This is a genomic window from Paenibacillus sp. JGP012 (assembly GCF_014203995.1).
Lineage (GTDB): Bacteria > Bacillota > Bacilli > Paenibacillales > Paenibacillaceae > Paenibacillus > Paenibacillus silvae.
The window spans coordinates 57,672-115,342 of sequence record NZ_JACHKG010000017.1 but is presented as its reverse complement, the minus strand read 5'-3'; the positions used below and the strand labels follow the sequence as shown (position 1 = coordinate 115,342).

Here is a 57,671-nt window from a genome sequence, read left to right as displayed (position 1 = left end):
TGACAAAAATCACAGATGGTGAAAGCACCAAGACGTATACTGAAAATGTAAGAAAAACATTCATTCCGCGGTTCCGGTTCCCAACTAGAGAGAACGTGTTCCGGCTCATGTGAAACAATTCACATCAATCGCGGATCTGGACATCTGATGATACGTGTACTGCAGCAATGTGATGTGTCCAGAAATCCAAAAAAGCGGAGGGATTAAGATGTCGGTGATCGAAAAAGATGTCAAACAACAAACAGGCTGGAGAAACTTTACTAAAGGAACTTGGACCAAGACCGTAGATGTGAATGATTTTCTGGTGCACAACCTGTCTCCTTATTACGGGGATGAGTCTTTCCTCGCAGGCGCTACCCAGAATACCAAAGAATTGTGGGATATCGTATCCGATTTAACCAAAAAAGAACGGGACAATGGCGGAGTGCTTGATGTGGATGTGAATACCCCTTCAACCATCACTTCTCATCAACCGGGTTATCTGGATCAGTCCAAAGAGCAGATTGTCGGTGTGCAAACAGATGCACCATTCAAACGTTCCATTCAGCCATTCGGCGGAATTCGTATGATGATTGACGCATGTGAAGCATATGGTTTTGAAATGCCTCAAGCTGTCATTGATATATTTACAAACATTCGCAAAACGCATAACCAGGGTGTATTCGACGCTTACACTTCAGAGATGCGTGCAGCACGTAAAGCAGGGATCATTACAGGTCTGCCGGATGCATACGGCCGCGGCCGGATTATCGGTGACTATCGCCGGGTTGCTTTGTACGGGGTAGATTTCCTGATTCGTCACAAAAAAGGCGAGCTCAACGCACTTGAAGTAGATGTTATTGATGAAGATGTGATTCGCCTTCGCGAAGAATTGTCCGAACAGATTCGTGCATTGCAAGAACTGAAGCAACTGGGCGAAATGCACGGCTTCGATATTTCCTTGCCAGCGACAACAGCAAAAGAAGCATTCCAATGGTTGTATTTCGGTTACCTCGCAGCCATCAAAGAACAGAACGGTGCGGCGATGTCCCTTGGACGTGTGTCTTCTTTCCTGGATATCTACATTGAACGTGACCTGCAAGAAGGTGTGCTGACAGAAGAACAGGCTCAAGAGCTGGTTGACCACTTTGTTATGAAATTGCGGATTGTGAAATTCCTGCGCACACCGGATTACAACGAATTGTTCAGTGGTGACCCAACATGGGTAACCGAGTCCATCGGGGGAATGTCCGTTAATGGTGAAACACGCGTAACCAAAAACAGCTTCCGCTTCCTGCACACACTGCACAATCTGGGTCCAGCACCAGAGCCGAACCTGACCGTACTGTGGTCTACCAAACTGCCTGAAGCCTTCAAAGATTACTGCAGTAAAGTATCCATTGAAACCAGCTCCATTCAGTATGAGAATGATGATCTGATGCGTCCGATCTACGGTGACGATTATGGTATTGCATGCTGTGTATCCGCGATGAAGATCGGTAAACAAATGCAGTTCTTCGGTGCACGTGCCAACTTGGCCAAAGCTTTGCTGTACGCAATCAACGGTGGACGTGATGAAAAATCAGGAGCACAGGTTGGTCCAGAGTACCCTGCCATTACAAGTGAAGTGCTGGATTACAACGAAGTGATGAAACGCTTCAAACCGATGATGGAGTGGCTGGCTAAACTGTACATGAACACACTGAATGTGATCCACTACATGCATGATAAATACAGCTACGAACGGATCGAAATGGCACTCCATGACCGTGACATTTTGCGCACGATGGCTTGCGGTATTGCCGGACTCTCGGTTGCGGCCGACTCACTCAGTGCAATCAAATATGCCAAAGTTAAACCGATCCGCAACGAACAAGGCATCGCAATTGACTTTGAAATTGAAGGTGAATTCCCTTGCTACGGTAACAACGATGACAGTGTAGACAGCATTGCTGTTGAGTTGGTGGAAACCTTCATGGGTATGATTCGCAAACACAAAGCATATCGTAATGCAATGCCAACACAATCCGTACTGACCATTACTTCCAATGTGGTGTACGGTAAGAAAACAGGAACAACACCAGATGGACGTAAAGCAGGCGAACCGTTTGCACCAGGGGCAAACCCGATGCATGGTCGGGATAAAAAAGGTGCGCTGGCATCTCTTGGTTCTGTAGCGAAACTGCCTTATGAACACAGCCTGGACGGTATTTCCAACACCTTCTCCATCGTGCCAAAAGCACTGGGTAAAGAAGATGCAGCACGTAAATCCAATCTGACAGCAATGATGGATGGATACTTTGGTCAAAATGCGCATCACCTTAACGTAAACGTATTTGATCGTCAGCAGTTGATCGATGCAATGGATCATCCGGAAAATTATCCGCAACTGACCGTACGGGTATCCGGTTACGCAGTTAACTTCATTAAACTGACACGCGAGCAACAGCTCGATGTCATTAACCGTACATTCCACGGTTCGATGTAAGCCGACACTGTATACAGAGGTATTTTATCTTTAAAATAAAAACGCATGGCGGATGCGGGTACAGAAAGGAAGAGGCAGCATGGTTAAAGGACATATTCATTCACTCGAAACTTTCGGGACGGTTGACGGCCCTGGCATCCGCTTTGTGCTTTTTATGCAAGGATGCCTGCTCAAATGCCAATATTGTCATAATCCTGACACATGGGCACTGGATGGCGGGAAAGAGATGAGCTTGGAGGAGGTACTGGCCGAGATTGAGCCGTATCTGACTTATTACCGCAGCTCGGGCGGGGGACTTACCGTTTCTGGCGGTGAACCGACACTTCAGGCACACTTTGTTGCAGATGTGTTCAAAGAGGTTAAACGTCGATGGGGACTTCATACTACGCTGGACAGCAACGGCTTCAATGAACCGGATCGAATTCATGAGCTGCTGGACAACACAGACCTTGTATTGCTGGATTTGAAACATATTGATGATGAGAAGCATATCAAGCTGACGGGTAAATCGAATGAACGTACATTAAATACAGCAAGATGGCTATCTGAACATGGCAGGAAGATGTGGATCAGACATGTATATGTGCCTGGCATTCATGATCAGGAGCAGGACCTGCTGGACCTGGGACGTTTTATTGGTACACTGAACGGCGTGGAGAAGTTCGAAATTCTCCCTTATCATCAGATGGGAATATACAAATGGGAAGCACTGGGCAAGGTCTATCCGCTGGATGGCGTGCCTTCCCCTACGGAAGAAGAAGTGGAACGAGCATACCGCTTGATTGAGCAAGGGCGTGCGGAAACAGCAGGTGTAACTTGCTCAGGGAATTAAGCAGAACTTGTAATATTTATGGCTTGAACACATGCTACCAAGCAGTCTTTACGAACATCGTTTCGTGAGGGCTGCTTTTATTTGTGTGCTTATTTATATCGCAGATGGGAGTTTGTTCATTTTAACAGATAACTATTTTCATAGTTTTCACTTCTATTATAAAATTTCCAATTCTAATTTAATCTTTTTAGCAACTTTTCCCGTTTCTGAGCGTCTAATCATATGACTTTTAGAGGGGATATTAATAAATGGGAGCAGAAGGAGCCAAAGACAAAGAATGAATTTGAAGAAGAAATTGTCCATACTTACCGCTTTTGCTGTTTTTCAGGCCTTTGCCGTAATTCCTGCAAATGCACAAGCGGCTGAATCAAATGAAACGACACCAGTGAATACCGCTAAAGTGAAATCCGTCGAGGTTGTAAAAAAAGAACAGCCGATTGCCGAATCCGAAGTGAAATCTGGCACAGCATCTGAACAAACAAACAATCCATCGACAAATGCAACAAGCAACACAAAACCTGCTGACAATGAAAGCACTATAGAAACAGAAACAAAACCGGAAACATCGGTTCCTTCTGCAACAGAAGTTACGCCTGTGACACCTGAAACCGGAGCTGGCGAAGAGCAGGGAACAACCGAAGAAAATGGTTCACCTGTGCCTGCTGAAGTGGAGCAGCCAACGACAGGAACAACATCCGCAGCTGCAAGCTCGGGCGGAGACCTGACTTTGTACATGAACAGCAATAAAATGGTTCAGGATGGCAAGACTTACCTGGCTGGACGGCCAATGGCCGTGAAGAATGGTGTATCGTATGTGGCTATTCGCGCACTGGTAGACCGGGTAGGCTATGATGTGAAGTATGATAATAAAACCAAAGAAACCATTATTATAAGTGGTACGGATGAACTTCGCTTCAAAACGAACAGCAATGTGTACACCGTCAACGGTCAATCCAGAACGATGAAAGGTCCTGCGTACCAGGAAAAAAACACGTTCATGATTCCACTGACGTCAATCACTCAAGCATTGAATATCACATATACCGTTAATCAGTCGGCCAAAACGGTTGTGTTGAAGCTTAACACCAAGCCGGTTGCCAGCTTTACGGTTCAGAATGAGATTTTTGCAGGGGATCAGGTCATCTATACAACAAAGAGCAGCTCCCCGAGCGGTCTGCCCATTGTCAATGAGCAGTGGACAGGACGTCAGGATTCCTTTGATCAGCCTGGAGTATACACGGTAACTTACACAGTGCAGGATTCCAGCGGTCAGTGGAGTAACCCGTTCACGCTTACGATCAAAGTCGAGCGTCCGAACCTTCCGCCGGTTGCGATGTTTACAACGGATAAGGAAGAATACAAAATGGGTGAAAAAATCACCTATATTGACCAAAGTACGGATGATGAAAATGCCATCGAAAAAAGAGAGTGGGATAACAACTCACTTGCCTTCTTTATCCCGGGACCTAAGACAGTATCTCTTACCGTTACAGATAAACACGGTTTGAGCAATACCTACACTAAAACCATCATGGTTACAGGTGAAACGCTCTACACGATGTCCGATTTCAATCAGTTGTTCACACCTGTAGGCGACAAATTCACCTTTAATGGCGGAGAAGTGCCAGCAATGGAAAAAGTACCATTTACGTACACGGATGAGCCAAGCCTGCTTATTCGCAGTAACAGCCCTGAAACCGTTAATCAGGAAGGTATCGTCTACAAGGAATCCTCCTTTGGACAGACACGTTTCATGATTCACCATGTCAACAATACAGGAAAAAGAGTAAAAATGTACGTAATTGCGACCAATAACAATCCGTATACAGCGGTATTCGAACAACAAAACATGGGCTTTGCCGGACCAACACCTTTCGCTACAGTAGCAGGTAAATTGTCCATTGATAAATGGTTCAAGTCCATGCAAACAGGTGCAGATCAGAAGAAAATCTACCTCCAGCCAGGTGAGAGCAAATTGATCCTGACTGAACTGAGCGCTACTCCGATGAAAGAAGGGCAGGTCATCTCCCTGTATTCAGACACGTTCAGTGACTACACACTTGATTACAACATCGTGATGATTGAAGAGAACAAGGACCCGATGGCTGTATTGTCATCCTTGCCTGTTCTGGATCGCGACGGCGTTCATAACCGTGGAACGTATCCGAATGCAACACGGATCATTACGTATGATCAGGAAGTAGGTTCAAAGCCTGCGCGTCTTCCATTAGGAGATAATGCAAGTGATCCAAACCTTGACGGCACAGATCCGATGGCTTTCACTATCGCTTCTAATGCCGGTAACTTCGGTGTGCTCTACAAAATCACGCTGAACAACGTTGCTCCGCGTACGCTGATTTCGTTTAATCCACGTGGAGGCAAGTATTATGGCTCCGCACTGGTCAACGGACAACTGGTACAGCTGTCGAATGACAGCCGCTCCCTGAGTGCTCCGAACGAGCAAGGTGTACTGTATCGTACAGGCTCTTATGGTGAGAGTGTGACGATTATTTTCTCCGCTGCACCAGGAAGTAACTTGCCGGTCAACCTTCTGTTCACACCACTGCCGGCTGAAAAATAATATACGACTGAGCTAATATACGACAAGCTAATTATGTACGGTTTGGAGTGAAAGCTTATATTAGATATACCCGTTCACCCCAAAAGTCACCAGAACGATTAAATGAACCATCTTCTGAACCGTCAAGAAGGACCCCATGAGAATGGGGTTCTTTCTTTATTAGCCGCATCTGTGCATGCCGGAGGCTTGCTTTACCTTATTGTACACCTTCGTTGACTATAGACTTCATTTCATGCATTATTAGAGGTATACAATCAGGGTAGAGGCAACAGCTTTTGCCAGATACTGTCGCATGATGAAGAATGCAAAATGTTTGTATGACAGGAGGTGCTTTAAATCATGCTGTCGACAGAACAGATTATAACCACCATGTCCTCACAGGGGCTTCGCATAACCGATCAGCGTAAGACACTCGCACGGTTATTTGCCGAATCTCCGGGGTATCTTACACCCAAGGACGTCTATGAATATATGGGCAAGACCTACAGTGGATTAAGCTTTGATACGGTGTACCGTAACTTGCGTGTGATGCAGGAGCTTGGTGTACTGGAGCAAGTGATTTTTGAGGATGGTGTGAAATTCAAAGCGCATTGCAGCGAAGATCACCATCATCATCACATGATTTGTTTGAAGTGTCAGAAGACATATCCTATCGTATTTTGCCCCATGCAGCTCGCCGATACTCCGGATCAATTCCAGATCGTGGATCACAAGTTTGAAGTGTTTGGATACTGTAAGGATTGTGCGGAGCATGCTCCGGCGAAGAAAGCTTCTGCGCATCAGCATGCGCACAGTCACGGGAAGAATTAACGATGAAACTTTCACGTAGAATCATGCAGGCCCCGATACGGGTGTATCGCAGCTATATTTCTCCTTTAAAGCCGCCGACGTGCCGTTTTTACCCGACATGTTCGGCGTATGCGATGGAGGCGATTGAAGTGCATGGTGCATTCAAGGGTTCACTACTCGCTGCGCAGCGAATTGCGAAATGCCATCCGTTCCACCCCGGCGGCGTAGATCTGGTTCCGCCCAAAGCGGAGAAAAAAATCGCATCTTCAGAGCAGTAATGTCTGCCTGGCAGCCAGAGCCCTTGACAATCAGGGCGGCAATTCAGTATATTTTTTGTATATGAATTTCCAGTGAAGGGATAAGTACAGACACACCCCCAGTGCAGAGAGCCGGATTAGCTGAGAACCGGTCTGGGAGGAGGATGGAAGATGGTCCCGGAGGAACCTCTTTCGAGCGTGCAATCAGCGTATGCGGTTGTCGTAAGGCTGAGGCGTGATCCAGCGTTAATGGGCGGTCGAAGGACCGGCAGAGCCTGTGTTTTGTGAGAAATGCGGGGAATTTGGGTGGTAACACGTGAGAGATACTCTCGTCCCATAGGGGCGGGAGTTTTTTGTGTTCATTTACAGGCTGAGGGATTTTTTTACAAGTTGGTACATGCAACACCTCTCAGGACATTTGAAGGAGGAGAAGTCATTCATGACGGACCAAAAAACATTTTATTTGACAACACCGATTTATTATCCAAGCGATAAGCTGCATATCGGGCATGCGTATACAACAGTAGCCGGGGATGCGATGTCCCGCTATAAACGTCTGCGCGGTTATGAAGTGCGTTACTTGACTGGAACGGATGAGCATGGTCAGAAGATCGAACGCAAGGCTCAAGAGAAAGGGCTGTCACCGCAGACTTTTATCGATGAGATCGTGGCGGGCATCAAGGATCTGTGGAACAAGCTGGATATTTCCAATGATGACTTTATTCGTACAACTGAAGAGCGTCACAAAACAGTTGTTCAGGATATCTTTGACCGATTGCTGAAGCAGGGAGATATCTACAAAGGAGAGTACGAGGGCTGGTACAGCATCCCGGATGAGACGTATTATACGGAAACGCAGCTGGTGGATGTGGAGAAAAATGAAAAGGGCGAAATTATCTCGGCCAAAAGTCCGGACAGCGGACACCCGGTTGAACTCGTCAAAGAAGAGTCATACTTCTTCCGCATGAGCAAGTATGCAGACCGTCTGCTGCAATATTATGAAGAGAACCCGGGCTTCATTCAGCCGGAGTCTCGTAAAAACGAGATGATCAACAACTTTATCAAGCCGGGTCTCGAGGACCTTGCGGTTTCCCGTACTACATTTGAGTGGGGCGTCAAAGTTAAAGGTGATCCCAAACACGTCGTTTACGTCTGGATTGACGCTTTGTCCAACTATATTACAGCCCTTGGCTATGGTTCTTCCGATGCGTCGCTGTATGACAAGTTCTGGCCTGCTGACGTTCATCTGGTGGGTAAAGAGATCGTTCGTTTCCATACGATCTACTGGCCGATCATGCTGATGGCACTGGACCTGCCGCTGCCGAAAAAAGTATTTGCCCATGGCTGGCTTTTGATGAAGGATGGCAAAATGTCCAAATCCAAAGGCAACGTTGTTGATCCGGTGACTCTGATTGACCGTTACGGCCTCGATGCACTGCGTTATTATCTGCTTCGGGAAGTACCGTTTGGTTCAGATGGCACGTTCACACCGGAAAGCTTTGTTGAGCGTGTGAATTCCGACCTGGCAAATGACCTGGGGAACCTGCTGAATCGTACGGTAGCTATGGTGGATAAATACTTTGAAGGTAAAGCTCCTGCGTTTGCCTCCAATGTAACTGCATTTGATGCATCATTGGAAGAAGCCGGCCATGCAACTGTAGAAAAAGTAGAGCAGGCGATGGAGAACCTGCAGTTTTCCGTGGCGCTTACGGCAATCAGTCAATTTGTAAGCCGCAGCAACAAATATATCGACGAGACACAACCGTGGGCTCTCGCTCGTGATGAAGCCAAACGTGATGAGCTCGCATCCGTTATGTCTCATTTGATCGAAAGCTTGCGTATTGCCTCTATTTTGCTGCAGCCGTTCCTGACTCGTGCACCGCGCAAAATCTGGGAACAGCTGGGCATTCAGGAAGGGGAACTCACTTCTTGGGATTCAGCGAAGCAGTGGGGCATCATTCCTGCCGGAAATGCGCTGCATAAAGGTGACCCGATCTTCCCGCGTCTGGATGCAGAACAGGAGATTGCCTACATCTCTGAGGCGATGACAGGTGGACAGAAGACTGCACAAGCCGATGGAAGTCAAGCAGAAGCTGCAACAGAAGCTCCAGCTGAACCTGTCGCTGCACCAGAGGTTAAGGAAGAGATCGGCATTGATGATTTTGCCAAAGTGGAGCTGCGTGTAGCCCAGGTTATTGCATGTGAGCCCGTCAAAAAGGCAGATAAGCTGCTGAAGCTGCAACTCGACCTTGGTTATGAGAAGCGTCAGGTTGTATCGGGTATTGCGAAGTTTTATTCGCCTGAAGAGATGGTTGGCCGTAAAGTCATCTGCGTGACCAACCTTAAACCGGTGAAGCTGCGTGGAGAGCTGTCTCAAGGCATGATTTTGGCAGCATCACACGGGGATCAACTGACGCTCGCTACCGTACCAGACAGCATGCCTAATGGCGCGCAGGTGAAATAATAAAGTCACACCCCACGCATTTTGCGTAATCGTACGAAGATTGTCACAAAGTTCGATGGAAGAGTGGTCCGAAGAGATTCGGGCCACTTTTTTTATGATCTAAAACAGAGATGAGCGGTAGAGAACAAGCATATATTGTTTATGAACTCTGTTCATCGGGAAAGAATGATAGGATACGAGCCTTGACAAGTATGGGCGTCTTCCCTATAATTCTTTCAGTAATGTTTACGATTAAGTGATGCGGAGTGAATTATACATGACAGTTATGCAAAAGAAAACACAGGTTCGACTGGATCGCTCCAGCCGACTCGGTAAACGGAGCACATTGAAGCTGCTGTGGAGCGGTTTGCTCATTCTCAGTTTACTGGTATTGTCCGCATGTGGACAGAATAGTGAAAACACAGCCAAAATTGTAGAGGGCAAAGTTAATGTTGTGACAACCTTTTACCCGGTATATGCGTTTACTGCAGCGATTGGCGGAGAGGATGCCAATGTTATCAATCTGCTGCCTACAGGAGTAGAGCCCCATGACTGGACACCCAAAAGTCAGGATATTGTAAATACGTCCAAGGCACAGCTGTTCCTCTATAATGGAGCAGGACTGGAAGGCTGGGTGCCGAATTTTCTGAAATCGCTGAATAATGACACCAAGGTGAAGGCAGTTGCAGTTAGTGAGGGAGTTAAACTGCTTACAGCTGAAGGGTATGACGGGCATGGACACGGTGAAGAGCATGAGGAAGAGCATTCTGAAGATCATGCAGACGAGAGCAGTAATGAACAGCAGGCTGCCGATCATCACATCGACCCTCATACGTGGGTGAGCCCCAAGTCAGCAATGATTATGGCGGAAAATATTAAAAAAAGTCTGGTGGAGGTTGATCCTGCACACAAGGATGGTTACGAGCAGCGCTACAACGAGCTTCGTACCAAGCTAGAGGCACTTGATCAGCGTTTCACCAATGAACTGGCGTCTGTGCCAAACAAAGAGATTGTAGTATCACACCAGGCCTTTGGTTATCTCGCCCGTGATTACGGCTTGACGCAGCATGCAATTATGGGACTTTCCCCGGATGCCGAACCGACAGGGCAGGACATTGTGAAGCTGGCTAAGCTGGTTAAGGATGAAGGCATCAAATATATTTTCTTTGAAGAGCTGGTATCCGACAAATTGGCGAAGACACTTGCCAGCGAAGCAGGCGTGCAAACGATGGTGTTAAATCCGGTGGAAGGTCTGACTCAGGAACAAGTAAACAATAAAGATGATTATTTCACCCTGATGCAGAAAAATTTGCAAAATCTGCTGATCGCATTACAATAAAAGAATAAGAGTATGCGTCCAGAAGTCTTTGCCGTTTGACCGGCGAAGACTTTTGGAGTGTTAAGCAACAGGTTTACGAGTTTTTATTTATTATGAAGGGCGGCTTTGCCATGCAGCAAATCATGCCACTATGTCATGATCCCATTATCGAGATTGAAAATCTATCGTTTTCCTATGGGGACCAGCGTGTGATTCAAGATCTCAACTTTATGGTCCAGCAGCGGGATTTTGTAGGAATTATCGGTTCGAACGGTGCAGGGAAAACAACGCTGCTGCGTATGCTGGTCGGACTCCTGCCTCCTGCACAGGGAGATATCAAGCTGTTCGGTCAGTCGATCCGCAAATTCAAGGATTGGAAACGGATCGGGTATGTTCCGCAAAAAAATGCATTTAATCCACTGTTCCCGGCAACAGTTCGAGAAGTGGTTATGTCCGGGCTGTACAACAACAAAAACATGTTTCGCCGTATAACACGTCAGGGACAGCAGCAGTGTGCTGATGCCATGCAGGTGATGCGGATTGAGGATATTGCGAACAAACGCATTGGGCAGCTGTCTGGTGGACAGCAGCAGCGTGTTTTTCTGGCTCGTGCACTAATTAATCACCCGGATCTGTTGATCCTTGATGAACCTACCGTGGGAATTGATGCGGAATCACAAGCCAGTTTTTTTGAACTCATTACCCATATGCATGAGCATCATCGGATGACTTTCCTGATGGTCTCTCATGATATGGATCGCATGGAGAGTTATCTGGGCTCCGAAGCCGCCCTCACGAATGGCAAGATTCATTTCCATGTTCGTCATTCGCATGAGGTAGAGGATTGTGCAGAGACTAACCTGCAGCATACTACCGCACAGGTTCGCTAGTGATGTCTGTGGGCCATTAGATAGCCAGGCCGAAGGAGTCGAGTTTGTTTTGGAGATATTATTAAGTGATTTTTTTCAGCGTGCGCTTGCAGGCGGTTTGCTTATTGGCATCACCGCTCCACTGATCGGACTATTTCTTGTATTGCGGAGACTATCGATGATTGGAGATACCCTGTCTCATGTAACGATTGCAGGGGTGGCGCTAGGTTTCCTGATTGAGGTATACCCGATTGGTGTAGGATTAATCTTTGCCGTGCTCGCCTCATTTGCCATTGAGAAGCTGCGTAAGGCATACAAAAGTTATGCGGAGTTATCCATTGCCATCATCATGTCAGGAGGCGTAGCGCTCGCATCTCTGTTCTTTACCTTAGGCAAAGGGTATAACGCAGACGTCATGAGTTATTTGTTTGGCAGCATATACACGCTGGATGCAACAGATTTGAAGCTGGTTGGAGTGGTAACTTTAATTGTTGTGGTCGTGGTGGCCTTCTTACATAAGGAGTTTTTCCTGCTCAGCTTTGAAGAGGATGCAGCCGCCGTTACGGGATTACCAGTCAGAATGCTGAATATGTTAATTACAGTGATGACGGCACTTGTGATCAGTACAGCGATTAAAATTGTCGGAGCATTGCTGGTATCGGCCCTGCTTACCATTCCTGTAGCTGTCAGTCTGCTGATGGCACGAAGCTTCAAATCGGCCATCATTCTGTCCGTAGTGATTGGGGAAATTGCCGTAGTAATCGGTCTGGTCGTTGCAGGAATCTGGAATCTCGCGCCGGGAGCAACGATTGTATTGCTGCTCATTATGATGCTGATTTTAACGATGATCGGAAAAAAAGGGTTCCGGGCCTGACGTCATGCTTATGAGCAAGCGAGCCGGAGGAAGGGAGACATTGCTTCATGCCTGATGTTAATGTATGGCTGGCTTTTCTTGCTGGCCTCGCTTCTTTTATTTCACCGTGCTGTCTTCCGCTGTATCCATCATACCTTTCATACATTACAGGAATGACCGTGCAGCAGTTGAAGGATGATCGAAATCAGCGTGAGGTACGGTTTAAAACGTTGACCCACACACTGGCGTTTATTTTCGGTTTCTCAGCTGTATTTTATTCGCTTGGACTCGGGGCTGGTTTGTTCGGAGAATTTTTCAATGATAATCGCAATCTCATCCGTCAATTGTCAGCGATTTTAATTATGCTAATGGGACTGTTTCTGTTAGGTATTTTCAAACCCCATTTTCTGATGAAAGAGCGCAAGCTTGATATGAAGTGGAAACCAGCGGGATATTTAGGCTCGTTTATTTTCGGGATCGGCTTTTCGGCAGGATGGTCCCCTTGTATCGGACCGATTCTGACAGCTATAATTGCGATGGCGGCGAGTGAGCCCTCCACGTGGTTTACGTTGATTACCGGATATACTGTCGGATTTGCTCTGCCATTTTTTGTGCTTGCCTTCTTCATTGGCTCCACACGCTGGATTCTGAGATATTCCAACATGATGATGAAGATCGGCGGAGCATTAATGCTTTTGATGGGCATATTGCTGTTCACCGATCAGATGACCAAAATAACCATTTGGCTGCAGCAGATCACTCCTCAGTGGATGATTATCTGATCTGAGGATACAACGAATCGTGGAAACAAATGACGGATAATAAAGCAGATAAAGCAGGCTGCATTGAACCAGAAGTGTTCTGGTTTCATGCGACCTGCTTTTTAATCTGGAGAATAAGGTCTATATGAATGATTTGTGATTTCTACAAAGATAATAACCCTCAGATTTAGGTGAAATAATCAATGTTGGCTAATGGAAAGTGCTCAAAGATTCGTTCGGTAATGAACTCGCGCAGTGCATCCTGCTGGTCGTCCTTATACACATATTTATATTGACCCCAGCGGCCCCATTTCATTTTGCGTTTTTCAATATCCATTTCAAGTTTGGTTTTGGGATAACGCTTCTCGATCGTGGCTTTCGCCGTTTTGGTAAAACGGTGCTGGATCATTTCGAACGTCAGATCTTTTGTGGCTTCTTCAGGAAGTGTATCCGCAAGCTTCTGCAACAATTCAGCATATCCTTCCTGCCACCCGTCATACCAGATAATTGGAGCAATAATGAATCCGAGCGGATATCCGGCATGTGCAATTTTGCCTGCAGCTTCAATCCGTTCCTCAAAGCGTGAGGTTGCAGGTTCGAAATTTTTGATAACATAATCGGCGTTGACACTGAAGCGAATACGGGTATGACCGTTGTGCTTGAGTTTTAACAGCGGATCAACATGATGATATTTTGTTACAAAACGCAAACGTCCATATTCTTCATCAGCCATAAAGCGAATCAGATCGCTCAGGTTTTCTGTAATATGCTCAAGACCGACAGGATCGGATGTACAAGCCGCTTCGAAACGTGTAATTTCAGGCATGCGTTCCTCGATATAACCTTTGGCGGCCTCGATAATTTCTTCCGTGTTGACATACACGCGAACGTATGGCTTGGCACCTAACGTGGTTTGAAGATAACAATAATGGCAGTGGCCCATACAGCCGGTTGAGATGGGAATTGCATATTCAGCAGAAGGCTTGGACTGGTCAAATTTGAGCGTTTTGCGCACGCCGACTACTAAGGTACGCTTGGCCATACGGTACTTCTCCTGCTCGGTCTCACCCGGCAGATTGGTAATCCGGTTATGAGAAGTTGTCATCTGATAAGGGATGTTTTGAGACGTTACCCATTCCATGATGCGTTTGCCTTTTTCATATTCCAGCGCGCCGGGTTCAAAATATACCAAATCGGGAATAAAGGGTTTAGTGCCTTTTGCTTTTCGAGCAGGGGGCCGGGCAATTGTAGTGCTCACAGAAACACTCCTTTCATGTGAAACTGGGATTAGTTTGCCTCGAATGCGGTAAAGTAACGCCTGCCAAATCCTTGTGTGCATTCGGACTGAAGGGTGTAGGACTTGCCAATGCGTATTGATAACATGTATCATTAGAAGATAGGGACCCGGACGTAATGCCGGTCAGAGAGAAGAGAGGGAAGCAGATGCCAACGCCCAGTATGGAAGACTATTTGGAGCGTATTTACAAATTAATTGATGAAAAGGGCTATGCTCGTGTGTCTGATATAGCTGAAGGACTGGAAGTACATCCTTCATCCGTGACAAAGATGATCCAAAAGCTGGACAAGGACGAGTACCTGATCTATGAGAAGTACCGCGGGCTGGTACTGACGCCAAAAGGGAAAAAGATGGGCAAACGGTTGATGGAGCGCCATCATCTGCTGGAGCAGTTTTTGACTACCATCGGTGTACAGGAAGAGAACATTTACAACGATGTGGAGGGTATTGAGCATCATCTGAGCTGGGACTCTATTACTTGTATCGAGTCATTGGTGGAATATTTCCGTCAGGATGAGAGCCGCTTGCGTGACCTCAAAAATATCCAGGAAATTATGAGTAACACGGAATCTTGAGTCATGAATGAAGTTATATCATAAACAAAGAGATGCTTCCTGCCATTGATATGGTGAGAAGCATTTTTGTTATGTTCATCTGAATATGATCCAAGATCATTCACCAACATTTGGTCAATTTCGCAACTAAATCGCTTTACCAAGCGTCTATTAAACTAGTAGATTTTACCGCAAATTTAATGATGCTGGAGGATTGGTTGATGAAATTGCGTAAAGGATTATTGCTTCTGCTTATTTTTGTACTCGGTTTGCAGACAGCAGGATTGACTGCCCAGGCAGCTGCTCAGAAGGAAATTTCGATCTTTCTGGATGGTCAGCGTCTGGAGTCGGATGTGTCCCCTTATATTCTACCCAAGGTAAATGTAACGATGGTACCGCTGCGGGTGATCAGCGAAGGGTTGGGGGCTTCGGTTTTATGGTCTCAGGCAACTCGTACGGTAACGATTCAGAAATCTGATTCGGTCATTACGATGACCAACGGACGTCAGCAGGCGACAGTGGACAACGCGATTGTAAATCTGGATGCATCTGTGCAATTAAAGCAGGGGCGTGTGATGGTTCCGATTCGCTTTGTAAGTGAAAATCTCGGCATTCAGGTAAACTGGAATCAGGCGTCTCAGACCATTGATCTGTACACAGGGAATGGAACAGCACCAATACCAGAGCCAGAACCTACACCAGCCGTTCCGGCAGAGCCAGGCGGTGCGGTAACCCCGGCTTCAGATGAAATGCGCGGAGCATGGATTTCGACCGTTAACGGGGATTGGCCGTCTTCTGGAGCCAAAGGCAATGCAGACAAGCAGAAGCAGGAGTATACGAGCCAGCTTGATCAATTGAAGGCTATGGGCATCAACGCTGTATTTGTTCAAGTAAGAGCAAATGCAGATGCAATCTATCCTTCGAATTTGGTGCCTTGGAACAGTGTGCTGACGGGAACACAAGGGAAAGATCCTGGTTATGACCCGCTCGCCTTTATGATTGAGGAAGCACACAAGCGTGGTCTGGAATTCCATGCCTGGTTTAATCCATTCCGGGCGACGAATTCGGCAACAACATCCAATCTGGCAGCAAACCATATTTCCAAGCTTCATCCAGACTGGATTGTAAATGCGGCTGGCAAGCTATATATTAACCCGGGAATCCCGGAAGCAAGACAGCATATTATGGATACCATTATGGAAGTGGTAAACAACTACAACATTGATGGCGTGCATCTGGACGATTACTTCTATCCATCCAATGTAACGTTTAACGATGATGCTGCATTCAAAACGTATAATACATTAAATACAACAGATCGTGCGGCTTGGCGCCGTGACAATATTAATCAGTTTGTGCAGCAGCTCGGACAGAATATTCATCGTGTCAAAGCTAACGTGGAATACGGGATCAGCCCGTTCGGTGTATGGCGTAACAAGGCCAATGATCTGACCGGATCGGACACCAAAGCGGGTGTGACGGCTTATGACAGCATGAATGCGGATGTGCGGACGTGGATCAAACAGGGCTGGATTGATTATGTGGCACCACAAGTGTACTGGAGCATGACCCTCAGTGCTGCAAGGTACGACAAGGTCGTGGATTGGTGGGTTAATGAGGTAGCCAATACCAAGGTGAAACTGTATATTGGTCATTCCCCGTACAAACTGGGAACGCCCGAAATTGGATGGCAAACCTCACAGGAGATTATTGATCAACTAATCTATAACGAGAAGTATCCGTCCATTGGTGGAGACATTTATTTCAGTTCGCAATATTTGACGAAGAACCCGCTTGGTATCATTGAACGTTTGAAAGCTTATTACGGTCTGTAAGATATCGAAAGTATTTTTACCAAATGAACATATATTGCAATTGATCTTATTCATCTGCATATCATGGTTATATGACCAACCCCTGTTCTCATACAGTGGCAGTAGAAGCATGGCTGCCTGGAGAACGGGGGTTTTTGGGTTATGTTAATTAATGGAGTGTTTGAGGGCGGAGGCGTGAAAGGCATTTCGCTGGCAGGTGCGGTACAGGGAGCACAGGACTGCGGAGTTCAATTTAATCGGGTAGCTGGCACATCGTCCGGCTCGATTGTTGCAGCTTTGCTTGCGGCAGGTTATCGGGCTGAGGAAATGAAGGTTATTATAGAAAGCACACCGTTTGCTTCGCTGCTGCAGCGTTCACCTATTTTTAATGCACGCTGGATTGGACCTGCGGCAAGACTGTTTTTGAAAAAGGGACTCTACTCTGGAGAAGCGCTTGAGTCATGGATTCGCAAGATGCTGCTGCAGAAGGGGATACGTACATTTGCGGATTTGCCGCCGGGCAAGCTGCTCATTACTGCATCAGATATATCCAACGGCAGCATTCTTGTGCTGCCGGATGACATTCGTCGGTTCGGTATTGAACCGTCTAAACTGGAAGTGGCCAAAGCGGTACGCATGAGCTGCAGCATACCTTACTTTTTCGATCCGGTGGTCATACGCAAGTCACCCGTCATGTCCAAAGGGCTTCCTTTTCAGGATCAGTTTGTATATGTGGTGGATGGAGGATTGTTAAGTAATTTTCCGCTATGGCTGTTTGACGGAGAGCGCTCAGAAGAGGGTGAGGACATTATTCCGGTTGTTGGCTTTAAGATGGTGGGCAAAAACGAAGTGCAGCCTGCACGGATCAAAGGACCGCTTACCATGCTGCAGGCGCTCGTTGAAACCATGCTCACTGCACATGATGAGCGATACATTGAGCAGATTAACCGCTTCCGAACCGTCAAAATTCCTACGTTAGGCATTAAGCCTACACAGTTTAATTTGTCAGTTCAGGACAGCACGAATTTATTTCGTTCCGGCCTCGTTGCAGGAAGAGAATTTTTTAATGCATGGAACATGAAAATATACAACGAGCAATTAGAGAAGCAGCGCAAAGAGCAGCGGAAGAAAAAAGCAGATGCTCCACCTCTTGTTCCCGTATGAATATTGTGCTAAAGGTTAGGATTGTACACTATTTATGTGCCAAGTCAGATCCGGTCTATATCGGAAATGGAGGAGAGCTATTCATAAAAAAAGCAATTCCCACTAAGGTGAGAATTGCTTTTTGAGATTAATGATACTTCGGAATATCCTCTTCACTCTTGCCCTTCTGTCCTTGAATGACCTGGAAAGGATAATCCTTGCGTTTCCTGGACGAGCTGCTTTTGCGGGCTGAAGCATTGTTCTGTGCATTCACTTTCGCCATCGTTTTTGCCGAAGGTTTGATCTTGGGTGTTTTGGCTTTGCGAGACCAGCGGGCAGGCGGATATTTGTACAGCAGGAACACAACCCCGAACACAATCAGAGGGATGAGAATGCTGGACAATGAGGCACTAGTCAAAAAACTGATAATTCCAAAAGCAGCCAGTACCATGACCACCCAGAATACAATTGCCTGCTTGTTCATTTCATTCACCCTTTCACAGGATCAAATGTGGCTACAGGAACTTCAGCTGCCGTAGAGACGTTCGCAAGCTTGGCATCCAGCTCACGCATGCGGTTAAACGATGCGATGGATACCTCCACTTGTGCATTCGTTGGTTCTTTGGTAGTCAGAAGTTGCAGCCAGAGCCCCGGATACCCGAGATAACGAAGTACAGGAATGTCACGCACTGAATTCGTAATTTTGAGAAGTTCAAATGAAACGCCTAATACTACTGGTAGCAGCAACAGACGCTGACCCATACGTTCCCAAAGATTATCATAGGTAAATACGGAATACAGGAATATACCGATAATGACCGTTAGCATGATAAAGCTGCTTCCGCAGCGATAATGCAGTCTGCTGTACTTTTGTACATTCTCCGGTGTCAGTTCTTCCCCGGCTTCATAAGCACTGATGACCTTATGTTCTGCTCCATGATATTGGAACAAACGTTTAATCATCGGTGTCTGTGAGATTAACCACAGATAAGCGAGCAGCAGAATCAGCTTGATAACGCCTTCCAATACATTATGCAAAAATTGATTGTTGAATGCATTTTTAAATAAGAAGTCCTCGATCACCACAGGCAGCAGCGTCAGTACAATTTTGCCGAAAAGGAAGGAAAGAATGGCTACAGCCGTAACGCCAATGATCATACTAAGGCTCCAGCCGGAACCTTGCTTCTCTTGTTGTTTGGCTTTTTCTTCCGGCTCCAGTTCATCGTCAGCATAAGCGTCAGCGGAGTAATTCAGATGTTTGCTGCCTTTGACACTTGAATCTATAATGCTGACAATTCCTCGCAATAACGGAATCCGCCGCAATTTCATGACCCAGGTCTTGTCTTGCTTGGGAACTTCCAGATACGTAATTTCGCCGTCTTTTCTACGAACAGCTGTAACGTTGACGTGTTTGCCGCCAAACATTACACCTTCAATGACAGCTTGCCCCCCGTAGCTGACAGGCTTGGATTGTTGAGGCAAATCATTCACCTTCCTATTCTATTCTACGCCTTTACAGTGAAAGGCAGTTTTATATCCTTATTGTATCGAATTTTGTGAGCAATTTCTAGTTTATGAGGTAATCCGCAGGTGAAGCTGTTAAGATTGTCCTGTTTTGAACATACTACGCCCTAGAACTGTGAGAAAATGTCTAGCACATAGCATGAGCATCTTACGAAGAAGGGGACGTTAACGATGACGGATTATAACGATAAGGGAATGCCAATTCGTGATCAGCACGATGAAAAATCAGACCCTCATTCCCAGCGGCAGCGTCCGCGCCAAAGGGATGACAAGGTGATGGGACGGCGTTCCATGCCCAAGCAGGGGGATGCGCATTATTATACAAATCCATTCTCCTTTGCACTGGAGCTGGGGTTCTTTGCCGGTCTGATCTGGGGAGGAATTCACTGGCTGTTCCATCTGCTGCATTTTACCGTAGTACCTGTCGGTTTTCTGGCAGAACCCTTTTTTAAACATGAGTATATCTATACTTCAGCAGGGCATCTAACCGGATGGCTGTGTTTCATCGTGTTTTCTATTTTGGCTTCCCTGTTATACACCTTTACCATTCGAAAATTAAAAGGGCCAATTCCAGGTATGGTCTACGGCATCGTTTGGTGGGTGATTCTCTTTGTTTTGCTAGGTCCCAAGCTTGGTATGATGAGGGCATTAAACAGGTTAACATGGGATTCTATCATTACGGAAATCTGTTTCTTCCTGCTCTGGGGCTTGTTTATCGGTTACACCGTGGCGATGGAGTATACGGATGAACGAAAAAGGGAGCCGGAACACGCCGGAGCCTAGACGCAAAAAAGCTTCTCAATCCGGCAATGGCTGTGTTAAAATAGCAGATGGTTATTTGCAGAGAGGGTGGAGCAGCAATGAAACGAATTATTGTGATCAATGGCCCGAACCTGAACATGCTTGGTGTTCGTGAACCAGGCATATATGGCACGATGAGTCTGAAGGATATTGAAGACAATATTCGCAGACAGGCCGAGCAATTGGGTGTCTCCATCGCTTTTTATCAATCCAACCATGAAGGGGACATCATTGACCGCATTCATGCCGCTATGGGTGAGGCAGACGGGATCATACTGAATGCCGGGGCGTTTACCCATTACAGCTATGCTATACGTGATGCAATCAATGCCGTGAAGGTTCCTACCGTGGAGGTTCATCTATCCAACATTCATGCACGTGAAGCGTTCAGACATCATTCAGTGCTTGCAGCAGAAACGATCGGGCAGATTGCCGGATTTGGCGAAGTAAGCTATGAACTGGGATTGCTGGCTCTCGTGCGTCATCTGGACAAACAAACCTGAGCCGGGGACCCGGGAATGTGAGAGAAAGAAGGGTTACCGATGGAAAACAAACGAGTACACAAGTTACGCGAGGCCATGGCTGAGCGTGAACTACAAGCCATGCTGATTACTAATCCGATCAACCGTCGTTATATGACGGGCTTTACAGGCTCGGCAGGCTATGTGCTTATTACGGAAAACGAAGCATACTTGCTGACTGATTTCCGTTATATGTCGCAGGCAACCTTGCAAGCCAAAGGTTTTACTGTGCTGGAGCATGGTGTCAAACCAATGGATTCCGTGCGGGATTTGCTGGTCAAAGCCAATATCAAGGAAGTAGGCTTTGAACAGGATTCAGTCACATTTGGTACACATGCTGCTTATGCAGAAACTCTGCAATCGGTTAAACTGAAAGCTGTATCCGGCATAGTAGAGCAGCTTCGCATGTTTAAGGATGCGGACGAAATCGCGGTTATGCAGCGGGCTGCTGACTTGGCCGATGCCACGTTCAGCCACGTTTTGCAATTTGCCAAACCGGGCATGACTGAACGTGAAGTGGAACTGGGGATGGAGTTTTTCATGCGCAAGCATGGAGCAACGAGTTCTTCCTTTGATACCATTGTCGCTTCGGGTGAACGCTCCGCGATGCCTCACGGCGTGGCAAGCGGCAAGGTGATTGGACAGGACGAGCTTATTACATTTGACTTTGGTGCGCTGCTGGACGGATATTGTTCCGACCTGACACGTACAGTTGCTACAGGCAACCCTGTTCCCGAGCTGTGCAAGATTTATGATATTGTACTGGAAGCACAGTTACATACGCTGGAGAACCTGAAACCAGGTATGACCGGACGGGAAGCAGATGCACTTGCACGGGATATCATTGCAGGCTACGGATACGGAGAGCAGTTTGGACACAGCACAGGCCACGGTCTGGGCATGGAAGTTCATGAAGCTCCACGTCTGTCCAAGCTCAGCGATGATGTGTTGAAACCGGGCATGGTGGTTACTGTTGAACCGGGGATTTACATCGATGGACTTGGCGGTGTGCGGATTGAGGATGATGTGGTTATGACCGAAACGGGTATCCATATCCTTACGAAATCGGATAAGAAGTTCACCGTTATTGGATAACCTGCCAGCTACTTGAGATATGAATCATTCATATCACTGACTTTTTACTTATACCAGGAGGGATTTTTTGTGATTTCAGTAAACGATTTTAAAACAGGCTTGACCGTAGAAGTAGATGGAGACATCTTCACTGTACTTGATTTTCAACACGTAAAACCGGGTAAAGGCGCTGCCTTTGTACGTTCCAAATTGAAAAACCTGCGTAACGGCAACACGGTTGAGCGCACGTTCCGTGCAGGTGAAACCATTGGCCGTGCAATCATCGAAAACCGCGGTGTATCTTATCTGTATGCAAGTGGTTCAGAGCACACGTTTATGGACAACGAAACTTACGATCAATTCACGTTGACAAGTGACCAGCTTGAATGGGAATTGAACTTCCTCAAAGAAAACATGAATGTGAAAATCGTTAGCTACCAAGGTGAAATCCTGGGTATCGACCTGCCTACCAGCGTTGAGCTGAAAGTTATTGAAACAGAGCCAAGCGTTAAAGGTAACACAGCACAAGGTGCTACGAAAAACGCAAAAGTAGAAACAGGTCTGAACGTACAAGTACCTTTGTTCATTAACGAAGGCGACGTGCTTTTGATTGATACACGAGAAGGTAAATACTCCTCCCGTGCGTAACTTTCATACGCTGTAAGCTTGAAGGCGTGAATGAGAAACCCTTTGCCAACTCATTGGCAGAGGGTTTTTTTGAAAAAAGATTAGCCTATCAGGCGCTTTCGTAATATACTGGGTTAAAGTCATTTCTCGGAGAGAATAATGACGAAAGACATCAATTTATGCATAACTGCACAAGGTAGGGAGTGGATTTGCGTTGTCATTGTACGTCATGAAATTTGGGGGCAGCTCGGTCGGAGATACAGAGCGCATGAAGCGTGTAGCCGGTCGTGTTGTGGAAAAAGCAGATGAAGGACATCAATGTGTTGTCGTGGTCTCGGCCATGGGAGATACAACCGATGATTTGATTGATCAGGCAAAGCTGCTGAACAGCGATCTGCCTGCGCGTGAAATGGATATGCTGCTCACAACAGGAGAGCAGATTTCGATCTCGTTATTGTCTATGGCTATACAGGCACTTGGGCGCAAGGCGGTATCCTTCACAGGATGGCAGGCCGGTTTCCGGACTGAGCCGGTACATGGCAAAGCTCGCATTCAGGATATCCGTCCTGAACGTGTCAATGCAGCACTGGCGGATGGCAATATTGTCATTGTTGCCGGTTTCCAAGGCATGACGGAAGATGGTGAGATCACCACGCTGGGCCGTGGCGGCTCGGATACGACAGCGGTTGCACTGGCAGCTGCCATTCAGGCGGATGCTTGCGAGATTTATACGGATGTGGACGGAATCTATTCCACAGATCCAAGGATCGTCAAAGTAGCACGCAAGCTGAAGGAAATTTCCTATGACGAAATGCTGGAGCTTGCGAATCTGGGAGCAGCGGTATTGCATCCTCGTGCGGTAGAGTACGCGAAGCATTCCGGTGTACCTTTGATCGTAAGATCAAGCTTTAACCATAATGAAGGAACGGTTGTTAAGGAGGAAGCAGCAATGGAACAAGGCGTAGTGGTAAGTGGGATTGCATACGATAAAAATGTAGCACGCATCAGCATTTTGGGAGTGCCGGACGTGCCGGGCGTACTGGCTGAAGTATTTGGCTCACTTGCAGCCGAACAGCTCGATGTAGACATCATTGTACAGAGCGGTGTTATGGACGGCAAAGCGGACTTCTCGTTCTCGGTTGCGCTATCGGATCGCGAGAAAGCGTTGCATGTCATTGAAGGCTTGCACAGCCGCCTGCCATATCGTGAAGTAACCTCGGAAGAGAATCTGGTTAAAATCTCGATTGTAGGCGCAGGTATGGTAAGTCATCCGGGTGTGGCTGCCAAAATGTTCAAAGTGATCTCCGGCGAAGGTGTAAGCATCAAAATGGTAAGCACATCGGAAATTAAAGTTTCCTGTGTTATCGATGGAGAGAAGCTGCATGATGTGATTAAAGCACTGCACACAGCATATGACCTGGATACAGAAGAGCAAGCTGTGATCGGTGGACCACAAGTCCGCAGATAATTGAATAAACTATTCTGTCTAATAAAAAAGGCTAATCGATGTTAATCTCGGTTAGTCTTTTTTGATTCGTTTACAGTTTATGCGTTGCTCACCTGGTGTTGATTAGCGAGAAGCTTTACGAAGGAGTACAGCTCCTATACAGCATGCATCTCTTTTGTTATGATGTAACGGATTAGTTTGGTTTACAAAATTGCTTTGTAAACCTCTTTAGAAGAGACGGGGTGAAGCAGCTTTGGACAAGAAGAAAAAAGTAACGATGCAGGAAATTGCGGAACGGGTTGGTGTATCCAAATACGCAGTATCGAAGGCATTATCCGGCAAGGCGGGCATCAGTGCGGCAACACGTGAACGAATTTTTGAGGTGGCCTCGAATCTGGGGTATTTGGATCAACAGCTAACAAGACGCACGATGGCCCCCAAGACGCAGACAGAGGAAGAAGAACGCATGATCGGAATACTTTTTCCGAATATCCGTAGTCAGAATCGTGACTCCTTTTATTGGGGGCGTGTGCTTGAAGGGGTGTTTCGTGGTCTGGAAGGACATGGGATCTCATCGGTACTGATTACAGACGATAGTCCTCAAAACTTTAACAAACTCATGCGACCAGAGGCTTTACTGGGGATAATCGGAATCGGGTTGATTGAGACAGCCATGCTGGTTGAGTTGCGTTCACTTGGTATTCCTTTTGTAATAATAGATCACGAGGATGAACTGGTCGCTTCAGATACGGTGTTCATGAACAATTATGATATCTATCGTAAGCTGACGAAATTTCTGATAGGCAAGGGCCATCGACATATTCAGTTTGTAGGGGACTGGACATATGCTCGTAGTTTTGCCGATCGTTGGAGTGGATTCAAGGCGATACTTGATGAAAACGGCATACCGTACATGCCGCACAAAGAACTGTTGCAGATTCGACCGTCGCATCATGAGGACAATCTGGAGCTGATTCGCATAGCGATGCAACAGTTGATTGAGACTTCTTCCACTACCGCGATTGTATGCGCTAACGACAAGGTGGCTTCTTTATGCATGAATGAATTGGAGAAGAAAGGTAAACGAATTCCAGCCGACATCTCGGTGGTCGCTTTTGACAATGATCCTGAAGTTCATGCGCAATACCCGGAATTATGTACTGTAAACGCAGAGACAGAGGTGCTTGGGATTCAGGCGGTTGAAATTATGCAATGGAGGCTGAAGCATATCTCCATGCCTTATGAGAAGCGTCTCATTCAAGGTGAGTTAATTATCAAAGGCAGCATTGGCAGTCTGGTCTAAAAAAACAACCATTTATGAGGTTATCCATTACATCGTGAATGTAAAGGATAGCCTATTTGGTATGGGGGAATGTCTATCAAATAAGAGATATGCATATTATTTATCTATGTAGACGCTTAAAGTAAACCAATATAAACTTAGTAAACATAATAATATTAACAAATTAGTTGACAGTATACTTCTGAAATGACTATGATGGACTCAGATACAGCGTTTCACGCTGACAGACTACAAAGGAAACGGGGTAATGCTATGTTCGGCAATAAGCGGGGAATCGGCTGGATCTACCATCAGAATGTGGCTGGGTATGTATTTATCTCGCCTTGGCTGATTGGGTTTCTGTTATTAACGCTGTGGCCGATTCTGCAATCGTTCTACCTCTCGTTCACAGACTATTCTCTTTTGGATTCGCCAACATGGGTAGGAACGCGCAACTATAGCGAGATTTTACAATCTGACAAATTATTTTTGAAATCGCTTACAGTAACATTTGTATTTGTGCTATTAGCGGTACCGATTAAGCTTTTCTTCTCGCTCATGGTTGCGATTTTGCTGAACAAGGATATCAAGGGCATGAATGCTTACCGTACAGCCATCTACTTTCCGTCCTTAATTGGAGGCAGCATTGCAGTGTCCGCTTTATGGCGGAACATGTTCGGCATGGATGGTTACATTAACCACGTGCTTGGCTGGTTCGGTATTACGGGAATCGGTTGGATATCCAATCCGAATACAGCACTCGGAACTCTGATTTTGTTGAATGCCTGGCAATTTGGATCAACCATGGTCATTTTTCTAGCTGGATTGAAGCAAATCCCTAAAGATCTATATGAATCGGCTTCTGTGGATGGAGCCAGCAGTATTCGGAAGTTTTTCTCGATCACGATCCCGATGCTCTCTCCGGTGATGTTCTTTAATCTTGTACTTGGCATCATTAACTCATTCCAGATGTTCACGTCGGCTTTTGTCATTACCGCTGGAGGTCCGGCGAATTCCACGTACATGTATGTGTTGTTCCTCTACGACAAGGCGTTCAAGCAGTTTCAGATGGGTTATGCTTCAGCGCTGGCATGGATTCTGCTTGTCATTATCGGTGTCTTTACAGCACTGAATTTCATTGTATCGAAGTACTGGGTGTTCTATGAATCCGAAGGAGGTAAATCAAAATGATAACTAGCAGTCAGAAGACCTGGAAGGCACATTTTATTCTGATTCCATTTTCCCTGCTTATGATTTACCCGGTGTTATGGTGGATTGGAGCCTCCTTCAAAAGCACGACGGAACTTTCCTCACCGTCATTATGGCCAACGACCTGGTTATGGGAGAACTATAGCAATGGCTGGAGCTTTACGTCTGACTTTACGTTTGCTCGTTTTTTTGCCAATACGTTAATGATGGAGTTTTGGAATGTATTGGGTGGTGTTGTAACAGCGGCTCTCGTAGGTTATGGGTTCGGGCGATTGAATTTCCGGTTTCGTAACTTCTGGTTTTCGGTGCTGCTTCTCACGATGATGCTGCCTTCACAAGTAACCGTTGTGCCTCAATATATTTTGTTTAACAAACTTGGTTTGGTTGATAGTTATGTTCCGCTTATATTGCCCCATTTCTTCGGGGGCGGCGCATTCTTCATATTTCTGATTGTGCAGTTCATTCGTGGCATTCCACGTGAACTGGATGAAGCGGCGCAGATTGATGGCGCCTCCGTTTACGGTATTTTCTTCCGTATTATTGCTCCGCTCATCAAGCCCGCACTCGTGACCGTAGCGATTTTCACCTTTTTATGGAGCTGGGACGACTTTTTCTCGCAACTGCTGTACCTCAATTCGGTAGAAAAGTTTACGGTAGGGCTTGGACTTCGGATGTTCATTGATCAGTTTGAGGTGCAGTGGGGTCAATTGCTCGCGATGTCATTACTGTCCGTTATTCCTTCGGCAATCGTCTTTTTTGTAGCTCAAAAACATTTCGTGGAAGGCATTGCGACAACAGGGATCAAAGGTTGATTTTTGATGACAGGTACCACTTAACTTCACATAAAAGGGAGTGTCATTCAATGGTGATCAAAGGTAAACGTTGGCTGAAAACGTTGACGATGGGTGTGCTGGCTGCAGTAATGGTGACAGGCTGTGCAGAAGGTTCCAATTCGGGAGCAAGTGATGGCCAGGGCAACGGCACACTCAAAATGATGTGGTGGGGCTCGGATGCTCGGCATGAAGCGACCAAAAAAGCAATCGAACTGTACACATCGAAACATACGGATGTCAAGCTCACAACGGAATTTACATCTTGGGATGGATACTGGCAGAAGCTTCCCACCCTTGCCGCCTCGTCCTCACTCCCGGATATTTTGCAGATGGATGCGGCATATATTCAGGGTTATGCCAAGCGGGGGCAACTGGCAGATTTGTCCGATCTGGACTTGAGTGGCATTGTGGATGAGAAGGTGCTGGAGAACATCAAGATTGACGGCAAGCTGTATGGCGTGCCTTTGAGCTACAATGGTGCGGGTTTAGTCTATGACAAAGTGACACTTGAGCAATACGGGATCAAATTACCTTTTAACAACTGGACGTGGGATGATTTTTTTGCTTATGCCAAAGAAGCACGGAGCAAGCTGCCAGAGGATAAATATCCAATCGACGACCTGCGCAACATTTGGGAATTCTATCAATTTTATCAGACTGCCAAAGGCAAAGGCCCCATTTTTCAGGATGGAAAATTCAATCTGGACAAAGACACCTTTTTCGAATTTAACAACACCTATGCCGAATTTCAAAAAGAAGGCGTTGTACCGCCGGCAGATCAACAGCTAGCTTTTAAAGAAAATGACCCGCAACTCGACTCCTTGGGTTCGGGTAAAGTCATGCTTCGTACAGCATCGGTTGGCTCGGCGAGTGCGATTGAAGCACTTAAACCAGGTCAACTGGCAGTGAACAGCAATCCAATCGGCGATAGCGGAGGTGGCTGGGCTCAGTCAACGATTTTCTTCTCTATAAGCGCGAATTCCAAAAATGTGGAGCAGGCGAAGGAATTTATCAAATGGTTCATATCTGACCCGGGAGCAGGCAAAATTTTGGGGATGACACGTGGTATTCCGATTGATGATGAAGTGTACGCGTCCCTTGAGACAAATCTTACGGATGGAGAACGTTTCGGGAAAGAATTGCTGGATGTGGCCAAACCGAAGGCCTTACCTTTCTATCCTGCGCCTCCTGGTGCTGAAGATTTTACGGCTACGTATAAGTCTGAGATGGAGAGTGTTATGTTTGGTAAAGTGACCTTGGATGCAGCTTATGATGTGTTGGTGGAGAAAGGTAAACAGGCTGAGGCCAAAATGAAATAAATCTAATTATATAGACATTGAATGATATAAATGGAGGCAGAGACCATGCTATTAAGTGATCATTGGAGAATTCAGCAATATGAAGTGGGCGAGAAACCGCCGCTAACCATTGCCGATGCAGATTTGGATGATCGTTTCTGGATCAGCGCGAGTGTGCCTGGAGATGTACATTCCACTCTGATTGAACGTAAGCTGATAGATCATCCGTACTATGGGCATAACGATATCCATTCGCGCTGGGTGGAGCAGAAGGAGTGGTGGTACCGCACACGCTTTCAGATGGATGCCGATCCAACAAAACAAGAGCGCTGGGAATTAATTTTCGAAGGGTTAGATACACATGCTACGGTTTATGTGAACGGTCTTGAGATGGGTACGGCCGGCAATATGCACCGAACATATGTGTATGATGTTTCCCGTGTTATACATCAAGGCCAAAATACAATTGCTGTCCGATTTGATCCACTCTATCTTCATCATAGAGATAAAGCACTGATGCAGTGGTCGTCATACACGAAAGAGCGTCCATGGATTCGAAAGGCAGCGATGAATTACGGTTGGGACTGGGGGCCGCGCATTGTAACCGTTGGAATCTGGGGCAAGGTGAGACTGGAGCGTCATGCGCAAGCCAAGTTCGAGGGCGTATATGCGTATACGAAGCACTGTGACGAACAGCAGGCCAATATTAACGTTGAGCTTGAAGCGAGAAAGTATCGCGGGTGCGGTCATCTGACTTATCGTGCTTGTTTACTTGATGCGGATCAGCAGGTTGTGGCTCAAGCGGAAGGTGAACTGCAAGGTGGAAAGGCCGGATTCAGTCTGCAAGTATCACAGCCACAATTATGGTGGACGCATGATCTGGGCAAGCCTTACCTCTATCAACTGGAAACCGTATTGCTTGCAGACGGAGTGGAGGTAGATCGGAGAGAGCAGCGAATTGGAATTCGAACGGTAGAGCTGGTACTGGAAGATGAACAGGGAGAGCCTGCATTTGCTTTTCATATTAACGGTGTGAAGCTGTTCGCCAAAGGTTCCAACTGGATTCCAGTTGATAATCTGATTGGAGCCGCTCCTGACTCTCGATATAAACATCTGATCATGTTGGGCGTAGAAGCTAATATGAACATGCTGCGAATCTGGGCAGGAGGCATTTATGAAAAAGACGTCTTCTATGATCTTTGTGATGAGCTCGGTTTACTGGTATGGCAGGACTTTGCGTTTGCCAATGCGCTTTTCCCTGATTATAATGCTGATTTTGTGGAAAATGTTCGGCAGGAGGCCATCTGCAATATTCAAAGGTTGCGTAATCATGCTTCGCTCGCGTTATGGTGCGGCAATAACGAAATTGACTGGCTGTACGATATGAAATCGTCATCCGGCGAAATCACGACACCATTTTATGGTGAAACGATTTATCATGAGATTTTACCAGAGTTGCTGGAACAGCTTGACCCTGCACGTCCATACTGGCCTTCGTCTCCTTATGGCGGGAATGATGCGAATGATCCGAATCATGGAGATCGTCACAACTGGCAAGTGTGGCATGGTTCCGTCTATCCACGTAAATTTGGCGAGGTGCCTTTGCTAGATTATAGTGTGGAGGGTGTCACGTTCAAAAACTATAAAAAAGATTTCACATTATTCAGCAGTGAATTTGGTATGCATGCCTCTGCTACGAAATATACGTTGGAGCGAAACATTCCAGAGGATCAATTCTATTGGGGAAGCGTAGAGATGGCTTATCGCAACAAGGATACGAACCATCAGAAGGGCATCTTACTTATGGAAGGGTTCACAGGAGTGCCTCAAGATCTGGATGAGTACATCCAGTTTTCAATGCTTACTCAGGCTGAGGGATTGAAGTATGGAATTGAGCACTATCGGCGCAACAAAATGCGTACAAGTGGCTCCTTAATCTGGCAGCACGGCGACAGTTGGCCTGGAACCAGTTGGTCATTAATCGATTATGAGCTGCTACCAAAAGCATCCTATTATTATGCACGTAAATTTTATCATCCATTACTATTAAGTTTAAACCATGAACCTGATGAGTTATTAGAGGTGTGGGTGATTAATGATCAATTAACTTCGCTGAGTGGTCAGGTCATCATGGAGGTTTTTGATATGCAGGGTCATTCCATTCATCGTATGGAGCTGCACACCGAGGTAGAGGCAAATGGTGCTGTGAAGCTGGGCGAATGGGACGAAAAGCAGGTGTTGCAAGGTTTGCCTCCAGAACAAGCGGTGTTGAAGTTATCTGCGCCTGCATGGGACTGTCCGGATAACGTATATTATTTACGCGATGCAAAGGATGTACAGCTTAGTCCAAGCATCATTCGAGCTTCATATAATGAAGAAACTGGGCAATTGCTTGTGCAAGCAACTGAAGCGGTAGCCCGAATGGTTCAGATTTCGATCCCGCAAGGTAATGTGCGCATGAGTGATAACTACTTTGATCTGCTTGCAGGGGAGCAGCGAACCGTTGATATACGTCAAGCGGATGGGGAAGCGCTAGATTACCAACATATTATCGTAGCCGCGTTAAATGCGGAAGAGGTGGTCGCTACAGTGACAAGATGATTGAGATGTAACTTATATTTATATAAGTTAAGACATATAGGCCAAAGCCGGAAGCATGAACGATGCTTTCCTGTTTTGGCTTTTTGGCATGGAGAAGAAGTGACGTCTCTTAATTTTACAGTTCAAAAGAAATGATAGATTTCAGCGTCATAAAATGAATGTACAGGCATAAACTTGAGATATGAACAAACGTCAGAGATGAAAAATAAGATGAATGACAAAGTTGGAGGAGCCGACACATGAAAGTGAAATGGAGGGACCTTTTTCCGGAACCGATCCGAACCATCTTAGGCAGAATGCCACCTGCCCAATTGGACAAAGTGGAAGAAGTCCGCATCCGGGAAGGCAGGCCCCTGGAGATTAATGCGGGAAACACCTACCACTTTCTTACCGCAGAAGGCGCGATGACGGGTAAACCGGAAGAGGCGTATATTCCCCAGAAGGAAGTAACTCATAGACTGCTTGATCTCATAAGTAATCATTCCCTGTACACCTTGGAAGAAGAGCTGCGAAAAGGTTTCATCACGATTCCCGGTGGGCATCGAATTGGCCTTGCCGGTCGAACAGTGCTGAGTGGAGGGCGTGTAGAATATTTACGGGATATTAACGGGTTCAACGTTCGGGTAGCCCGCGAAGTCGAAGGCATCGCTGACCCGGTTCTTCCTTATCTGGTGGACATGAATAGCGGGCAAGTGCTGCATACGTTGATCTTGTCTCCACCTCAGCAGGGAAAGACAACATTGCTCCGTGATCTGGCAAGACAGATCAGCAGTGGTACGAAGCTGACGTCCGGTAACGATATGAGACAAGGTGTACGTCCGAGACTAAAGGTCGGCATCGTGGATGAACGTTCTGAAATTGCCGGGAGTTACAAGGGAGTGCCCGGATTTGATGTCGGACCGCGGACAGATGTCATGGATGGATGCCCGAAGGCAGAAGGCATGATGATGATGCTTCGCTCAATGTCGCCGGATGTTCTCATTGTGGACGAGATTGGCCGTCCGGAGGATGCCGAAGCTGTGATGGAGGCTCTGCATGCAGGTGTTTCCGTCATCGCAACTGCACACGGCCGGGATCTGGCAGAACTGTCGGCCAGACCTGCACTGAGAACGCTGATAACCGAGCAGATGTTTCAGCGATATGTGCTGCTGCAACGGACGAGCCGGGGCATGAGCTTCAAACTGGCTGACGGCAAGATGCGAGGGTTGCAGCATGCCGGAGCAGGAGGTGAAGCCTTTGGTTAACATGTTTGGTGCAGTGCTGATTATGATCGCCAGCTCGCTTGCAGGCTTTTATAAGGCCAGACAATATGCATTGCGCCCAAGGCAACTTCGAGAATTAATCGCTGCACTCCAGCGTTTGATGACAGAGATTAATTATGGTCTAACGCCGCTTCCAGATGCGATGAGCAAGATGGGTGCACAGACGAAAGAACCGGTGAGGACTCTGTTTATGCACGCCGCATCACAGATGGAACCTCCGCTCGGGCTCACGGCCAGAGAGAGCCTTCAAGCTGGTGTTGAGCAGGCGTGGGGAAGATCGGCTATGAAGTCAGACGAGCGTGAAGTCATGATGCAATTGAGCTTCAGCCTTGGCACCAGTGATCGTCAGGATCAGACCAAACACATTTCATTAGCTATACAGCAACTTATGCATGAGGAATCCCGCGCACAGGCCGATCAAGTGAAATACGAACGGATGAGCCGCAGCCTGGGGATGCTTGTCGGAGCGTTAATCGTCATTCTGATCTTCTGAAATAGCCGGGATAGCGAGGTGCCAAGGTCATGAATTTAGAAGTGAACGCAATCTTTCAAATTGCGGGCATTGGAATCATTATCGCGATGATTCATACGGTGCTGAAACAAATGGGAAAGGAAGATATGGCTCACTGGGTGACCGTCATCGGATTTGTCGTTGTATTGTTTATGGTCGTCCGTATGCTGGACAGCCTGCTGCAAGAGATTAAATCCATATTTCTTTTTCAATAAGAACGGTCATGAAGCCGGATGGTGGTGACCCGTGGAGATTATTCAAGTTGTTGGTCTGGCACTCATTGCAACCGTACTGATTCTTGTCATCAAGGAACAGAAGCCGATGTTTGCCTTTCTGATTGCGGCAGCAGCCGGTGTGGTCATTTTCATGCTGCTGATTGGCAAGATTGGAGCCGTTATCGAAGTGCTCAAGCGTCTTGCCGAACATTCGGGCATGGAGAGCATCTATCTCAAAACGGTTCTGAAAATTATAGGCATTGCATACATTGCTGAATTTGGCGCCCAGATTGTCAGGGACGCGGGTCAGGAAAGCATTGCATCCAAAATTGAGCTGGCTGGCAAGGTATTGATTCTCGTACTGGCGATTCCAATCATCAGCATTATTATTGAAACCGTCATGAAACTGATGCCGGTGTAGAAAGGGCGTGCGGACAACCGATGAAATCTCTGCATGACAAGCCGCGCTGGCACCTTATGATGGTGATGATGATTTGTTTGATGTTTGGCATGATCGGGCAGATCACAGCCAGTGCACCTTCGAAAGAGTGGATGCAGCAGCAGGCCGATCAGCTTCCGAAGGATCAGGTGGAGAAATACTGGGATCAGCTTATGAAGCAATACGGCGGTTTTTTTCCAGAAGGCAAGACGCCATCTTTCATGGACATGCTGATTCCCGGGAATGAGGGATTCAGTCTAAAAGCGGTATTTTCTGCGATTGGAAAATTTATGCTTCATGAAGTTTTATATAACGGCAAACTTTTGGTCACGATTGTCATGTTAACGGTGCTCAGCATGATTCTGGAGACGCTGCAGACTGCCTTTGAGAAAAATAATATTAGCAAAATCGCTTATGCGATCTGTTATATGGTCATTATTATCATTGCGATCAACAGCTTCAGCGTTGCGATCGGTTATGCCAAAGAAGCCATATCAAGCATGATCAACTTTATGATGGCCATGGTCCCGCTTTTATTTACACTACTGGCCTCTATGGGAAATGTCGTTACCGTATCCGTAACGCACCCGCTGATCATATTTATGATCCATATGGTAAGCACGCTCATTCATTTGCTGGTATTCCCGCTTCTCTTTTTCTCAGCCGTGCTGCATCTGGTGAGCTCAATCTCAGACAAGTACAAGCTGACACAGATGGCGGATCTGCTGCGCAATATCAGCGTAGCCTTGCTGGGTATTCTGCTTACGATGTTTCTTGGTGTGATTTCAGTACAAGGAGCATCGGGGTCTGTTGCAGATGGCATCAGCTTAAAAGCGGCCAAATACATTGCTGGAAACTTCGTGCCTGTGGTAGGCAGAACCTTTGCAGATGCAACAGATACGGTCATAACCGCATCATTGCTGGTCAAAAACGCGATTGGGCTGACAGGTGTCATCATTATTTTGTTTCTGTGTGCTTTTCCGGCAATCAAAATACTGGCGCTGGCCTTAATCTACAACGTGACCGGAGCCATTATGCAGCCGCTTGGAGATACCCCCATTGTGGAGTGCCTGCAAGCCATTGGCAAAAGCATGATCTATGTCTTCGCCGCACTGGCGGCGGTTGGCATGATGTTTTTTCTCGCAATTACCATTTTACTGACCGCAGGTAATCTGACCGTCATGATGCGATAAATGATTGCAGACAGAAAGGGGCTGGTGAGGATGGGGTGGCTGAGCAGCTGGCTGCAGGACCTGATCATGATCGTTTTGTTAGCGACATTTGTAGACATGCTGCTTCCAAATCGCTCCATGGAGCGTTACGTCAAGCTTGTGCTGAGCCTCCTTATTCTGCTAACCCTGCTGTCACCGATTACCAAATTGCTGCGAAGTGATCCGATAGGAGAGCTGAAACGAGCGATGTCTGCAATGGATGCACCGTCAGATGGTCAGGCAACACTGGAGCAGATTCTGGCGAAGGGAAGACACATGCAGGCAAACGAGCAGCAGCAGTCCCTGCAATGGACGGCAAAGGAGCTGGCTAACGTCATGAAAGGACAGATTGAGGATACAACCGGGGCGAAGGTGCAGTCTGTCGAGGTGCAGCTGGCGATGAAAAAACAAAGTACTGACGCGGAAATCGCTTCTTCGGTTGATCTACCTGTCATTCAGCGTGTTGTAGTACAGATGGCGGGGGTGGAGAAGAAGGAATCAGGCGAGGCTGCACAGGTGGATCAACCGATCTTTGCCACAAATGAAACGGATGAAGCTGAGGCAAATCAGCCAGGGTCTCAGCCGATCCAGATTCAGCCGATAGAAATTTCCAAGGTGCAGGTGGAGTCACAAGATCAGTTTTCAAACAGTAACCCTACATCTACTCATCAAACGTCGGAGTCAGCCACCAATCAAACGTCAGAGCCAGCTGCTGCACGGAACTCGGATGAAAGCAATGATACACAGCCAACCAGCGCTTCACGATCTGAACATGCTATCCAGATTATTACGCTGCTAACCGAGCAATGGAAGATTGATGCGAGTCAAGTGCAGGTGACGGAAACCAAACATGCTGAAGTGCTGTAACAGCGCGGAGAAGGAGGGGAATCGATGAAACGGTGGTTCAAAAAGCTGGAAACCTGGATGGGCGGCGGGGAAAATGGAGCAAAGCGAAGCCAGACCTTCCGCTGGCTGATCATTTTAGGGCTGATCGGAGTAGGGATCATGCTGTTTAATTCTTTTGTCAACGTTAAAAAAATTGATTCCGAGAATATCGGCCGTGAGCCGCCTGAGCAGGCAACTTCAATGTCGACTATGCAGAATGATCTGCTGGAAGAGAATCCTTTTCAGGCCATCGAGATTGCTTTTGAAGACAAAATGAAAGGTATTCTGGAAAATATCGTTGGTGTAGGCACGGTTGATGTCATGGTTACCGTCGATTCCACGGAAGAACTGGTCGTGCAGCGAAACGTTAAAGATTCACAGCAGCTTACCGAGGAGACGGATGCCAATGGCGGGAAGCGACATATGACACAGTACACCCGGGACGGGGAGATCATTACGTATGAGATATCAGGGGATCAGACGCCGATCGTTACCAAAAAGCTGAAACCGCAAATACGTGGTGTGCTGGTGGTCGCTAGAGGTGCAGAGAACAAGGTGGTCAAGGATTTGATAACAGATGCTGTTGAAAAAGGTTTGAATGTTGCGGCCTACCGGATTTCGGTCGTTCCGCGCAAACAGGATTGAAATCATTCACCTATGAGTTTTGAGACACAAGCTCGATCCGCCAGAATCAACCCTATTTTGAGGAGGATGTTCTAAATGAATAACAAACGTCAAACGATATGGCTTGTCTCCATGCTGAGCCTGATGGTTATTTTGTCCGCATACTATCTCTTTACTGAAGATTCAGGGCCTGTAAACCCACCCGTGGCTGACAGCCAGCAAGTGGATGGCATGAAACAGGGGGAAGCGAAAGAGACAGCTGGAATTATGGACCCTACAGAAGGACTGGTCATCAATGAGGTTGTGAATGGCGGACAGGTTACTGATGATGCTGGAGCAGCAGATCCGGCTGGTAACGCGGCGGGTGCAGAGGGACAGGAAGCAGGGAATACGGAGAAAACACCGGCAGGAGAGCAGGGGGCTGCTGAAGGGGAGAGCGGCAAAAAATCGGAAGCAACCGAGGAAAAAGGCACGATTGCGACACCTGAAACAGAAGGTAAAACTGAGGGCAACGCAGCCAAGACGGATGAGGAAGTGCTCAAAGAGATGGAACAGCAAAACACGGCAGTATCGGCCAGCAGTCAATTCCAGAATTACCAGTGGCAGCGTGAGGAAAGCAACAATCGTCTGTATGAGGAACTGGCGACGGTGGCGGGTGATTTAAGTAAAACACCGGAAGAAAATGCAAAGGCAACAGAGCAGATTCGGGCACTTGAAGATAAGCAGGCCAAAATTACAGGTATCGAGGAAACCTTGTCCCAGCAGTATGCCAATGCCATCGTGCAGGAGGAAGCTGACAAGTACAAAGTGGTCGTGTTAAGTGACAAGCTGGACGTAAAACAAGCGGTTTCGATCGTTGATCTGGTCATGAAAGAACTGTCTGTATCGCAAAATAAAATCAGTGTGCAATATGTCACGGAACAATAATCAGTAATGTGATAAGGGCACCGGGAGCTCGTTCGACTCTCGGGCTCTTTCCATTTTTAATGATTATGATATAATACATAAAGCCATATGACCGTCCTCGTGAGACTGGCATGATGCCGAAGGAGTGAATAATGGAAATGTTTAAATTGAGCGAAATTAAAGAATTGATTAAATTGGTGGATGAAAGTTCCGTTCAGGAATTGGAAATTGAAAATGAAGGATCACGTCTGTCGATCCGCAAGCCAGGCAAAACGGAGGTTGTGCAAGCTGCTGCAATCCAGCCGCAAGTGATCGCTGCTCCTCAGCAGCAACAGGTACAGCCTGCAGCAGTTGTGAGCGAGCCTGCTCCGCAAGTCGATACAACAAGTCATTTACATAAAATTGTATCTCCGATGGTGGGTACGTTTTACAGAGCCTCTTCACCGGAAGCAGGTCCTTTTGTAAGCGTGGGTGATAAAGTTGTTGAGAAAACAACGGTATGCATCATCGAGGCGATGAAGCTGATGAACGAGCTTGATGCTGACATCAAGGGACAAATCGTTGAAGTGCTGGTTGAGAATGGACAGCTTGTCGAGTATGGACAACCTCTGTTTCTGGTAAAACCGGAATAACCTGTTATAACAGGCGAACAGCAGCCGCATGAGCTTCGAAGGAGGACAATAACCAAATGAAATTTCATAAAATATTGATTGCCAATCGCGGAGAGATTGCTGTACGAATTATTCGTGCGTGCCGCGAACTCGGCATATCGACAGTAGCTGTCTACTCGGAAGCAGACAAGGATTCCTTGCATGTCCGTCTGGCAGATGAGGCTTACTGTATCGGACCAACGCTGTCCAAGGACAGTTATCTTAATTTCACAAACCTGATGAGTGTAGCTACGTTAACGGAATGTGATGCCATCCATCCGGGTTACGGCTTTTTGGCGGAGAATGCTGACTTTGCAGAAATCTGTGGTTCCTGCAACATTACATTCATCGGTCCATCACCGGAAGCGATCACAAAGATGGGGGATAAGGCGGTTGCGAAGCAGACGATGAAGGATGCAGGCGTGCCTGTTATCCCTGGTTCGGATGGTCTTGTTGAAACAACGGAAGAAGCGATTATGATTGGCCGGGATATCGGTTATCCTGTTATTATCAAAGCTACCGCAGGTGGCGGTGGCAAAGGCATTCGTATTGCCGAAGACGAGGAAGAGCTGGTGAAACAGATCACGGCTGCTCAGCAGGAAGCTCAGAAGGCATTCGGCAATGCCGGTGTATATCTGGAGAAATTCCTGACAGGCATGAAACACGTCGAGATTCAAATCATGGCCGACAAACATGGCAATGCCGTGCATCTTGGCGAACGTGACTGCTCGGTTCAGCGCCGTCGTCAGAAGCTCGTAGAAGAAGCCCCGTGCCCTGTGCTGAATGAGGAAGTGCGTACACTGATGGGAGAAGCAGCTGTCCGTGCGGCGCTTGCTGTCAATTATTCCGGAGCAGGTACGCTGGAATTCCTGCTCAGTCCAACTGGAGAGTTCTACTTCATGGAGATGAATACACGTATTCAGGTGGAACACCCTGTAACCGAGATGGTAACGGGCGTTGACCTGATCCGTGAAATGATTTCTGTGGCAGAAGGCAATCCGCTTTCTTTCCGTCAGGAAGACGTTGTTATCAATGGCTGGTCGATCGAGTGCCGGGTTAATGCAGAGGATCCTGAGCGTAATTTCATGCCTTCACCTGGTAAAATCGGATTCTATCTTGCGCCAGGTGGTCCTGGTGTTCGTGTGGATAGTGCGGCATATCCCGGGTATACGATCTCGCCTTTCTATGACTCCATGATTGCGAAGCTGATCGTATGGGGAGCAACCAGAGAAGAGGCTATTGCCAAGATGAAGCGTGCACTGGCAGAGTTTGCGATCGAAGGCATCTCCACCACGATTCCGTTCCATCAAAAACTGCTGGATCATCCAACGTTTATTCGCGGAGATTTTGATATTAAATTTCTTGAGGAAAACGAGATTTAACAGTCATATTGGGCTTGTTTGTCATAAACCAGCTCAAATGATATAGTATGTAATAATAAGAGCGCATGTCTCCTGCACAGGATAAGCCCGCATTAGCGGAAGGCTGCAGGAGTTCCGGTAAAGCCGGACCGGAAGGGTTCTGGAACTGTTGAATATGAACCGGCGCCCTGACGGATGGCCGCAAACTTATCTCGCGAAAGGTGTGTTAAACATTTATGAGTACACTACCGACTGAATTTGAACGTACGGATATCGGTGAAATCCAGATCGCACCTGAAGTTATTGAAGTGATTGCTGGACTCGCAACAGTGGAAGTGAAAGGTGTTGCAGGCATGAGCGGTGGATTCGCTGGCGGATTCGCGGAGCTGCTGGGCCGTAAAAACCTGTCCAAAGGGGTTAAGGTTGAAGTAGGTCAACGCGAAGCAGCAGTCGATGTTTCCGTAATTATCGAATATGGATACCGTCTGCCGCAGGTAGCAACTGAAATTCAACAAAACGTGAAGCGCTCCATTGAGAATATGACGGGTCTTAGCGTGAATGAAGTGAATGTGCATATTCACGACGTTCAGTTCAAGAACCCTGAAAAAGTGGAAGAAGTTGACCTGAACACGCAGCGTGTAAAATAAAAAGAGACAGATTCCCCCGGCACCCTTGCCGGGGGTTATCCCGTCTTGGACAGGTCTTGGATTCTGCTTTGGCTGGACAAAGCTATGCTTGTCCTACCCTTCAGCAGGTTTAGCAATGTGAGTGAGCAAGGGAGGCTGTGCAGTTCGTGGCTAAAATACTGGATCGGCTTCTGTTGTTTATATACAGCATAAGCGTAGGAGCAATATCGGCGGCGGTCATTTTACTGATTAGCGGTGTGCTGCCATACGAATTGAATTACCAGCAGGAACAAAACGTGATTGTGGCCTCGATTGTCGCAGCAGCGATTTTGTTTGTCCTGAGTTTGCGTTTTTTCTACATCTCGATTCGGCGTGAGCGCGGCTCGCTGCCGTCTGTGGATCAGCGTACCGAGTTCGGGGATGTGCAAATTTCGATGGAGACGATTGAAAACCTCTGTTTGAAAGCAACTACCCGTTTCCGTGGCGTACGTGACGTCAAAGCGCGTATTCGCGTGGTGGAGTCAGGACTGGAGATCAAGATTCGGGCCGTTGTGGATGGTGAGACACCTATTCCAGCGCTGACAACGGATCTGCAAAAGGCAATACACGATCATGTGCAAGAGATTACGGGCATTCCGGTTTCTTTTGTCACCGTGTATATTGCTAATGTAACCCAGTCGCCTAACTACAAGAGTCGCGTGGAATGAGGTGAGTTTCACTGATGTTGTGGAAAGAGATTTGGGATAATTACAAGGGCCGCATTCTTGGCGTTGCTTTTGGTATTTTGTTAGGATTTCTTTATGTTTGGATCGGTTTTTGGGATATGTTGTTCTTTGCACTCTTGGTGTTCATCGGTTATACGTTTGGCAGACGAAGCGATGCGAAGCTGGGCTCGTTTATTCCCTGGGGGGAATTGCGGCAATGGCTTGGGGATCGCTGGCGTCCGTTCAAATAACCTGTCTGAGCCCTGCAATATGTTTCTTCCGAAAATAGAACTTTAGTTTGAGTTGCCCGATTTTCGGCGGAAACGTTTTGCAGGTTTTTTTGTGAGAAAAGAGCGCAAGTAGAAGCGAAGTACCATGGGTATCCTTTGAATAGGGTAGCTAATGGTGCCTTGTATTTAAAATAAGCATGATGACGCTCTGAGAGGAGCGCTGCAGGAGGCAGGACATGAAAAGACGTTTGGCTAGGGAAATCGCAGTACAAAGTCTGTACCAGATGGAAATGAATGAAGTGAGTGCAGCTGAAGCGGTGAATATGCTCATCAATGAAGCGGCTGAAGAGAATGAAACGGAAGTAGTTATTCGTGATGAAGACGTGATGCGCAGCTACGTTACCGAGATGGTACAGGGCACATGGAGTCACAAGGAAGCCATTGACGGTTTGCTGGTTGATTATTTGAAAGGCTGGCAGCTCAGCCGTTTGTCGCGTGTAGATCGTCAAATTTTGCGTTTGTCTGCATATGAGATGGTATTCCGTGATGATGTTCCGGCGAAAGTTTCCGTCAACGAGGCGATTGAACTGTCCAAGTATTTTGGTACGGACGAGTCTGGCAAGTTTGTTAATGGTGTGCTGGGCCGTATGATTCAGGAAGTAGACAGCATCAAGCAGAAATTATCCTGACCAGCGTTCGGAACAGAACAGGCAGGCCAGCTTTCTTTTGAGATTACATCCAGATCGTTTTATCTAATATATGTTCATATAGGGGAGAGAGTACAATGACAGCATCTATTATTAACGGCAAAGAAGTATCCCAAGAGCTCCGCGCAAGCATGACGGCAGAAGTGAAACGGCTTAGCGAACAGGGGGGAGTACCTGGTCTGGCAGTTGTGCTTGTTGGTGAAGATCCGGCATCTCAGGTGTATGTACGCAACAAGGAAAAAGCTTGTCATGACCTCGGTTTTTATTCCGAAGTGCATCGTTTGGATGCGAACACATCTCAAGCCGATTTGCTTGCTCTGGTGGACAAGCTTAACAAACAGGAATCCATTCATGGAATTCTGGTGCAGCTTCCGCTCCCGGGACACATCGAGGAAAAGGCAGTCATAGATGCGATCGCTGTAGAGAAAGATGTAGACGGCTTCCACCCTGTTAATGTTGGTAATCTGGTCATCGGCGATGACAGCTTGTTGCCATGCACTCCGGCCGGTGTGATTGAACTGATCAAACGCACTGGAATTGAAATGTCTGGTAAACATGCGGTCGTAATCGGTCGCAGCAACATTGTCGGCAAGCCGGTATCTCTGCTCCTGCAGCGTGAAAATGCGACGGTAACGATGTGTCATTCCCGTACAGCCAACATGAAAGAGATTACACGTCAGGCGGACATTCTTGTTGTCGCTATCGGTCGCGCGAACTTTGTTGACGCGGAATACGTTAAACCGGGTGCAGTAGTCATTGATGTCGGTATGAATCGGTTGGATAATGGAAAACTCGCAGGCGATGTAGACTTTGAAAGTGTCAAAGAGGTCTCTGGCCCGATTACACCTGTCCCTGGCGGCGTTGGCCCAATGACGATTACGATGCTGATGCAGAACACGCTGATCGCGGCCAAACGCGCTCACGGACTGGCATAGGTATTTGTCTGTGGCAGAGCAGAAAATCTATTCAATCAAGGACCTGAACCGTTATATTCGAATGAAGCTGGAATCGGATCAGGTTCTGTCGGACGTCTGGCTGCGCGGAGAGATTTCCAATTTCACGCATCACTCCAGCGGCCACATGTATTTTACGTTGAAGGATAAGGACAGCCGAATCAAATCGATTATGTTTGCTTCTCATAATCAGCGATTGCCCTTTGTACCGAAGGAGGGTGCAAGGGTTATTGCGCGTGGTAATGTTTCGGTATATGAACGGGATGGTCAGTACCAGTTCTACGCCACACATATGCAGCCGGATGGCATAGGCAGTCTGTATCTGGCTTATGAGCAGCTGAAAAAAAAGCTGGATGAGGAAGGGCTTTTTTCTGCGGCTCGTAAAAGACCTATTCCGCGCTATCCGCAAACGATCGGTGTTGTCACTTCGCCTACAGGTGCGGCTGTACGTGATATCATGATTACACTCCAGCGGAGATACCCGTCTGCGAAAGTGGTGTTATACCCCGTGCTTGTTCAAGGAAAGGGCGCAGCACCTTCCATTGTCAAAGCGATTCAGAACTTAAACTTTATGAAGGAAGCAGATGTGCTGATTGTAGGACGGGGCGGCGGATCACTGGAGGAGCTGTGGGCATTCAACGAAGAGATGGTTGCTCGCGCCATTGCTGCTTCTGCCATTCCAGTCATCTCGGCGGTCGGGCATGAAACGGACTTCACCATTGCAGACTTTGCCGCGGATTTACGCGCTGCGACACCAACGGCGGCAGCGGAGCTCGCTGTACCGAATCGGGCAGAGCTGCTGGAACAGATCGCTCAGAGACAGCGGCAACTGCAAAATAGTCTAAAGCAGCGTGCTGTATATCATAGGGAACGGCTGACTCGCTTGCAGCGCTCTCCAGTGCTGGTGCATCCGCGCAGGACGTTAATGCAGCACACGGAGCGTCTGGATATGCTGAAGCAGCGCTTGCAGCGCAGTGTGGATACACGCATGAGGTGGACCGTGGAGAAGCAGGAACGCCTGCGTGCAGCGCTACAGCGTTTTAATCCTCGGGAACAGGTGAATTCAGCGCGTCGCGATCATGCGGCAGCGCGCAAGCAGCTTGAACTGGCGATGAGATCGATCACACGCAGCAAGCAGCAGCAATGGAAATCATCGGTTCGGCATCTTGATGCACTTAGCCCTTTGAAAGTAATGTCTCGCGGTTATAGTCTCGTGTATGACGAGCATGAGCAGCGATTGATCAAATCCTTAAAAGATGTGCAGCCGGGAGATTCAGTTAAGATCAAATTAGCGGACGGGCAGCTCGACTGTCAGGTTTGGGGAATGAAGGAGGACGACAACATCCATGGCAAATGAACCGGAACTGAATTTTGAAGAGGCAATGGCGGCGTTGGAAGACATCGTGGGTCAGTTGGAGCATGGGGATGTTCCTCTCGAGCAGGCAATTGATCTGTTTCAGCGTGGGATGAAACTGTCCCAGTTGTGTGGTCTGAAGCTCGAACAGGTGGAACGCAAGATCGAGATGATCGTAGAAGAAGATGGGGAGCTTCGCAAGAAGCCTTTTGGTACGGCGGATGATGAGAGCGGTGAGCTTCATGAGTAACCGCGCTTCATTCGATGAATATCTTCAGGAGATTACTGGTGAAGTTACCGAGGCGCTACAGCATATTGTTCCTGAGCACTGGGATGTGCCGCGTTCGCTGACGGAAGCGATGCAGTATTCTTTGATGGCCGGAGGCAAACGCCTTCGTCCTCTTCTGGTCGTTGCTGCGGCGGAAGCCTTCGGTGCGGAGCGTAAAGCTGCGATGCCGGCAGCCTGCGCCGTGGAGATGGTTCATACGTATTCCTTGATCCACGATGACCTGCCTGCTATGGATAATGACGACTATCGCAGGGGAAAATTAACGAATCACAAAGTTTTCGGTGAGGCAACAGCTATACTTGCAGGAGATGCTCTGTTGACGCATGCTTTTTACAGTATTGTTCAGGCGGGGCGTCAAAGCGGAGTGAGAGCAGATGCTTTATTGTCCATTGTAGAGGACCTGGCAGAGCTTGCGGGAGCCAGAGGTATGGTCGGTGGACAGGTGGCCGATATGGAAGGCGAGCAGGGGATGACTGATTTGTCACAGCTCCAGTATATTCATTTGCATAAAACAGGAGACCTGATTGTCTTTTCACTCCTTGCAGGCGCGCGTATCGGCGGGGCAACAGAAGGTCAGCTTGAAGCGCTGCGAGTGTTTGGACGTGATCTCGGCCTGGCATTCCAGATTCAGGATGATATTCTTGATCTGACGGGTGATGAGCAGAAGATGGGCAAAAAAACACAAAGTGACGTGAATCAGCAGAAGGTAACCTATCCGTACTTTATCGGCATGGAAGCCTCTATTGCAGAAGTGAAGTCGCTCACACAATCAGCCAAGGATGCTCTTGAACGTGCGGAGCTGCCTGATGCTTCACGTTTAATGGAGATTGCTGATTACTTGATGAGTCGTGATCATTAATTCGTGACAATAGCATGAATGTTACTGATTCAATGAGAAATGATTGGTGTAATGAATGTAATGGCCTTTTCATGCCAACCAGTAAAGCCTCTTTTCTCATAGTTCAAGGATACATAATTCAGAGCTTCGCAAATGAATCGGCAGCGGGGAGCTCCTGATCGGACGCAAGGCCGTAAATTATGATTCTTGTTTTTTTATGGTATAATGATTGAATGTTATTGAAAATTTAATTACGTTATATCAGTGAAATACAACAAATAAACAAACATTCTAGGAAAGCGGGGAGATTCTCGTGCTGCTTCCACAAATTAAACAACCCAGTGATCTAAAGGCAATGTCCCATGATGATCTTGCCCTTTTGTCGGCAGAGATTCGACAGTTTCTCATTGAGAAGCTGTCAGTTACAGGCGGGCATCTTGCACCAAACTTAGGAGTGGTTGAGCTCACGGTGGCCCTGCACTACTGCTATAATAGTCCGAAGGACAAAATGATTTTTGACGTAGGGCATCAGGCTTATGTGCATAAGGTGTTAACGGGTCGGATGGATCGCTTTGACACGCTTCGCCAGCACAATGGACTATGTGGATTTGTTAAACGGAACGAAAGTGAGCATGACGTATGGGAAGCTGGTCACAGCAGCACTTCACTGTCTGCGGCTATGGGCATGGCTCTTGCTCGTGATCTGAAGGGTGAAGATAATCAGGTTATTCCCATTATTGGTGACGGTGCACTGACCGGGGGTATGGCGTTTGAAGCGCTTAATCATATCGGTCATGAGCAGCGTAAAATGATGGTTGTGTTGAATGATAACGAAATGTCCATTGCGCCGAACGTAGGTGCGATGCATAAATACTTGAGTAAAATTCGTTCCGATCGTCATTATTTGAAGGCCAAAGATGATGTTGAGGGCATGCTCAAAAAAATTCCTGCCATTGGCGATCGTCTGGCCAAGTCGGCAAGCTGGATCAAAGATAGCGTCAAATATATGATGGTTCCCGGTGTGCTTTTTGAAGAGCTGGGGTTCAAATATTTGGGACCGATTGACGGGCATGACATTCCTCAATTGATTGAAGCGTTCAAACAGGCTGATAATGTGGATGGTCCAGTGCTGGTGCATGTGCTTACGACCAAAGGGAAAGGATATCAGCCTGCCGAGGCAGATTCCCATAAGTGGCATGGCATATCGCCTTACAAAATTGAATCGGGACAAGTGCTGAAAGCGGTTGGCAAGCCCATGTATACCGAGATATTCGGGCAGACGTTGATTGAGCTTGCCAAAGAGGATCAGAGGATTGTTGCAGTTACACCTGCAATGCCTACAGGCTCGGGTCTTATTCCATTCAGCAAAGCTTACCCGGATCGAATGATTGATGTTGGTATTGCCGAGCAGCATGCGGCAACGATGTGTGCGGCGCTCGCGATGGAAGGCTTGAAGCCGGTCTATGCGGTATACTCGACATTTATGCAGCGTGCGTATGACCAGATTGTGCACGACATCTGCCGTCATAATGCCAATGTTATATTTGCCATCGACCGTGCTGGCTTTGTTGGACCGGATGGTGAGACACATCAGGGGGTATACGATGTTGCGTTCATGCGCCACATTCCGAATATTGTACTGATGATGCCAAAAGATGAGAACGAATTGCGCCATATGATGAAAACGGCGCTTGATTATAATGAGGGACCAATTGCTTACCGCTATCCACGTAACAATGTGGTCGGTGTACCTTTGGACGAGGTGCTTGTGCCTATTCCGATCGGTACGTGGGAACAGCTGCGGCCTGCTGAAGGTTACGCCATCATTGCTTCAGGCTCAATGGTTCAGCTCGCCGAGGAAGCAGCGGAAGTGATTAAACGCGAAGGCATCAATGCTGGTGTAATTAACGCACGTTTCCTGAAACCGCTGGATGAGCAAATGCTGCGTGATCTCGCTGTGCGGGGTACAAAGTTGATCGTGCTTGAAGAAACCTCCCAAGCTGGCAGTATGGGCAGTGCGGTATTGGAATTCTATGCAGAGCAAGGTATGCATGATGTGCAAGTGCATCTGATGGGCATTCCGGATCGGTTTATCGAGCATGGAAGCATCAAGGAGCAGCGTGAGGAAGTTGGACTTACGGTCGAGAATGTGTGCAATGAGCTTCGGAAAATGGTGGTACAATCATCGTACGGAATGTCCAAAACACGCTTTCCATCTTGATTGCAGTTTAAAATGAAAAGAATGATAGGAGAAAGACATGTCACTCCCGAAAGAACGAATAGATGTGCTGCTGGTGGAGCAGGGCTATTACGAAAGCCGTGAGAAGGCAAAAGCTGCAATTATGGCGGGTCTTGTATATGCCAATAATGAGCCGATTGAAAAAGCAGGTATGAAAATTCCAAGAGATGCGGAGCTCAAGGTCAAAGGCTCTGTGCATCCTTATGTAGGCCGTGGCGGTCTGAAGCTCGAAAAAGCGATCCGTCACTTCGGTCTGGATATGAATCAGCTTGTGATGCTGGATATCGGCTCCTCCACTGGCGGTTTTACCGATTGTGCTCTTCAGCATGGTGCATCCCATGTTTATGCTATTGATGTCGGGTACAATCAGCTGGACTGGTCCTTACGAAACGACGAGCGGGTCACGGTGATGGAACGTACGAATTTCCGCTACGTCACCCCTGAGGATTTGCTTGGACCTGTTCCAAACTTTGCCAGCATCGATGTATCCTTCATTTCCTTGCGGATTATTCTCCCGCCGCTGTTAGCACTGCTGCAGAAACCGGCAGATATTGTGGCATTAATCAAACCGCAATTTGAAGCAGGGAGAGACAAGGTAGGAAAATCCGGGGTTGTACGTGATTGGAAGGTGCACAAGGATGTATTGCAAACGATGCTTCATTTTTCCAGTCAGCTCGGTTTAACCCTAAAAGGGCTCACGTTCTCTCCCATTACAGGCGGTGAGGGTAACATTGAATTTCTCGCACATTGGCGACTGGAAGCACCAGGGGCCGCACAACCAGAGAACGACAAGGCTTCACTTGAACTTGATGCACTTGCAGAAGAGGTAGCCAAGGAAGCGGCACATACTTTCACGGGAAACTCATCATAGGATGAGTTTCTTTTCGCTGGAAAGATGTTTCAGGATAAAGGAAAATTGCTGTTTGATCTCGAATATGTTTTCGAGGTGAGCGGTGATGAACGGGCAATATGACACAATTGTAATTGGTGTATTTGCTGTCTGTTTGATCGTATGGTTGTTTTTTGGACTGCGCAGCTGGGTGAATCGTCCCATTCCGGTAAGTCTGGCAGAGCTGCAGCTGAATGAACATATTCAGCCTTCTCCTGCATTGGAACTGCTTGAAGAGAGTGGGTATGACGTCATTGGTGGCAAAATGAAGGTTCCTTTAGCTTTTGAAGCGGATGAGTCCGTATTATACAGCAGGCTGTTCATTGATTATGTTGCAGAGCGTGACGATGCCCGATATTTAGTAAAAACATCTCGCCGCAGACTTCCGCTTGAACTTAGCGGACCTTCGGTCAGGGACCGTTTCCTTTCTTATCTGCTCTTATATCCTGGATGTGAAGGTTTGCTGTATGTGGACCTTGAAAATTCCGATATTATTGTTATCAGGCTTATGGATTATCAGGAAGACGTGTATGATGGGGAAGATATGGACTAATATATAATAAGCTTGAAATAGGGATGCTCGAAATATGACATAGGACAGCTTGCGGTGATGGAATGCCGCTTGATCGCAATACATTTTACTGGAGGCATGTATGAAAGGACAACGACATATCAAAATTCGTGAGATTATTAGTCAAAATGAAATAGAAACCCAGGATGATCTGGTTGAAGCGCTGCGTCAATCGGGTTTTCAGGTTACACAGGCGACGGTATCAAGGGATATTAAGGAACTGCTGTTGATCAAAATCCCGATGGATGACGGGCGCTACAAATACTCTTTACCGACGGATCAGCGTTATAATCCAATTCAAAAGCTCAAGCGTGCACTGGTGGATAACTTCCTGCATATTGATCACACGAACAATCTTGTGGTGATGAAATGTTTGCCGGGAACCGCGAACTCCATTGCTGCACTGCTGGATAATATTGAGTGGACTGAAGTGATGGGCACAATCTGTGGTGATGATACCATTCTGATCATTTGCCGTACAGAGGAGAACAGCGTCACGGTCATTGAACGGATCATGGGATATATTGCTTAATTCAGCCGGAGGTGTTTTTGCAGATGTTAGTTACGTTATCCATTCGCAATCTGGCCGTGGTGGAGGAAGTGGATGTTGTCTTTCATCCGGGATTTCATGTGCTGTCCGGGGAAACCGGTGCAGGTAAGTCCATTATTATAGATGCTTTAGGTTTAATCGCGGGGGGACGAAGTTCGGCCGATCTGATTCGGTACGGATGTGATAAAGCAGAGATGGAAGCGCTGTTTGAGATGGAGCCTACACATCCGGTGTGGAGCACGCTGGAGCAGCTTGGCATTCATTGTGAGCCTGAGGAGCATCTCGTCATTCGACGAGAATTAAATACGCAGGGCAAGAGTACGTCACGCATTAATGGACAGCTGGTGAATCTGACGATGCTGCGTGAAGTGGGCGAGAAGCTGATCAACATTCATGGTCAGCATGAGCATCAGAGCTTGCTGCGTGCAGAAAGCCACCTCGGGTTATTGGACACCTATGGCTCCGAGGTGATCGGTCCGGTCAAGGCGAAGTATCAGGAGCGCTACAGCAAATTTATCGCCGCAGAGAAGGAACTGCGGGCACTTCAAGAATCCAGCCAGAGGGCATATCAGCTGCTGGATATGTACCGTTTTCAACTTGAAGAGATTGCAGCCGCCAGCCTTACCCGCGGCGAAGATGAATTACTCGGTGAAGAACGGGTCAAACTATCCCATAGCGAGAAAATGATGGACAGTGTTGTTGGTGCTTATGAACTGCTTAGTGGACAAAAGGGTTTGGAAGCAGTCAGTCTCGCTTTATCTCGGATTGAGGATATTTCAGGTTATGACAGCAAAGGTCTGCAGCCGATTGTCGAGCAGCTGCAATCTGCTTTTTATCAACTGGAAGATGTGACGTTCCAGCTTAGGGATTATCGGGAACGAATCGAATTTAATCCGGGCAGACTTGAGGAAGTGGAGCAGCGATTGAATCTGATCTCTGGCCTTAGACGTAAATATGGCGACAGTGTTGAACTGATTTTGAACTATTATGAACAGATCAGCCATGAAACAGACCAGCTTGAGAATAAAGATGAACGTCTAGAGAAGCTGCGGTCCGAGAGGGATAAGCTGCTGGTACTTGTGATGGAGTCTGCAGAAGAGCTCAGCAAGGTGCGCAAGCAATGTGCCGAGGAACTGGCTGCTCAAGTCGAGAGCGAACTCAAGGACTTGCAGATGGAGCGGACGTCACTGCGTGTTCAGATTGTACCGGCAGAAGATCCCAAGGGCATTGAATGGAATGGTCGCCGCATACGCTTTAGCCGCCAAGGTGCTGACAGTGCCGAGTTTCTGATCTCGCCCAACCCGGGTGAGCCTCTGAGACCTCTTGGCAAGATTGCTTCGGGCGGAGAGCTATCCAGAATTATGCTGGCTATGAAGAGCATTTTCGCTCGTCACGACCGGATTCCGGTCTTGATTTTTGATGAGGTGGATACGGGAGTCAGTGGACGGGCGGCTCAATCCATTGCGGAGAAGCTGCATCGCCTGTCCTCTACCTGTCAGGTGTTCTCCATCACACACTTGCCACAGGTGGCATGTATGGCGGATCATCAATATTTGATTGAAAAGCATGTGTACGATGGCCGTACGATGACCCAAGTGGAATCGTTGTCGCAAGAAGGTCGAGTGAAGGAATTGGCACGTATGCTCGGTGGCGTGGAAATCACAGAAAAAACGCTGCATCATGCACAGGAAATGCTGAATCTGGCGGAAGCCAAAAAAGGGTGAAACGGACGACTGGCGTAATGATTGACAGTAATAAAAGCCTGGGGGCAGGGTTATCTTATAGGTACGCAATTGGCGACCACCTTTCGTCAAGCGAAAGAAGCAAAGGGAGTGTGACTGCCATTGAATTCCCCCCTCAGGAAAAAATTGCTAGGTCTTTTATTTGTCTTCTTTCTATGTGTACTTAGCCAGGCTGTACAGCCGATGCAAAGTTATGCTTCCCTGCCTGATGAAGTGCAGGTGTTCGCAGGCAGGCAAACAGATGTCAGGCTGGCAGTACCTGCAGCTTCAAGCGCAGTCGTGGATCGGCCGGATATTGTAGGCTTGGATCAACAGTCTGCATTAAAGGTAACCAGGCAAATGCCTCTACATCTACATCCTCAACAAACGGGACATGCCAAATTAACACTTAAGCTATGGGGGAAAATTCCCGTCAAAACTGTTAATGTCAAGGTGATCCCTGATCTGCGTGTTGTTCCCGGGGGTCAAACGATTGGCGTAAAAGTGAAATCCGCCGGCATTCTGGTTGTCGGACATCATCTGGTGCGTTCCGGTGCTGATGAGCGAAAATCTCCAGGCGAAGCTGCGGGTATCAAATTAGGTGACTTGATTACTCACATGGATGGGAAACGTCTGGATGGTGTGTCGGGTGTAGCTGAAGCTGTGGAGCTTGCAGGCAAGCAGAGCAAAGGCATTGATGTCGTCCTCAAGCGCGGCGATGAAACCATCAAGACCAAATTGACGCCAGCCTATGATGCAGAAGATAAAGCGTGGAGACTGGGGCTGTACATTCGAGATTCAGCAGCAGGTGTGGGTACTTTGACTTTTTATGCACCTGATCAAGGTGTATACGGCGCGCTGGGCCATGTAATTACAGATATGAATACACAAACGTCTATCGTTGTAGGGAGTGGTCAGATCGTTCAATCGAATGTTACCTCCATTGCGAAGAGTGAGACAGGTGATCCAGGAGAAAAGCGTGCTCATTTTTTTAAAGAAAGCAAAATATTAGGCAATATTGAAAGAAATACGGCATTTGGCATCTTCGGTAAAATGTCTCAAAATCCAGAGCACAGCTTATATAAGCAGGGAATTCCTGTTGCGTTTTCACATGAGGTAAAGGAAGGTCCGGCTGAAATTTTAACGGTTGTAGAAGGACAACAGGTTGAGCGTTTTGCCATTGATATCGTGCATGTGGCGGATCAATCAGAGCCAGCTACAAAAGGGCTTGTGCTGCGTATCACCGATCCGAAGCTGATTGACAAAACGGGAGGCATCGTTCAAGGCATGAGCGGCAGCCCAATTGTACAGAATGGCAAGCTAATTGGTGCAGTGACACATGTATTTGTGAATGATCCGAAGTCAGGGTATGGATGCTTTATTGAGTGGATGCTTCAGGATGCGGGTGTCATGATGAAAAAGGAACAATCCAAAAACCTTAAGGCTGGATAGACAGCCCTAAGGTTTTTTTGTCGAAAGTAAACATATTATATCGGATGCTGAAATAAAATATTTATTATAAAGGAATACGAAAAAAAAATAAAGAAAAATAATTTTCGACAGAAGGAATTTCATTGTACGTGTCGAAAATTTAACCTGTAAGGAAATGTACGATACTGATGTTTCAAATAAAAGGAGGATACCGTTTTGCAAAAAATTGAGGTATTGCTGGCCGATGATAACCGTGAATTTACAAATTTGCTTGCCGAATATATATCCGAGCAGGAAGATATGGAAGTGACTGGAATTGCGTACAATGGTGAAGAAGTGCTGCAATTGCTGGAACAAACGCGTGATGTGCCAGATGTATTAATTCTGGATATTATTATGCCTCATCTGGATGGACTCGGTGTACTGGAGCGCCTGCGCAGTCTGAATCTCTCCCCGCAGCCTAAAGTTATTATGCTCACCGCATTCGGCCAGGAAAACATCACACAGCGTGCTGTGCAACTCGGAGCTTCCTATTACATTCTGAAGCCATTTGACATGGAAGTGCTTGCGAATCGTGTACGTCAGCTGGTAGGTACGCAAACAACGATGTCATCCAGCAGCAGCTCATCTTCTTCATCCTCCATGTTTATGAACAAATCTAACGTTGTGCCGATGGGCAAACACAAAAATCTGGATGCCAGCATCACGTCAATCATACATGAAATCGGAGTTCCTGCGCATATTAAAGGATATCAGTATTTGCGGGAAGCCATTACGATGGTGTACAACAATATCGAAATTTTGGGTGCCATCACCAAAACGCTGTATCCAGCGATTGCTGAAAAATTCAAAACGACGCCATCCCGCGTCGAACGTGCGATCCGTCATGCTATTGAAGTGGCATGGACACGCGGCAACATCGACAGCATCAGCCACCTGTTTGGTTACACGATTAACATCAGCAAGTCGAAACCGACGAACTCCGAGTTCATCGCGATGGTCGCAGATAAGCTCAGAATTGAGCATAAGGTGAGCTGAAAGGATCGGGAGTAAGAAACAATAAAGACGAGTTAACAATAATAATCACATCATTCATGATCAGCACCTCTCTGATTATTCGCTTTGAGCGTATATTGGAGGGGTGTTTGATGTTATGGACAGAATTATGACTTTTTACCTAATTTTATACAAGGGCGGGCGTTGATTTGGTATATTTTCAAAAAAATTTACCTGTAGTTAACGCTTTTTTAGGTAAAAAGTGGTACGATGTGACCACTGATAGATCAAAAGTGACATGGTTGCTACTACGCGGTAAGGGAGTTGATAGGTTTGTTTACTCAAATAGGTGAAATTGCTGAACCGATTCCAGTAGTACTGCCAGATACCAAGTGTGATGCCCTTTATCAACTGTTTAAGTCCAATCCGAATCTGGAAGGTGTAGCGGTGACAGGGAAAAACGGCATTTCCTTAATGATGAGAACACGGTTCTTTCAGCAGATCGGAACACAGTATGGCTACAATCTGTATATGGGACGTCCTGTGAAGCTGTTGATGAACGTGAATGCACTGGTCGTGGATTATGCAGAACAGATCACGGATGTCAGTGTCGCTGCAATGGAACGTGAAGAAGCGGATCTCTATGATCTGGTTCTGGTAACATCTGGGGATCGATTCCATGGTGCGGTAAGTATTCGGCGCTTGCTGCTCGCGGTGGCAGATGTAAGAGCTGAGATGGCTATATTTATGAATCCCTTGACAGGCCTTCCCGGCAATCGGATTATAGATGATCGATTAGTTCAAATGTTGCGGCAAGAGCAATTCAGTGTGCTGTATATTGACCTTGATCAATTCAAATCGTATAACGACAGTTATGGTTTTAAAATGGGAGACGAGCTTATACAGGCAACGGCCAGTTTGTTGCGCGAGCATTTTGGTGGACCGGAGGCGTTCCTTGGTCATATCGGTGGGGATGATTTTATTGCCATTCTTGGCCATCATGAGTATAGGCAGGTGTGTGAAGAGGTGATTTCACGTTTTGAGAAAATGAAACGCAGCTTCTATAACGACCAGGACTGGCGTAATCAGTATGTGATGGGAGAAGGCCGTTCTGGGCTGAATCGACCTATTCCTTTAGTATCTGTGTCTATTGCGGTAGTCACCAACTTGAAACAACGCTATGAGGATATTAATCAAATTATCAATGAAGCTACTCGCGTGAAAAAAAGCTGCAAATCCATCATTGGCAGCATTATCTGTGCAAATGATATGAACGCGGAGAAAGTCACCTGATTTTCATTAAGCCTCAGTGCCATAAACCGCTAACTTTAAGGTTAGCGGCATGGGATGAGATATGTATACATATAAGAGGATTATATCTGGATATCTATAGAAGATGAAGAACTACCTGTTTCTTTCGCTTGGGATTTAACCGTATTTTGAATTATCGAAGGATTAGGATCTGATTGATCATCTTTTAAACGAGCTCCTTTAAGTTCTACTCTGTTTTGTTCCTCACTTGAATTATTTCCCTTGAAATGAGGCTGTTTTGAAGCAATGGAGGCAGTTTCATTAATTTCTTTAGTTAATTCTCCAATTTTATGGTCCACTTTGTTCAGCTGAGTATGTATATCCTGAACCATCTCTCTTTTCATTTTGAATACAGTCGCTTCAGCATTTTCTAACATCATGGACTTTCCAGGATCATTCCCCGTATCGTTATCTAATACAATCCGATCAAACCTTGTCTCCCCTTCTAAGGTATGAATTGAGCCTTGCATTCGGTCGCGTAAGCCTACCATCTTCCCTAAATGATTATAAGTTTGGCTGTGTTTAATAATAGGTTCCATCGCAGATTGTTCAGTATCGTTAGTTAATTGTGATTCTTGTTTCTTATGTGATTCAGGTTGTTTTATTTTGTTTTTTTCTTGTAATTCGTCTGCTTTGATTTGCGCAATTTGAGTGTCAATCTGTGAAATTGAGTTTGTTAACGACTTAATTCGTTCAGCTTTAATTTTACTATCAAGTTGATCATTTGATCGGACACTTTGCATCTCTTCATTAAGTCTCATTTTTTGCTTCATAAGCCCTTGGATTTCCTTATCTCTACTGGAAACTTGTGTGGATGAATTAATTTTACTTGGTGATGTAGAAGATATTGAATTCATTGTGGAGTGCTCCTTTTAATAAAATGAATAGATTAATAATATTATCGGATGTTATGAGAAGTAAGTGAAGAGAACAGCGATTCGTGAGCCATAATTGCCAAGCCATAAGTTATATCGATTTGTATTGCGAACCTTAACATAATAACTGATAATGGTTATCAATAACGAGGGGGAGTAAAGCCTTAATCTATTAAAAGGAGAAGAGTTATCATAATGTGGAATGAATATTACACACTCTGGAATTATGCTGCGGTGAATATAGCTGATATCCGTTATATGGAATTTGGAGCATATGAAGAGATGAAATATAAGTTTCCGTCACATACCTTTATTCTCACCTTTCATGGTGATGCTGATGTGACAATTGACAACGAAACTTACGAAGTCAGTCACTTTTATGTTCTCCATGGGGGAAAGGGGAGTAAGCTAGTTATTCAAGCCGGAGAAGCCGGGTTACGCTTATATTACTTGATGTATAAGGCCGAACTGCCTAGAGGAGGGAAAAACTATCTGGAAAAGTTAATGGAGCGTTCCAATCCGTTTCAGATGAATTTTGGTTTTTCCCCAGATAGGCCAACCATGTTATATGAGCATTTGAAACAGATGCACTTTTTGTGGGATTCCAAAAAACCCGTTCAACATTTTCAGGCCAAGAGTTTGTTCTATTTCTTTGTGCAGCAAATCGCCTCACAGATTTCTCTTGCATCCAATCCCGATCTGAGTGCTAAAGCACAGGTTGACAAAATCATCAAAATTATAGAATCTTCCTACGCGCAGCCACTTACACTTCATACTTTGGCTGAAATGATAAACACCAGTCCGAGAAGCTTGTCACGTAAGTTTAAGCAGTCGGTTGGCAGCAGTCCCATCGATTATCTTATTCAGTTTCGTTTGTTCAAAGCCAAAGAGATGCTGTTGCAAACCGACGCCACACTCGATGAGATTGCAGCAGGCATTGGTTACCCTGATGGATATTATTTAGGACGAATGTTCAAAAAACATACGGGTCTTTCTCCTCTGCAATTTAAAGAAAAAACCTCTGCTCCCTTACATTGGCCTGATTTGACATCGGGTGTGGCGCGAAGTGATATTTCCAGAGGTGGAAGCAGGAAGTATGTTTATAGTAATGATGATAATCATTATCACTATAAACATGGAGGGTTAATTCATATGAACAGACAGACTAGAACGGGAATGATGCTTAGTATTCTGCTCAGCCTCACATTACTGCTAAGTGCATGCTCGGCAGGTGTATCCAGTAGTACGGGTGGGGATAAATCTGGAAGCAATAGTTCCACCAACAACGTAACAGCGGAAAATCAAAACCAGCCATCGAAAGTGCGTACAATCTCGACGGTGAAGGGAAGTATTACAATTCCGGATGAGCCTAAACGGATCGTGGTTGACTTGTATTTGGGAAGCCTCATCGCCCTGGGAATCAAGCCAGTGGGTACACCCGAGTTGAACCTCAAGAATCCTTATTTTATTGACTCGCTAGAAGGTGTTCAAAATATTGGGGAATATGAAACGATTTCTCTTGAGAAAGTGTTAGAACTTGAACCGGATTTGATTGTGACAGGTAATCCTGATCTATACGACTCATTTAGCAAAATAGCGCCAACCCTTGTTATTCCTTATGGTGAATTTAAAGACACTCACGAAGAGGTTGCCTACTTCGGTGAAGTGCTGAATAAAGAAAAAGAATCCAAAGCCTGGTTAGCCAATTATGATGCAAGAATTGCAGATGCCAAGAAGCGTGTCGGTGAAGCGCTTGATGCATCCGCCGAGGTCTCGGTTATGCAGTTCGATGAGAAAGCACCAATGGCTTTTGGTGATAATTTTGGTCGTGGAGGTCAGGCAGTTTATAGTGCACTTGGTTTGAATCCTCCTGCAGATAAAAAAGAGATTTTAATGAAAGACCAGTTGGTTGAAGTTTCATCAGAAGCGATTCCGGAATTCGTCGGAGACTATATTATTTTGACAGCAGATAATCTGACCCTTGAAGACTTGAAAACCAAAGCAGTCTGGAGTTCACTGGATGCAGTTAAGAACGATCGAGTCTTTATATGGAGCAAGGATCGTTCATGGTACTTTGACCCTATTGCTACATTAGATCAAACAGAGGAACTGGCTGCGTGGTTTACGA

General features: G+C 46.7%; 54 protein-coding genes (1 of these 54 only partly in view). 50 read left to right on the top strand and 4 right to left on the bottom strand.

Going from position 1 to position 57,671, the window contains the following annotated elements; genetic code table 11:
• Window positions 1–208: 208 nt before the first annotated feature.
• The 10 genes from pflB to HNR77_RS19590 all read left to right on the top strand — a co-directional run bounded on the left by pflB (window position 209) and on the right by HNR77_RS19590 (window position 13,191).
• Window positions 209–2,467, top strand: coding sequence for a formate C-acetyltransferase (pflB, locus tag HNR77_RS19635; RefSeq protein ID WP_184187954.1), 2,259 nt, complete (start codon window positions 209–211; stop codon window positions 2,465–2,467).
• A 79-nt stretch (window positions 2,468–2,546) separates the two neighbouring features.
• Entirely contained in the window at window positions 2,547–3,299 is a 753-nt protein-coding gene (gene pflA, locus HNR77_RS19630; RefSeq protein WP_184187952.1) for a pyruvate formate-lyase-activating protein, read from the top strand.
• Window positions 3,300–3,576: 277 nt separating this feature from the next.
• A complete protein-coding gene (locus HNR77_RS19625; protein WP_184187950.1) occupies window positions 3,577–5,880 on the top strand; it encodes a stalk domain-containing protein in 2,304 nt (767 codons plus the stop codon).
• A 339-nt stretch (window positions 5,881–6,219) separates the two neighbouring features.
• Window positions 6,220–6,690, top strand: a complete 471-nt coding sequence (locus HNR77_RS19620) for a Fur family transcriptional regulator (protein ID WP_184187948.1) — start codon at window positions 6,220–6,222, stop codon at window positions 6,688–6,690.
• 2 nt (window positions 6,691–6,692) lie between these two features.
• Window positions 6,693–6,947 (top strand): membrane protein insertion efficiency factor YidD, encoded by a 255-nt coding sequence (gene yidD / locus HNR77_RS19615; RefSeq protein WP_184187946.1) that lies wholly within the window; start codon window positions 6,693–6,695, stop codon window positions 6,945–6,947.
• Window positions 6,948–7,323: 376 nt separating this feature from the next.
• Window positions 7,324–9,390, top strand: a complete 2,067-nt coding sequence (metG, locus tag HNR77_RS19610; RefSeq protein WP_184187944.1) for a methionine--tRNA ligase — start codon at window positions 7,324–7,326, stop codon at window positions 9,388–9,390.
• Between the two features lie 256 nt (window positions 9,391–9,646).
• Complete coding sequence (locus HNR77_RS19605; protein WP_184187942.1) at window positions 9,647–10,708, top strand: metal ABC transporter solute-binding protein, Zn/Mn family; 1,062 nt, start codon at window positions 9,647–9,649, stop codon at window positions 10,706–10,708.
• Window positions 10,709–10,818: 110 nt separating this feature from the next.
• Window positions 10,819–11,577: a metal ABC transporter ATP-binding protein gene (locus tag HNR77_RS19600; RefSeq protein WP_111269688.1), complete on the top strand. Its 759-nt coding sequence runs from the start codon at window positions 10,819–10,821 to the stop codon at window positions 11,575–11,577.
• Window positions 11,578–11,626: 49 nt separating this feature from the next.
• The gene (locus HNR77_RS19595; RefSeq protein WP_111269674.1) at window positions 11,627–12,430 is read left to right on the top strand and encodes a metal ABC transporter permease; all 804 of its coding nucleotides are present in this window, start codon (window positions 11,627–11,629) and stop codon (window positions 12,428–12,430) included.
• A gap of 47 nt (window positions 12,431–12,477) precedes the next feature.
• On the top strand, window positions 12,478–13,191 hold the full coding sequence (locus HNR77_RS19590; RefSeq protein WP_184187940.1) for a cytochrome c biogenesis CcdA family protein: 714 nt from the start codon (window positions 12,478–12,480) through the stop codon (window positions 13,189–13,191).
• Window positions 13,192–13,357: 166 nt separating this feature from the next.
• Here HNR77_RS19590 and splB read toward each other — a convergent pair whose 3' ends face one another.
• Entirely contained in the window at window positions 13,358–14,428 is a 1,071-nt protein-coding gene (gene splB, locus HNR77_RS19585; RefSeq protein ID WP_184187937.1) for a spore photoproduct lyase, read from the bottom strand.
• Window positions 14,429–14,613: 185 nt separating this feature from the next.
• On the opposite strand from splB, the gene mntR reads away from it, so the two are divergent.
• From mntR to HNR77_RS19570, 3 genes are all read left to right on the top strand, one after another.
• On the top strand, window positions 14,614–15,042 hold the full coding sequence (gene mntR, locus HNR77_RS19580) for a transcriptional regulator MntR (RefSeq protein ID WP_110895316.1): 429 nt from the start codon (window positions 14,614–14,616) through the stop codon (window positions 15,040–15,042).
• Between the two features lie 200 nt (window positions 15,043–15,242).
• Window positions 15,243–16,856 carry a family 10 glycosylhydrolase gene (locus tag HNR77_RS19575; RefSeq protein WP_184187933.1) on the top strand — a complete coding sequence of 538 codons (1,614 nt, stop codon included), beginning with the start codon at window positions 15,243–15,245 and terminating at the stop codon, window positions 16,854–16,856.
• Between the two features lie 141 nt (window positions 16,857–16,997).
• A complete protein-coding gene (locus HNR77_RS19570; RefSeq protein ID WP_184187930.1) occupies window positions 16,998–17,999 on the top strand; it encodes a patatin-like phospholipase family protein in 1,002 nt (333 codons plus the stop codon).
• A 127-nt stretch (window positions 18,000–18,126) separates the two neighbouring features.
• Here the strand turns inward: HNR77_RS19570 and HNR77_RS19565 are convergent, their stop codons facing one another.
• Window positions 18,127–18,462, bottom strand: coding sequence for a hypothetical protein (locus HNR77_RS19565; protein WP_184187927.1), 336 nt, complete (start codon window positions 18,460–18,462; stop codon window positions 18,127–18,129).
• A gap of 5 nt (window positions 18,463–18,467) precedes the next feature.
• Entirely contained in the window at window positions 18,468–19,460 is a 993-nt protein-coding gene (locus tag HNR77_RS19560; protein WP_111269668.1) for a DUF1385 domain-containing protein, read from the bottom strand.
• 318 nt (window positions 19,461–19,778) lie between these two features.
• On the opposite strand from HNR77_RS19560, the gene HNR77_RS19555 reads away from it, so the two are divergent.
• From HNR77_RS19555 to HNR77_RS19380, 36 genes are all read left to right on the top strand, one after another.
• A complete protein-coding gene (locus HNR77_RS19555) occupies window positions 19,779–20,285 on the top strand; it encodes a YqhR family membrane protein (RefSeq protein WP_184188027.1) in 507 nt (168 codons plus the stop codon).
• Window positions 20,286–20,362: 77 nt separating this feature from the next.
• The gene (gene aroQ / locus HNR77_RS19550; protein ID WP_111269667.1) at window positions 20,363–20,806 is read left to right on the top strand and encodes a type II 3-dehydroquinate dehydratase; all 444 of its coding nucleotides are present in this window, start codon (window positions 20,363–20,365) and stop codon (window positions 20,804–20,806) included.
• A gap of 39 nt (window positions 20,807–20,845) precedes the next feature.
• Window positions 20,846–21,919, top strand: a complete 1,074-nt coding sequence (locus HNR77_RS19545; protein ID WP_184187924.1) for a M24 family metallopeptidase — start codon at window positions 20,846–20,848, stop codon at window positions 21,917–21,919.
• A 69-nt stretch (window positions 21,920–21,988) separates the two neighbouring features.
• Window positions 21,989–22,546 (top strand): elongation factor P, encoded by a 558-nt coding sequence (gene efp / locus HNR77_RS19540; protein ID WP_111269665.1) that lies wholly within the window; start codon window positions 21,989–21,991, stop codon window positions 22,544–22,546.
• Window positions 22,547–22,739: 193 nt separating this feature from the next.
• A complete protein-coding gene (locus tag HNR77_RS19535) occupies window positions 22,740–23,993 on the top strand; it encodes an aspartate kinase (protein ID WP_184187921.1) in 1,254 nt (417 codons plus the stop codon).
• A 232-nt stretch (window positions 23,994–24,225) separates the two neighbouring features.
• Window positions 24,226–25,275, top strand: a complete 1,050-nt coding sequence (locus tag HNR77_RS19530; protein ID WP_184187919.1) for a LacI family DNA-binding transcriptional regulator — start codon at window positions 24,226–24,228, stop codon at window positions 25,273–25,275.
• 252 nt (window positions 25,276–25,527) lie between these two features.
• Window positions 25,528–26,445, top strand: coding sequence for a carbohydrate ABC transporter permease (locus tag HNR77_RS19525; RefSeq protein ID WP_184187917.1), 918 nt, complete (start codon window positions 25,528–25,530; stop codon window positions 26,443–26,445).
• The gene (locus tag HNR77_RS19520) at window positions 26,442–27,275 is read left to right on the top strand and encodes a carbohydrate ABC transporter permease (protein WP_184187914.1); all 834 of its coding nucleotides are present in this window, start codon (window positions 26,442–26,444) and stop codon (window positions 27,273–27,275) included. The genes HNR77_RS19525 and HNR77_RS19520 overlap by 4 nt, the downstream gene beginning before the upstream one ends.
• Before the next feature lie 50 nt (window positions 27,276–27,325).
• A complete protein-coding gene (locus HNR77_RS19515) occupies window positions 27,326–28,615 on the top strand; it encodes an ABC transporter substrate-binding protein (protein ID WP_184187912.1) in 1,290 nt (429 codons plus the stop codon).
• A gap of 45 nt (window positions 28,616–28,660) precedes the next feature.
• Window positions 28,661–31,195, top strand: coding sequence for a beta-mannosidase (locus tag HNR77_RS19510; RefSeq protein WP_184187910.1), 2,535 nt, complete (start codon window positions 28,661–28,663; stop codon window positions 31,193–31,195).
• Window positions 31,196–31,434: 239 nt separating this feature from the next.
• Window positions 31,435–32,439, top strand: coding sequence for a stage III sporulation protein AA (spoIIIAA, locus tag HNR77_RS19505; protein WP_184187908.1), 1,005 nt, complete (start codon window positions 31,435–31,437; stop codon window positions 32,437–32,439).
• Window positions 32,432–32,950 carry a stage III sporulation protein SpoIIIAB gene (spoIIIAB, locus tag HNR77_RS19500; protein WP_184187906.1) on the top strand — a complete coding sequence of 173 codons (519 nt, stop codon included), beginning with the start codon at window positions 32,432–32,434 and terminating at the stop codon, window positions 32,948–32,950. The genes spoIIIAA and spoIIIAB overlap by 8 nt, the downstream gene beginning before the upstream one ends.
• 29 nt (window positions 32,951–32,979) lie before the next feature.
• On the top strand, window positions 32,980–33,183 hold the full coding sequence (gene spoIIIAC / locus HNR77_RS19495) for a stage III sporulation protein AC (protein WP_017687585.1): 204 nt from the start codon (window positions 32,980–32,982) through the stop codon (window positions 33,181–33,183).
• A 31-nt stretch (window positions 33,184–33,214) separates the two neighbouring features.
• Window positions 33,215–33,604, top strand: a complete 390-nt coding sequence (spoIIIAD, locus tag HNR77_RS19490; RefSeq protein ID WP_184187903.1) for a stage III sporulation protein AD — start codon at window positions 33,215–33,217, stop codon at window positions 33,602–33,604.
• Window positions 33,605–33,660: 56 nt separating this feature from the next.
• A complete protein-coding gene (gene spoIIIAE / locus HNR77_RS19485; protein WP_397367182.1) occupies window positions 33,661–34,815 on the top strand; it encodes a stage III sporulation protein AE in 1,155 nt (384 codons plus the stop codon).
• 30 nt (window positions 34,816–34,845) lie between these two features.
• Window positions 34,846–35,700: a stage III sporulation protein AF gene (gene spoIIIAF, locus HNR77_RS19480; RefSeq protein WP_184187897.1), complete on the top strand. Its 855-nt coding sequence runs from the start codon at window positions 34,846–34,848 to the stop codon at window positions 35,698–35,700.
• Between the two features lie 24 nt (window positions 35,701–35,724).
• The gene (gene spoIIIAG, locus HNR77_RS19475) at window positions 35,725–36,363 is read left to right on the top strand and encodes a stage III sporulation protein AG (RefSeq protein WP_184187894.1); all 639 of its coding nucleotides are present in this window, start codon (window positions 35,725–35,727) and stop codon (window positions 36,361–36,363) included.
• Window positions 36,364–36,438: 75 nt separating this feature from the next.
• On the top strand, window positions 36,439–37,269 hold the full coding sequence (locus tag HNR77_RS19470; protein WP_184187891.1) for a SpoIIIAH-like family protein: 831 nt from the start codon (window positions 36,439–36,441) through the stop codon (window positions 37,267–37,269).
• 137 nt (window positions 37,270–37,406) lie between these two features.
• Window positions 37,407–37,880 carry an acetyl-CoA carboxylase biotin carboxyl carrier protein gene (gene accB / locus HNR77_RS19465; RefSeq protein ID WP_184187888.1) on the top strand — a complete coding sequence of 158 codons (474 nt, stop codon included), beginning with the start codon at window positions 37,407–37,409 and terminating at the stop codon, window positions 37,878–37,880.
• Window positions 37,881–37,936: 56 nt separating this feature from the next.
• Complete coding sequence (accC, locus tag HNR77_RS19460) at window positions 37,937–39,280, top strand: acetyl-CoA carboxylase biotin carboxylase subunit (RefSeq protein WP_111269652.1); 1,344 nt, start codon at window positions 37,937–37,939, stop codon at window positions 39,278–39,280.
• A gap of 215 nt (window positions 39,281–39,495) precedes the next feature.
• On the top strand, window positions 39,496–39,906 hold the full coding sequence (locus HNR77_RS19455; RefSeq protein WP_111269651.1) for an Asp23/Gls24 family envelope stress response protein: 411 nt from the start codon (window positions 39,496–39,498) through the stop codon (window positions 39,904–39,906).
• Between the two features lie 146 nt (window positions 39,907–40,052).
• The gene (amaP, locus tag HNR77_RS19450) at window positions 40,053–40,592 is read left to right on the top strand and encodes an alkaline shock response membrane anchor protein AmaP (protein ID WP_111269650.1); all 540 of its coding nucleotides are present in this window, start codon (window positions 40,053–40,055) and stop codon (window positions 40,590–40,592) included.
• A 14-nt stretch (window positions 40,593–40,606) separates the two neighbouring features.
• The gene (locus HNR77_RS19445; RefSeq protein ID WP_145403921.1) at window positions 40,607–40,840 is read left to right on the top strand and encodes a DUF2273 domain-containing protein; all 234 of its coding nucleotides are present in this window, start codon (window positions 40,607–40,609) and stop codon (window positions 40,838–40,840) included.
• A gap of 215 nt (window positions 40,841–41,055) precedes the next feature.
• Entirely contained in the window at window positions 41,056–41,508 is a 453-nt protein-coding gene (gene nusB, locus HNR77_RS19440) for a transcription antitermination factor NusB (protein WP_145403920.1), read from the top strand.
• Between the two features lie 95 nt (window positions 41,509–41,603).
• Window positions 41,604–42,461 carry a bifunctional methylenetetrahydrofolate dehydrogenase/methenyltetrahydrofolate cyclohydrolase FolD gene (gene folD, locus HNR77_RS19435; RefSeq protein ID WP_184187885.1) on the top strand — a complete coding sequence of 286 codons (858 nt, stop codon included), beginning with the start codon at window positions 41,604–41,606 and terminating at the stop codon, window positions 42,459–42,461.
• Window positions 42,462–42,471: 10 nt separating this feature from the next.
• Window positions 42,472–43,836 carry an exodeoxyribonuclease VII large subunit gene (gene xseA, locus HNR77_RS19430; RefSeq protein ID WP_184187882.1) on the top strand — a complete coding sequence of 455 codons (1,365 nt, stop codon included), beginning with the start codon at window positions 42,472–42,474 and terminating at the stop codon, window positions 43,834–43,836.
• Window positions 43,826–44,083: an exodeoxyribonuclease VII small subunit gene (xseB, locus tag HNR77_RS19425; protein ID WP_111269645.1), complete on the top strand. Its 258-nt coding sequence runs from the start codon at window positions 43,826–43,828 to the stop codon at window positions 44,081–44,083. Before xseA ends, xseB begins: the two co-directional genes overlap by 11 nt.
• Window positions 44,076–44,981: a polyprenyl synthetase family protein gene (locus tag HNR77_RS19420; RefSeq protein ID WP_397367159.1), complete on the top strand. Its 906-nt coding sequence runs from the start codon at window positions 44,076–44,078 to the stop codon at window positions 44,979–44,981. The genes xseB and HNR77_RS19420 overlap by 8 nt, the downstream gene beginning before the upstream one ends.
• 292 nt (window positions 44,982–45,273) lie before the next feature.
• Window positions 45,274–47,181 carry a 1-deoxy-D-xylulose-5-phosphate synthase gene (dxs, locus tag HNR77_RS19415; RefSeq protein WP_184187879.1) on the top strand — a complete coding sequence of 636 codons (1,908 nt, stop codon included), beginning with the start codon at window positions 45,274–45,276 and terminating at the stop codon, window positions 47,179–47,181.
• Window positions 47,182–47,218: 37 nt separating this feature from the next.
• Complete coding sequence (locus HNR77_RS19410; RefSeq protein ID WP_184187877.1) at window positions 47,219–48,070, top strand: TlyA family RNA methyltransferase; 852 nt, start codon at window positions 47,219–47,221, stop codon at window positions 48,068–48,070.
• 85 nt (window positions 48,071–48,155) lie between these two features.
• Entirely contained in the window at window positions 48,156–48,641 is a 486-nt protein-coding gene (locus HNR77_RS19405) for a hypothetical protein (protein WP_184187875.1), read from the top strand.
• Window positions 48,642–48,741: 100 nt separating this feature from the next.
• Complete coding sequence (ahrC, locus tag HNR77_RS19400) at window positions 48,742–49,191, top strand: transcriptional regulator AhrC/ArgR (RefSeq protein ID WP_111269641.1); 450 nt, start codon at window positions 48,742–48,744, stop codon at window positions 49,189–49,191.
• 23 nt (window positions 49,192–49,214) lie between these two features.
• Window positions 49,215–50,933 (top strand): DNA repair protein RecN, encoded by a 1,719-nt coding sequence (gene recN / locus HNR77_RS19395; protein ID WP_184187873.1) that lies wholly within the window; start codon window positions 49,215–49,217, stop codon window positions 50,931–50,933.
• Window positions 50,934–51,053: 120 nt separating this feature from the next.
• Entirely contained in the window at window positions 51,054–52,382 is a 1,329-nt protein-coding gene (gene spoIVB / locus HNR77_RS19390) for a SpoIVB peptidase (protein WP_184187871.1), read from the top strand.
• 195 nt (window positions 52,383–52,577) lie between these two features.
• Window positions 52,578–53,399: a sporulation transcription factor Spo0A gene (gene spo0A, locus HNR77_RS19385; protein WP_111269638.1), complete on the top strand. Its 822-nt coding sequence runs from the start codon at window positions 52,578–52,580 to the stop codon at window positions 53,397–53,399.
• Window positions 53,400–53,690: 291 nt separating this feature from the next.
• Complete coding sequence (locus tag HNR77_RS19380; RefSeq protein WP_184187869.1) at window positions 53,691–54,650, top strand: GGDEF domain-containing protein; 960 nt, start codon at window positions 53,691–53,693, stop codon at window positions 54,648–54,650.
• An 80-nt stretch (window positions 54,651–54,730) separates the two neighbouring features.
• Here the strand turns inward: HNR77_RS19380 and HNR77_RS19375 are convergent, their stop codons facing one another.
• Window positions 54,731–55,525 carry a hypothetical protein gene (locus HNR77_RS19375; RefSeq protein WP_184187867.1) on the bottom strand — a complete coding sequence of 265 codons (795 nt, stop codon included), beginning with the start codon at window positions 55,523–55,525 and terminating at the stop codon, window positions 54,731–54,733.
• A gap of 213 nt (window positions 55,526–55,738) precedes the next feature.
• On the opposite strand from HNR77_RS19375, the gene HNR77_RS19370 reads away from it, so the two are divergent.
• On the top strand, window positions 55,739–57,671 hold the 5' portion of the coding sequence (locus tag HNR77_RS19370; RefSeq protein ID WP_184187864.1) for an AraC family transcriptional regulator. The gene runs 20 nt beyond the window's last position; only the first 1,933 of its 1,953 coding nucleotides appear in the window; the start codon lies at window positions 55,739–55,741; its stop codon lies off the right edge, out of view.

Coding starts and splice junctions, on each gene's coding strand:
- HNR77_RS19510 (WP_184187910.1), top strand. CDS start 28,661: ATGCTATTAAGTGATCATTGGAGAATTCAGCAATATGAAGTGGGCGAG.
- spoIIIAE (WP_397367182.1), top strand. CDS start 33,661: ATGATGGTGATGATGATTTGTTTGATGTTTGGCATGATCGGGCAGATC.
- recN (WP_184187873.1), top strand. CDS start 49,215: ATGTTAGTTACGTTATCCATTCGCAATCTGGCCGTGGTGGAGGAAGTG.
- HNR77_RS19520 (WP_184187914.1), top strand. CDS start 26,442: ATGATAACTAGCAGTCAGAAGACCTGGAAGGCACATTTTATTCTGATT.
- HNR77_RS19570 (WP_184187930.1), top strand. CDS start 16,998: ATGTTAATTAATGGAGTGTTTGAGGGCGGAGGCGTGAAAGGCATTTCG.
- nusB (WP_145403920.1), top strand. CDS start 41,056: ATGAAAAGACGTTTGGCTAGGGAAATCGCAGTACAAAGTCTGTACCAG.
- HNR77_RS19625 (WP_184187950.1), top strand. CDS start 3,577: ATGAATTTGAAGAAGAAATTGTCCATACTTACCGCTTTTGCTGTTTTT.
- HNR77_RS19575 (WP_184187933.1), top strand. CDS start 15,243: ATGAAATTGCGTAAAGGATTATTGCTTCTGCTTATTTTTGTACTCGGT.
- HNR77_RS19470 (WP_184187891.1), top strand. CDS start 36,439: ATGAATAACAAACGTCAAACGATATGGCTTGTCTCCATGCTGAGCCTG.
- yidD (WP_184187946.1), top strand. CDS start 6,693: ATGAAACTTTCACGTAGAATCATGCAGGCCCCGATACGGGTGTATCGC.
- mntR (WP_110895316.1), top strand. CDS start 14,614: ATGCCAACGCCCAGTATGGAAGACTATTTGGAGCGTATTTACAAATTA.
- HNR77_RS19375 (WP_184187867.1), bottom strand. CDS start 55,525: ATGAATTCAATATCTTCTACATCACCAAGTAAAATTAATTCATCCACA.
- HNR77_RS19410 (WP_184187877.1), top strand. CDS start 47,219: ATGTCACTCCCGAAAGAACGAATAGATGTGCTGCTGGTGGAGCAGGGC.
- HNR77_RS19525 (WP_184187917.1), top strand. CDS start 25,528: ATGTTCGGCAATAAGCGGGGAATCGGCTGGATCTACCATCAGAATGTG.
- HNR77_RS19445 (WP_145403921.1), top strand. CDS start 40,607: ATGTTGTGGAAAGAGATTTGGGATAATTACAAGGGCCGCATTCTTGGC.
- folD (WP_184187885.1), top strand. CDS start 41,604: ATGACAGCATCTATTATTAACGGCAAAGAAGTATCCCAAGAGCTCCGC.
- xseB (WP_111269645.1), top strand. CDS start 43,826: ATGGCAAATGAACCGGAACTGAATTTTGAAGAGGCAATGGCGGCGTTG.
- spoIIIAA (WP_184187908.1), top strand. CDS start 31,435: ATGAAAGTGAAATGGAGGGACCTTTTTCCGGAACCGATCCGAACCATC.
- accB (WP_184187888.1), top strand. CDS start 37,407: ATGTTTAAATTGAGCGAAATTAAAGAATTGATTAAATTGGTGGATGAA.
- HNR77_RS19515 (WP_184187912.1), top strand. CDS start 27,326: ATGGTGATCAAAGGTAAACGTTGGCTGAAAACGTTGACGATGGGTGTG.
- aroQ (WP_111269667.1), top strand. CDS start 20,363: ATGAAACGAATTATTGTGATCAATGGCCCGAACCTGAACATGCTTGGT.
- HNR77_RS19605 (WP_184187942.1), top strand. CDS start 9,647: ATGACAGTTATGCAAAAGAAAACACAGGTTCGACTGGATCGCTCCAGC.
- HNR77_RS19455 (WP_111269651.1), top strand. CDS start 39,496: ATGAGTACACTACCGACTGAATTTGAACGTACGGATATCGGTGAAATC.
- pflA (WP_184187952.1), top strand. CDS start 2,547: ATGGTTAAAGGACATATTCATTCACTCGAAACTTTCGGGACGGTTGAC.
- HNR77_RS19620 (WP_184187948.1), top strand. CDS start 6,220: ATGCTGTCGACAGAACAGATTATAACCACCATGTCCTCACAGGGGCTT.
- accC (WP_111269652.1), top strand. CDS start 37,937: ATGAAATTTCATAAAATATTGATTGCCAATCGCGGAGAGATTGCTGTA.
- HNR77_RS19600 (WP_111269688.1), top strand. CDS start 10,819: ATGCAGCAAATCATGCCACTATGTCATGATCCCATTATCGAGATTGAA.
- spoIIIAF (WP_184187897.1), top strand. CDS start 34,846: ATGGGGTGGCTGAGCAGCTGGCTGCAGGACCTGATCATGATCGTTTTG.
- HNR77_RS19405 (WP_184187875.1), top strand. CDS start 48,156: ATGAACGGGCAATATGACACAATTGTAATTGGTGTATTTGCTGTCTGT.
- HNR77_RS19545 (WP_184187924.1), top strand. CDS start 20,846: ATGGAAAACAAACGAGTACACAAGTTACGCGAGGCCATGGCTGAGCGT.
- spoIIIAC (WP_017687585.1), top strand. CDS start 32,980: ATGAATTTAGAAGTGAACGCAATCTTTCAAATTGCGGGCATTGGAATC.
- HNR77_RS19565 (WP_184187927.1), bottom strand. CDS start 18,462: ATGAACAAGCAGGCAATTGTATTCTGGGTGGTCATGGTACTGGCTGCT.
- HNR77_RS19555 (WP_184188027.1), top strand. CDS start 19,779: ATGGGACGGCGTTCCATGCCCAAGCAGGGGGATGCGCATTATTATACA.
- metG (WP_184187944.1), top strand. CDS start 7,324: ATGCAACACCTCTCAGGACATTTGAAGGAGGAGAAGTCATTCATGACG.
- HNR77_RS19420 (WP_397367159.1), top strand. CDS start 44,076: ATGAGTAACCGCGCTTCATTCGATGAATATCTTCAGGAGATTACTGGT.
- pflB (WP_184187954.1), top strand. CDS start 209: ATGTCGGTGATCGAAAAAGATGTCAAACAACAAACAGGCTGGAGAAAC.
- ahrC (WP_111269641.1), top strand. CDS start 48,742: ATGAAAGGACAACGACATATCAAAATTCGTGAGATTATTAGTCAAAAT.
- HNR77_RS19590 (WP_184187940.1), top strand. CDS start 12,478: ATGCCTGATGTTAATGTATGGCTGGCTTTTCTTGCTGGCCTCGCTTCT.
- spoIIIAG (WP_184187894.1), top strand. CDS start 35,725: ATGAAACGGTGGTTCAAAAAGCTGGAAACCTGGATGGGCGGCGGGGAA.